The sequence below is a fragment of the Xylanibacter ruminicola genome, from assembly GCF_900142525.1.
Lineage (GTDB): Bacteria > Bacteroidota > Bacteroidia > Bacteroidales > Bacteroidaceae > Prevotella > Prevotella ruminicola_A.
The window spans coordinates 1-57,671 of sequence record NZ_FRBD01000017.1 but is presented as its reverse complement, the minus strand read 5'-3'; the positions used below and the strand labels follow the sequence as shown (position 1 = coordinate 57,671).

The 57,671-nt window shown below is 45.5% G+C and carries 46 protein-coding genes (1 of these 46 running past the window's edge); 34 read left to right on the top strand and 12 right to left on the bottom strand.

Features of this window, described 5'->3' with window-relative positions; genetic code table 11:
- From thrS to BUB86_RS11480, 6 genes are all read left to right on the top strand, one after another.
- Positions 1 to 1,774 carry the 3' portion of a threonine--tRNA ligase gene (gene thrS / locus BUB86_RS11505; protein ID WP_073209644.1) on the top strand. It extends 170 nt beyond the left edge of the window, so only the last 1,774 of its 1,944 coding nucleotides appear in the window; its start codon lies beyond the left edge, outside the window; it ends in the stop codon at positions 1,772 to 1,774.
- 101 nt (positions 1,775 to 1,875) lie between these two features.
- Positions 1,876 to 2,574 carry a translation initiation factor IF-3 gene (gene infC / locus BUB86_RS11500; RefSeq protein ID WP_073209642.1) on the top strand — a complete coding sequence of 233 codons (699 nt, stop codon included), beginning with the start codon at positions 1,876 to 1,878 and terminating at the stop codon, positions 2,572 to 2,574.
- A gap of 77 nt (positions 2,575 to 2,651) precedes the next feature.
- Positions 2,652 to 2,849, top strand: coding sequence for a 50S ribosomal protein L35 (gene rpmI, locus BUB86_RS11495; RefSeq protein WP_073209639.1), 198 nt, complete (start codon positions 2,652 to 2,654; stop codon positions 2,847 to 2,849).
- 34 nt (positions 2,850 to 2,883) lie between these two features.
- Positions 2,884 to 3,228 (top strand): 50S ribosomal protein L20, encoded by a 345-nt coding sequence (gene rplT / locus BUB86_RS11490; protein WP_073209637.1) that lies wholly within the window; start codon positions 2,884 to 2,886, stop codon positions 3,226 to 3,228.
- A 233-nt stretch (positions 3,229 to 3,461) separates the two neighbouring features.
- Complete coding sequence (locus BUB86_RS11485) at positions 3,462 to 4,952, top strand: cache domain-containing protein (protein ID WP_175549491.1); 1,491 nt, start codon at positions 3,462 to 3,464, stop codon at positions 4,950 to 4,952.
- On the top strand, positions 4,949 to 6,751 hold the full coding sequence (locus BUB86_RS11480; protein WP_073209633.1) for an ATP-binding protein: 1,803 nt from the start codon (positions 4,949 to 4,951) through the stop codon (positions 6,749 to 6,751). The genes BUB86_RS11485 and BUB86_RS11480 overlap by 4 nt, the downstream gene beginning before the upstream one ends.
- Here BUB86_RS11480 and BUB86_RS11475 read toward each other — a convergent pair.
- On the bottom strand, positions 6,738 to 8,924 hold the full coding sequence (locus BUB86_RS11475) for a Tex family protein (protein WP_073209631.1): 2,187 nt from the start codon (positions 8,922 to 8,924) through the stop codon (positions 6,738 to 6,740). The two genes, BUB86_RS11480 and BUB86_RS11475, sit on opposite strands and share 14 nt — an antisense overlap.
- A 91-nt stretch (positions 8,925 to 9,015) precedes the next feature.
- Between BUB86_RS11475 and BUB86_RS11470 the strand changes: the two genes are divergently transcribed.
- From BUB86_RS11470 to BUB86_RS11420, 11 genes are all read left to right on the top strand, one after another.
- Positions 9,016 to 9,633 (top strand): LolA-like putative outer membrane lipoprotein chaperone, encoded by a 618-nt coding sequence (locus tag BUB86_RS11470; RefSeq protein ID WP_175549490.1) that lies wholly within the window; start codon positions 9,016 to 9,018, stop codon positions 9,631 to 9,633.
- Positions 9,630 to 11,642, top strand: a complete 2,013-nt coding sequence (abc-f, locus tag BUB86_RS11465) for a ribosomal protection-like ABC-F family protein (RefSeq protein ID WP_073209626.1) — start codon at positions 9,630 to 9,632, stop codon at positions 11,640 to 11,642. Before BUB86_RS11470 ends, abc-f begins: the two co-directional genes overlap by 4 nt.
- A gap of 11 nt (positions 11,643 to 11,653) precedes the next feature.
- Complete coding sequence (locus tag BUB86_RS11460) at positions 11,654 to 13,687, top strand: M13 family metallopeptidase (protein ID WP_073209624.1); 2,034 nt, start codon at positions 11,654 to 11,656, stop codon at positions 13,685 to 13,687.
- A 119-nt stretch (positions 13,688 to 13,806) separates the two neighbouring features.
- Entirely contained in the window at positions 13,807 to 14,745 is a 939-nt protein-coding gene (locus BUB86_RS11455) for a zinc ribbon domain-containing protein (protein ID WP_073209622.1), read from the top strand.
- On the top strand, positions 14,745 to 18,134 hold the full coding sequence (locus tag BUB86_RS11450; RefSeq protein WP_073209620.1) for a serine/threonine protein kinase: 3,390 nt from the start codon (positions 14,745 to 14,747) through the stop codon (positions 18,132 to 18,134). The genes BUB86_RS11455 and BUB86_RS11450 overlap by 1 nt, the downstream gene beginning before the upstream one ends.
- 6 nt (positions 18,135 to 18,140) lie before the next feature.
- A complete protein-coding gene (locus BUB86_RS11445) occupies positions 18,141 to 21,446 on the top strand; it encodes an AAA family ATPase (RefSeq protein WP_073209618.1) in 3,306 nt (1,101 codons plus the stop codon).
- A gap of 6 nt (positions 21,447 to 21,452) precedes the next feature.
- Positions 21,453 to 22,025 carry an FHA domain-containing protein gene (locus tag BUB86_RS11440; RefSeq protein WP_081373225.1) on the top strand — a complete coding sequence of 191 codons (573 nt, stop codon included), beginning with the start codon at positions 21,453 to 21,455 and terminating at the stop codon, positions 22,023 to 22,025.
- Positions 22,026 to 22,045: 20 nt separating this feature from the next.
- Entirely contained in the window at positions 22,046 to 22,789 is a 744-nt protein-coding gene (locus tag BUB86_RS11435) for a PP2C family protein-serine/threonine phosphatase (RefSeq protein ID WP_073209613.1), read from the top strand.
- Positions 22,790 to 22,808: 19 nt separating this feature from the next.
- Positions 22,809 to 23,726 carry a homoserine O-succinyltransferase gene (gene metA, locus BUB86_RS11430; RefSeq protein WP_073209611.1) on the top strand — a complete coding sequence of 306 codons (918 nt, stop codon included), beginning with the start codon at positions 22,809 to 22,811 and terminating at the stop codon, positions 23,724 to 23,726.
- A 5-nt stretch (positions 23,727 to 23,731) separates the two neighbouring features.
- A complete protein-coding gene (locus tag BUB86_RS11425; RefSeq protein WP_073209609.1) occupies positions 23,732 to 25,516 on the top strand; it encodes a peptidase U32 family protein in 1,785 nt (594 codons plus the stop codon).
- Complete coding sequence (locus BUB86_RS11420; protein WP_073209607.1) at positions 25,500 to 26,432, top strand: beta-carotene 15,15'-monooxygenase; 933 nt, start codon at positions 25,500 to 25,502, stop codon at positions 26,430 to 26,432. Before BUB86_RS11425 ends, BUB86_RS11420 begins: the two co-directional genes overlap by 17 nt.
- Here BUB86_RS11420 and hemW read toward each other — a convergent pair.
- On the bottom strand, positions 26,429 to 27,535 hold the full coding sequence (gene hemW, locus BUB86_RS11415; protein ID WP_073209605.1) for a radical SAM family heme chaperone HemW: 1,107 nt from the start codon (positions 27,533 to 27,535) through the stop codon (positions 26,429 to 26,431). The genes BUB86_RS11420 and hemW overlap by 4 nt on opposite strands.
- Positions 27,536 to 27,649: 114 nt before the next feature.
- Between hemW and BUB86_RS11410 the strand changes: the two genes are divergently transcribed.
- The 10 genes from BUB86_RS11410 (at position 27,650) to BUB86_RS11365 (ending at position 36,214) form a co-directional block, all read left to right on the top strand.
- Positions 27,650 to 29,809, top strand: a complete 2,160-nt coding sequence (locus BUB86_RS11410; RefSeq protein ID WP_073209603.1) for an elongation factor G — start codon at positions 27,650 to 27,652, stop codon at positions 29,807 to 29,809.
- A 179-nt stretch (positions 29,810 to 29,988) separates the two neighbouring features.
- On the top strand, positions 29,989 to 31,551 hold the full coding sequence (locus tag BUB86_RS11405) for a sensor histidine kinase (protein WP_073209601.1): 1,563 nt from the start codon (positions 29,989 to 29,991) through the stop codon (positions 31,549 to 31,551).
- A gap of 43 nt (positions 31,552 to 31,594) precedes the next feature.
- A complete protein-coding gene (locus BUB86_RS11400; protein ID WP_073209779.1) occupies positions 31,595 to 32,302 on the top strand; it encodes a response regulator transcription factor in 708 nt (235 codons plus the stop codon).
- Positions 32,303 to 32,311: 9 nt separating this feature from the next.
- Positions 32,312 to 32,494 (top strand): hypothetical protein, encoded by a 183-nt coding sequence (locus BUB86_RS17265; protein ID WP_073209599.1) that lies wholly within the window; start codon positions 32,312 to 32,314, stop codon positions 32,492 to 32,494.
- A 118-nt stretch (positions 32,495 to 32,612) separates the two neighbouring features.
- A complete protein-coding gene (gene rpsF / locus BUB86_RS11390) occupies positions 32,613 to 32,957 on the top strand; it encodes a 30S ribosomal protein S6 (protein ID WP_028912420.1) in 345 nt (114 codons plus the stop codon).
- Positions 32,958 to 32,960: 3 nt separating this feature from the next.
- Positions 32,961 to 33,227: a 30S ribosomal protein S18 gene (rpsR, locus tag BUB86_RS11385; RefSeq protein WP_013064765.1), complete on the top strand. Its 267-nt coding sequence runs from the start codon at positions 32,961 to 32,963 to the stop codon at positions 33,225 to 33,227.
- A gap of 22 nt (positions 33,228 to 33,249) precedes the next feature.
- Complete coding sequence (gene rplI, locus BUB86_RS11380) at positions 33,250 to 33,840, top strand: 50S ribosomal protein L9 (protein WP_073209597.1); 591 nt, start codon at positions 33,250 to 33,252, stop codon at positions 33,838 to 33,840.
- A gap of 169 nt (positions 33,841 to 34,009) precedes the next feature.
- On the top strand, positions 34,010 to 34,504 hold the full coding sequence (locus BUB86_RS11375; RefSeq protein ID WP_073209595.1) for an RNA polymerase sigma factor: 495 nt from the start codon (positions 34,010 to 34,012) through the stop codon (positions 34,502 to 34,504).
- Complete coding sequence (locus BUB86_RS11370; protein ID WP_073209593.1) at positions 34,501 to 35,130, top strand: hypothetical protein; 630 nt, start codon at positions 34,501 to 34,503, stop codon at positions 35,128 to 35,130. The genes BUB86_RS11375 and BUB86_RS11370 overlap by 4 nt, the downstream gene beginning before the upstream one ends.
- A complete protein-coding gene (locus BUB86_RS11365; protein WP_073209592.1) occupies positions 35,120 to 36,214 on the top strand; it encodes a hypothetical protein in 1,095 nt (364 codons plus the stop codon). Before BUB86_RS11370 ends, BUB86_RS11365 begins: the two co-directional genes overlap by 11 nt.
- Here the strand turns inward: BUB86_RS11365 and BUB86_RS11360 are convergent, their stop codons facing one another.
- From BUB86_RS11360 to BUB86_RS11350, 3 genes are read right to left on the bottom strand one after another with little or no spacing between them, the layout of a single operon-like run.
- A complete protein-coding gene (locus tag BUB86_RS11360; protein ID WP_073209591.1) occupies positions 36,215 to 38,755 on the bottom strand; it encodes a TonB-dependent receptor domain-containing protein in 2,541 nt (846 codons plus the stop codon).
- Positions 38,755 to 39,420: a DUF4974 domain-containing protein gene (locus tag BUB86_RS11355; protein WP_073209590.1), complete on the bottom strand. Its 666-nt coding sequence runs from the start codon at positions 39,418 to 39,420 to the stop codon at positions 38,755 to 38,757. The genes BUB86_RS11360 and BUB86_RS11355 overlap by 1 nt, the downstream gene beginning before the upstream one ends.
- A 6-nt stretch (positions 39,421 to 39,426) precedes the next feature.
- Entirely contained in the window at positions 39,427 to 39,945 is a 519-nt protein-coding gene (locus BUB86_RS11350) for an RNA polymerase sigma factor (protein ID WP_175549489.1), read from the bottom strand.
- Between the two features lie 164 nt (positions 39,946 to 40,109).
- Here BUB86_RS11350 and BUB86_RS11345 point away from each other — a divergent pair, with 164 nt between their 5' ends.
- Entirely contained in the window at positions 40,110 to 41,171 is a 1,062-nt protein-coding gene (locus BUB86_RS11345) for a serine hydrolase domain-containing protein (protein ID WP_073209589.1), read from the top strand.
- Between the two features lie 596 nt (positions 41,172 to 41,767).
- Positions 41,768 to 43,315: a hypothetical protein gene (locus BUB86_RS11340; protein ID WP_073209587.1), complete on the top strand. Its 1,548-nt coding sequence runs from the start codon at positions 41,768 to 41,770 to the stop codon at positions 43,313 to 43,315.
- Here BUB86_RS11340 and BUB86_RS11335 read toward each other — a convergent pair.
- A complete protein-coding gene (locus BUB86_RS11335; protein WP_073209585.1) occupies positions 43,312 to 43,860 on the bottom strand; it encodes a hypothetical protein in 549 nt (182 codons plus the stop codon). The two genes, BUB86_RS11340 and BUB86_RS11335, sit on opposite strands and share 4 nt — an antisense overlap.
- 173 nt (positions 43,861 to 44,033) lie before the next feature.
- Positions 44,034 to 44,201: a hypothetical protein gene (locus BUB86_RS17675; RefSeq protein WP_175549488.1), complete on the bottom strand. Its 168-nt coding sequence runs from the start codon at positions 44,199 to 44,201 to the stop codon at positions 44,034 to 44,036.
- 267 nt (positions 44,202 to 44,468) lie between these two features.
- Between BUB86_RS17675 and mtaB the strand changes: the two genes are divergently transcribed.
- The gene (gene mtaB / locus BUB86_RS11330; protein ID WP_073209775.1) at positions 44,469 to 45,830 is read left to right on the top strand and encodes a tRNA (N(6)-L-threonylcarbamoyladenosine(37)-C(2))-methylthiotransferase MtaB; all 1,362 of its coding nucleotides are present in this window, start codon (positions 44,469 to 44,471) and stop codon (positions 45,828 to 45,830) included.
- A 16-nt stretch (positions 45,831 to 45,846) separates the two neighbouring features.
- Entirely contained in the window at positions 45,847 to 46,869 is a 1,023-nt protein-coding gene (locus tag BUB86_RS11325; protein WP_073209583.1) for a glycosyltransferase family 2 protein, read from the top strand.
- On the opposite strand, the gene BUB86_RS11320 is transcribed toward BUB86_RS11325, so the two are convergent.
- Positions 46,850 to 48,088: a DUF4861 domain-containing protein gene (locus tag BUB86_RS11320; protein ID WP_073209581.1), complete on the bottom strand. Its 1,239-nt coding sequence runs from the start codon at positions 48,086 to 48,088 to the stop codon at positions 46,850 to 46,852. The two genes, BUB86_RS11325 and BUB86_RS11320, sit on opposite strands and share 20 nt — an antisense overlap.
- A gap of 267 nt (positions 48,089 to 48,355) precedes the next feature.
- Here BUB86_RS11320 and BUB86_RS11315 point away from each other — a divergent pair, with 267 nt between their 5' ends.
- Complete coding sequence (locus BUB86_RS11315; RefSeq protein ID WP_317041763.1) at positions 48,356 to 49,093, top strand: gliding motility protein GldB; 738 nt, start codon at positions 48,356 to 48,358, stop codon at positions 49,091 to 49,093.
- Here the strand turns inward: BUB86_RS11315 and BUB86_RS11310 are convergent.
- Positions 49,069 to 50,007 carry a TIGR01212 family radical SAM protein gene (locus tag BUB86_RS11310; protein WP_073209575.1) on the bottom strand — a complete coding sequence of 313 codons (939 nt, stop codon included), beginning with the start codon at positions 50,005 to 50,007 and terminating at the stop codon, positions 49,069 to 49,071. The two genes, BUB86_RS11315 and BUB86_RS11310, sit on opposite strands and share 25 nt — an antisense overlap.
- 65 nt (positions 50,008 to 50,072) lie before the next feature.
- Here BUB86_RS11310 and BUB86_RS11305 point away from each other — a divergent pair, with 65 nt between their 5' ends.
- Positions 50,073 to 52,283, top strand: coding sequence for a S9 family peptidase (locus BUB86_RS11305; protein ID WP_073209573.1), 2,211 nt, complete (start codon positions 50,073 to 50,075; stop codon positions 52,281 to 52,283).
- A gap of 37 nt (positions 52,284 to 52,320) precedes the next feature.
- Here the strand turns inward: BUB86_RS11305 and glyA are convergent, their stop codons facing one another.
- The 3 genes from glyA to pyrB all read right to left on the bottom strand — a co-directional run bounded on the left by glyA (position 52,321) and on the right by pyrB (position 55,066).
- Positions 52,321 to 53,601, bottom strand: a complete 1,281-nt coding sequence (gene glyA / locus BUB86_RS11300; RefSeq protein WP_073209571.1) for a serine hydroxymethyltransferase — start codon at positions 53,599 to 53,601, stop codon at positions 52,321 to 52,323.
- 74 nt (positions 53,602 to 53,675) lie between these two features.
- Positions 53,676 to 54,122, bottom strand: coding sequence for an aspartate carbamoyltransferase regulatory subunit (locus BUB86_RS11295; RefSeq protein WP_073209569.1), 447 nt, complete (start codon positions 54,120 to 54,122; stop codon positions 53,676 to 53,678).
- A complete protein-coding gene (gene pyrB, locus BUB86_RS11290; protein ID WP_073209566.1) occupies positions 54,119 to 55,066 on the bottom strand; it encodes an aspartate carbamoyltransferase in 948 nt (315 codons plus the stop codon). The genes BUB86_RS11295 and pyrB overlap by 4 nt, the downstream gene beginning before the upstream one ends.
- Positions 55,067 to 55,184: 118 nt before the next feature.
- On the opposite strand from pyrB, the gene BUB86_RS11285 reads away from it, so the two are divergent.
- Positions 55,185 to 57,509 (top strand): transglycosylase domain-containing protein, encoded by a 2,325-nt coding sequence (locus tag BUB86_RS11285; RefSeq protein WP_073209564.1) that lies wholly within the window; start codon positions 55,185 to 55,187, stop codon positions 57,507 to 57,509.
- Positions 57,510 to 57,671: the final 162 nt, after the last annotated feature.

Genomic DNA, 57,671 nt, shown 5'->3' with positions numbered 1-57,671 from the left:
CGAGCTCTACAAGTTCGACGACGAGCAGGGTAAGCATACCTTCTGGCACACTTCAGCCCACCTTTTGGCTGAGGCATTGCAGGAGTTGTATCCTGGCATACAGTTCGGTTTCGGACCTGCCGTTGAGAATGGTTTCTTCTATGATGTTCTGCTGAAGGATGGCGAGAGCATCAAGGAGAGCGATTTCCCAAAGATTGAGGCTAAGATGAAGGAACTGGCTGGTAAGAAAGAGCCTGTAGTTCGTCGTGAGGTACCAAAGGCTGAGGCACTCAAGCAGTTTGCTGAGTGGGGCCAGACCTATAAGTGCGAGCACATTGAGCAGGATCTTGAAGACGGTTCGATCACCACTTATACCCAGGGTAACTTTACCGATCTTTGTCGTGGTCCACACCTCGTAGACACAGGTGAGATCAAGGCTGTTAAGTTGACCTCTGTAGCAGGTGCTTTCTGGCGTGGCGATGCTAACCGCGAGCAGATGCAGCGTCTGTATGGTATCTCATTCCCAAAGAAGAAGATGCTCGACGAGTATCTTGAGATGCTTGAGGAGGCTAAGAAGCGTGACCACCGTAAGATTGGTAAGGAGATGGAACTCTTCATGTTCTCTGATAAGGTAGGTAAGGGTCTTCCCATCTGGTTGCCAAAGGGTACCGAGCTCCGTCTGCGCCTGCAGGATCACCTGCGTAAGGTTCAGAAGCGTTTCGGCTATCAGGAGGTCATCACTCCACATATCGGTTCTAAGAACCTCTACGTAACCTCTGGTCACTATGCTCACTATGGTAAGGATTCGTTCCAGCCAATACATACTCCTGAGGAGGACGAGGAGTACATGCTGAAGCCAATGAACTGCCCTCACCACTGCGAAATCTTCGCCTGGAAGCCACGTTCATACCGCGATCTGCCTCTGCGTATTGCTGAGTTCGGTACTGTATACCGTTACGAGCAGAGTGGTGAGCTGCATGGATTGACTCGTGTACGTTCGTTCACACAGGACGATGCTCACCTGTTCTGTCGTCCAGACCAGGTTAAGCAGGAGTTCCTGAACGTTATGGATATCATTGGTATCGTATTGACAGCCTTCGGATTCAACTTCGAGGCACAGATTTCTCTGCGCGATCCTAACGACCATGAGAAGTACGTTGGTACTGATGAGGACTGGGCTCTGGCTGAGAAGGCTATTGTTGAGGCTTGTCAGGAGAAGGGGCTGCCCGCAAAGGTAGAGTACGGCGAGGCTGCATTCTACGGTCCTAAGCTCGACTTCATGATTAAGGACGCTATTGGTCGTCGTTGGCAGCTGGGTACTATCCAGGTTGACTACAACCTGCCTAAGCGTTTCAACCTCGAGTATACCGACGAGGATAACACCAAGAAGACTCCTGTTATGATTCACCGTGCACCATTCGGATCAATGGAGCGTTTCTGCGCTGTACTGATTGAGCACACTAGTGGTCACTTCCCATTGTGGCTGACACCTGATCAGGTGGCTATTCTGCCTCTGTCGGAGAAGTACAACGACTATGCTCAGGAGGTTGCCAAGAAGTTCGATATGGGTGGTGTTCGTGCTACTGTCGATATGCGTAACGAGAAGCTTGGTCGTAAGATTCGCGACAACGAGTTGAAGCGTATTCCTTACATGGTTATCGTTGGTGAGAAGGAAGCTGCCGATGGTACTGTTGCCGTACGTCCTCAGGGTGGTGGCGAGCAGAGCGTTAAGACCATTCAGGAATTCATCGACGAGGTTAATGCCCGCGTTGCTGAAATGACAAAAGACTTCTAAAAAGTTAAATATTTATAAAAGTTTTCGTAATATTAATAGTACAAAGCTCAAAGTTCAAAGAAAATTAGTAATTTTGCAGCCGATTTCTTAAAAAGTAGTTAATGAAGAATGACAAATTGAAGAATCAGTACCGTATCAACGAACAGATTCGAGTACGTGAAGTCCGCATTGTAGGCGACGAGGGATCGTCGGTAATGTCTACGCGTGATGCACTCAACCAGGCCCGCGACATGGGGGTAGATCTTGTAGAAATTTCACCCAATGCCAATCCGCCTGTATGCCGTCTCATCGACTACTCCAAATTCCTCTACCAGCAGAAGAAGCGCCAGAAAGAGATGAAGGCCAAGCAGGTAAAGGTTGAGGTGAAGGAAATCCGATTCGGACCTCAGACTGATGAGCACGACTATCAGTTCAAACTGAAGCACGCTCGCGAGTTCCTCGAGGAGGGCAACAAGGTACGTGCCTACGTATTCTTCCGTGGTCGCTCCATCCTGTTCAAAGAGCAGGGCGAGGTATTACTGCTCCGTTTCGCTAACGACCTCGAAGAGGTAGGAAAGGTTGAGGGCATGCCATCACTCGAAGGCAAGAAGATGTTCCTCTATCTGGCTCCAAAGAAGGCTGGTGCTGCCAAGAAATCACAGCAGGCTCGTGACCGTGAGGCCGCCGAAGCCGAAGCTAAGGAACAGGCCCGCCAGCAGAAGGAGACCGAAGAGCAGAGTGCTCCCGCCAACGGAGGTTTGCTTGCAAATGCTAAAATCAGTGCCGATGCGCTGAAGAAGTTGGAGGGTTCTGACGAATAAAGAGTAAGAAAAGAAGGTGGCGCGCCCGGTATATGCGTTGCCGCTGGATATTAATAACAATTTAAATTTTTAAAACAATGCCAAAAGTAAAGACAAACTCTGGTGCTAAGAAGAGATTCACTTTCACCGGAACAGGTAAGGTAAAGAGACGTCATGCCTTCCACAGTCACATTCTGACTAAGAAGACCAAGAAGCAGAAGCGCAACTTGGTAGGTACAACTATCGTTGATTCTACAAACATGAAGCAGGTTCGCGATCTGTTGTGTCTCCGTTAAACCTATTGTCTAACATTTTAAAGAAGTAAGAATTATGCCAAGATCAGTAAATCACGTTGCATCAAGAGCAAAGCGTAAGAGAATTTTGAAGCTTACCCGCGGCTATTTTGGAGCTCGCAAGAATGTTTGGACAGTAGCTAAGAACACATGGGAGAAGGGTCTGACCTATGCCTATCGTGATCGTCGTAACAAGAAGCGCAACTTCCGTGCGTTGTGGATTCAGCGTATCAACGCTGCCGCTCGTCAGGAGGGTCTCAGCTACTCTGTATTCATGGGTAACCTCGCTAAGGCAGGTATCGAGATTAACCGTAAGGTTCTCGCTGACCTCGCTATGAACAATCCCGAGGCTTTCAAGGCCATCGTAGAGAAGGTTAAGTAAATTACAGACTTTACCAGTCTTAAAGATAAAACCCCTGCCGTATCGGCGGGGGTTTTACTTTTATGACCACAAATATAAAAATAATTGTAAATCATCAACATTTTTTGCAAAAATTTGTGATATTCACGGAAATTTCATATTTTTGCAGCGTACGTATATAATATTGGTATAAAGATGAAGAAAATCTTTATTAAAAAATGATGTGACAATTATAAATGGTTGACATATTCAAAATGATAACTAAAAACCTATCGCTTAGGATTAGTCTGATAGTTGTAGGGGGACTTGCGCTGCTTACGGTAACGTTGGTGGGCATGTTTCATTTTGCCCATCATGCGTTAAAGGTGGAGGCTATGAGCAACGCTCAGCAAACATTGGACGGAACGGTACAACAGATTGACAATATATTGCTGAGTGTAGAGCAGACATCGGGTAACGTATATTACGATATGATGAAGCATTTGAATGAGCCCGAGCGAATGATGACTTATAGTAAGCAACTTGTAGCAAGTAATAAGTACATAGTAGGATGTGCTATCGTGTTCAAGCCTGACTACTATCCTGGTCACAACTTATATATGGCCTACATACATCGAAAAGGGCACAGTGTGACTACCGATGAAACATCGGTACTGGTAGAACAGGATACGTATACTGACAAACCCTATACCGAACAGCGTTGGTATACCGAACCTATGAAGTCAGGAAGGGCTTGTTGGATTGATCCACTGAAGAATGACGAGGCAGAAGATGAGGCGCTGATTACATTCTGTCTACCGATTTATGACCGTAGTAGAGAAGTGGTTGGAGTAATGGCTGCTGATGTGTCGATAGAACTGCTATCGGAAATTATACTGGCAGTAAAGCCATCGCCTAATGGCTACGCTACTATGTTGGCGCGTAATGGATCATTTATGGTACATCCCGATGAGGATAAGTTGCTGCGGCAGACGGTATTTGAACAGATGCATACAGGCGCGGATCCGTCGGTGTTGGAGGCTGCAGAGGCGATGGTAAGCGGACAGACTGGTCAGAAACCATTTACGTTGGACGGAAAACAATGGCGCGTATTCTATAAGCCGTTTAAGCGTACTGAGGTACCTGGACGAACAAACGAACAATTAGAGTGGAGTGTAGGAGTTATATATCCCGTCGATGATATTTATGGTGATTATAACCGTCTGTTCAAATATCTACTTATAGCGGCTATTATCGCTGTACTGATATTGTTTGTGGCATGTTGGATGGTGGTAAAACAACAGCTAAAACCGCTGGAGATGTTGACTCAAACAGCCCAGCGTATAGCCGATGGCAACTACGATGAACCGTTGCCCGCTACCAAACGTGAAGATGAGATAGGACAACTGCAGGAGAGTTTCAGGAAGGTGCTTCGATCGTTGAAGATATTTGTTCGTAGACAGAACACGCTGAACAACACATTGAAAGAGCGTGGCGAGGTGCTGGCCGATGCCTACAGCAATGTGCAGAAGAGCAACAGGATAAAGGCTGCATTCCTTCACTATATGACTAATCAGATGGTTGAGCCTGCTGAGAAATTAGATAAAAATGTTACTACGTTGTGTAATGACTATCGAAGCATGACCCTCGATGAAGCAAACAATGCTGTTGAGGAGATTGGCAGGCAATCGAATGCTATTGTGGAATTGACCGATCAAATGCTGCAAACGGCACAGAATGAAGATGGGAAAGGAGGCGAAGGATGAGAAAATTTTCGCGTAGTCTTACAGCCAAACTGATTTTAGGTGTGACGTTGGTGGCAACAACAATCTATGTGGTAACGGCCGGAACTCTTTTCCTGCAGTCGCGACGCATGATTAGACAGGAGGCAAATGAGCATGCCTCTAGTGTGTTAAATACTGCCCTTCAGCAGGTGGGAAACTGTATGCGTGTGGTTGAAACTGCTACTAATGCCAATGCATGGATTGCCGAAGAGAATTATGTCCCCGACTCGTTGATGGAATTGGCCAAACGAATTGTGTATCTGAACCGTAACAGTCACGGATGTACTATTGCTGCCAAGCCTGATGCTTTTGCTGATAAGGGCCGCTTTTACTCGGTGTATTCCATATACCAAGGTGATTCGCTGATTACGATACGTGAGCCTGAATACGATTATACAATAGAAGACTGGTATAAGGCTCCTGTAGTTTCTGGTAAAGGATGCTGGAGTCGTTTGTATAGCAAAGATACCAAGGGCGTGATTGACGATTATGACCATACGTTGGCCATTTACAGCAAACCTATATATAAGAACGGCAAAGTGGCGGGGGTGGTGTCTACTGGACTATCGTTCCGAAAGTTAGCTCAGGCTATCTATAAAATCCAATATCCATATCCCAATGCTTACTTTGTAATACGTGGTGGTGATGGTCAGTACTTACTGCCACCAGATTCAACGCACATGGATATTGCAGGTAAATACTATCAGATGTCGTCTATGTTAATTCCTGATACAGATTGGAGTCTTGCGTTGATATGTCCAAGTGATGATGTATTGAAGAACTATCACCAGATGGTCTTGTATGTGCTACTTTTCGATGTGCTGGCAGTCATTCTTATTGTGCTGTTGTGTAGATGGGGAGTGCATAGAGCGTTGTCGCCTATTTGGGATCTGGTGGGTATGTCGAAGCAGATAGCCAAAGGCCGGTATGACGAGATAATACCTCAAACCAAACGTGATGATGCTTTGGGGAAAATGCAGAATAGTTTTGTTGCTATGCAGCAGTCGATAAGAAGAAACATATACAATATACATGCCACAACCGATGAGATTACCCGACACAACAAGGAGGTGGCTTATGCTACGCAAATGGCTCAGGAAGCTCAAGAACGGAAAACGATGTTCATACAGAACGTGATGCACCAGATACGCACGCCACTAAACATTATTCAGGGGTTTGCACAGGTGTTGCGCGATGAACTTCAGAGTACTGGACTTGATAATGAAGAGTTTTCTAATATCGCTACGATGATGAAGCACAATTCGCAGCATTTGAGTCGTATGGTACTGATGCTGTACGACAGTTCGGAGGCAGGATTAACTGAAGAGTTCTATATTGACCGAAAAGATCAGGTGTCGTGTAACGATTTGGTGCGCGAGTGTATCAGATACTCAAAAGAACATTTCCCTGATATACCTATTGAGTTCAGGACAGAGCTATTCGATAATGCCATGATTCTGACCAATCGTCTATATCTGATGCGAACACTGCGCGAACTACTGTATAATGCAGCCAAGTATAGCGACGGAAAGCACATCAAGGTGATAGTTACACAGACTGCTGCATCGGTGCTGTTTACAGTTGAGGATGTAGGTCAGGGCCTGCCGCAGGGGCAGCAGGATATGGTATACGAGTTTTTTGCCAAGCAAGACGACTTGTCGGAAGGCTTGGGACTTGGGTTGCCGCTAGCCAAACGTCATGCTATAAGCTTAGGCGGAAACCTGCAATATGACAGAAACTACAAAGAGGGGTGTCGCTTTGTGATTACTATGCCGAAGTAACTCCCTTCATCGATAGCGATATGCGATGGCGGCGATGGTCAACCTCGATCACTTTTACTGTAACGTGTTGGTGTAGTTTAACTACATCTAACGGATGAGCGATGCGCCGATTAGCCATTTGCGATATATGAACAAGGCCATCTTGATGCACACCAATATCGACAAAAGCGCCAAAGTTGGTGATATTTGTAACAATGCCAGGAAGTATCATGCCCTCCACAAGATCGTCGATGGATGATATATTTTTATCGAACTCAAATGTCTCAAGCTGTTGGCGTGGGTCGCGACCTGGTTTTTCTAATTCAATAAGAATATCGGTAAGTGTTGGCATGCCAACTTGGGCGCTAACATATTGTGGCAGTTGTATGGCGTCGCGTTTCTTTTTATCAGTAATAAGGTCGGCTACGGTGCAGCCCTGATCCTTGGCCATGCGTTCTACTATGGAGTAACTTTCTGGGTGAACGGCTGAATTATCTAGTGGGTTCTTTCCGTTGCGAATACGTAAGAATCCTGCACATTGCTGATAGGCAGAGGGACCAAGTCGGGGAACTTTGAGTAGTTGGTCTCGTGAGGTGAAAGCACCATGCTCATGACGGTATTCGACAATATTTTTAGCTAGTGTGGCACCAAGTCCACTAACGTACATCAGCAGGTGCTGCGAGGCGGTATTCAAGTCGACTCCAACCGAGTTTACGCAACTTTCCACGGTTTGGTCAAGCGAATGCTTGAGTTGTGTCTGATCTACATCGTGTTGATATTGGCCTACGCCTATACTCTTTGGATCAATTTTTACCAACTCGGCCAGTGGGTCCATCAGTCGGCGGCCTATGCTTACAGCACCACGAACAGTTACGTCTTCATCAGGAAACTCTTCGCGGGCTATTTTTGAGGCTGAGTAGACCGAGGCGCCTGCCTCTGAAACTACGAATACCTCGGGCGTATTTCCTTCGATATGAGAAGGAGAAGCATCAGGTAGATTGTAGCGACCGGCTAGTACATCCTTGATAAAACTGTCGGTCTCACGACTGGCAGTACCATTTCCTATAGAAATGGCCTCTATTTGGTATTTTTGTATCATTTTCTGCAAGGCAATTGCAGCCTCTGTGCGTTTGTTTACAGGAGGGTGGGGGAATATGGCATCGTGGTGTAGCAGATTACCTTGGGCATCAAGACAAACAACTTTGCAACCAGTACGAAAACCAGGATCAACGCCCATAACACGCTTTTGACCAAGTGGAGCACCAAGAAGCAATTGGCGCAGATTCTCGGCAAATACACGTATGGCTTCCTCGTCGGCCTTTTGTTTGCTGAGCGCAGCAAACTCTGTTTCTATGGATGGTTTTAAGAGACGCTTGTATCCATCTTCAATCGCTTCGGATACAAATTGGCCGCAACGGGTGTTCCCGTATACATAATGTCGCTTCAGTCGCTCAACAACTTCTTCATTATCAGGCGAAATACTGATGCGTAGAATTCCCTCGTTTTCACCTCTACGCATGGCTAGTAAACGGTGGCTGGAACAACGTTTCAGAGGCTCACTCCAATCAAAGTAGTCGCTGTATTTTGCTGCTTCATCGGTGCTGGCCTTAGCTTTAACAACTTTTGATGAAATAACTGCTTGGCGTTGGAATGCATTACGGATTTGTTGACGTGTGCGTTCGTCTTCGCTAATTATCTCGGCAATAATGTCACAAGCTCCCGCCATGGCGTCTTCTACTGTTTTTATATCACCTTTAATAAAGCGTTCTGCAGCTCGCTCTGGATTGGGTTCTCGTTGTTTCATGAGCAGTAAAGCTAATGGCTCGAGTCCTTGTTCACGGGCTACTTGGGCTCGAGTGCGGCGCTTGGGTTTGTAAGGTAGATAGATATCTTCCAGTTCAGTGGTATCCCAGCATTTGTCTATTCGTTCTTGTAGTTGAGGAGTCATTTTACCAAGTTCTATGATGGTCTTAATAACTGTTTCCTTGCGTTTTTGTATTTCGAGTAGTTTCTGATAACGATCACTGATGGTGGCTATCTGGACCTCGTCGAGTCCACCAGTACGTTCTTTGCGGTAGCGTGCTATGAATGGAATAGTACAACCCTCTTCAAGTAGTGATAGGGTGGCAGCTACAGATTTCTCGCTGATGTTTAGCGAGGTGGCAATAAGACAGGAAAAAGTGTTCTTTTGCATAAATATAAGTAGTAATTACGTTAATTTGTGTGCAAAAATAGTAATAAATCGTGAGAAATGTGTATTTTTGCACTCCGAAAATGAAAAGATAATGAGAAATAGGATAATTTTGGTGTTAATGGTGCTGATAAATGCTCTGTGCACTATGCAAGCTCAGGAAACAGCCAACAGCCGACAGGCACGCCGCATATTTAATTCTGCCTATCAGCAGGTATTTGGAGAACAGGGTGCTACGTTGCACTATGATGTAAACATTACAGGTCTATATAAAACCCACGGCACTATTTGGTATAAAGGCAAAAAAAGTAAGTTTGAGGATGCCAAAATGAACTCGTGGAATGATGGACAGATTGTGTACACTGTGAAGAAAAAGAAACACGAGGTAGAGATACACAATGCCAAGAATAATAAGTCGGACAAGTATTCACAGAAGTTTAAGTTTGAGCCCGACAACTATACATATAGCATTGCTCAGACTGATGGTGGGCTTATGGTGACAATGAGACTAATAAAGGGACGTAAAGGAATGAAGGAGATACACGCGCTTATTGAACGTAATACCTATCATCCCATAAGTGTAAGGATAAAAGTTGCATTTATATGGACTACCATTAGAATCAGCAATTTTAGTTCGGGTGGTATTACAGACGAGATGCTGAGATTTCCTAAAGAGCAGTTCAAAAATTATAAATACGTAGATAAACGATGATATCGGTAGAAGGACTGAAAGTAGAATTTGGTATAAAACCCCTGTTTGATGATGCTAGTTTCGTTATCAACGACAAGGATCGTATTGCCTTGGTTGGTAAAAATGGTGCTGGTAAGAGTACCATGTTGAAGATCCTGTGTGGACAACAGAAGCCTACAGCAGGAAATATTAGTGTGCCCAACGATACAAAAATTGGGTATCTGCCACAGGTGATGATATTGCAAGATGACACAACTGTTAGAGAGGAAGCACAAAAAGCCTTTGCTGATAATAAGCGGATGAAGGAAAGACTGGACAGAATGAATCAGGAGCTTGCCGAACGAACAGACTACGAGAGTGAGAGCTATTTGGCACTTATTGAGAAGTATACCACCGAGCATGAGCAATATATGATGATGGGGGCTGAGAACTATGAGGCCGAGATAGAACGTACGCTGACTGGTCTTGGATTTGAACGCACCGACTTTGAGCGCCCCACGAGCGAGTTTTCGGGTGGATGGCGCATGCGTATAGAATTGGCAAAGATCCTGTTGCAAAAGCCTGACGTATTGTTGCTTGATGAGCCAACAAACCATCTGGACATAGAATCTATACAGTGGTTAGAACAATTCCTAGCGCAAAGTTCGAGTGCAGTAGTGTTGGTAAGTCACGATCGTGCATTTATAAATAATGTTTCTAATCGTACGCTTGAGATATCGTGCGGCAAGGTTATCGATTATAAGGTTAAGTACAATGAATATGTAGTACTGCGTAAGGAACGACGTGAACAACAGTTGAGGGCTTACGAGAATCAACAAAAGGAAGTTGCTGATATGAAGGCATTTATAGAACGTTTTCGTTATCAGGCGACCAAAGCTGTACAGGTTCAGCAAAAGATAAAACAGTTGGAGAAGATTGTACCAATAGAGGTAGACGATGTGGACAACTCGGCTATGCACTTGAAGTTTCCTCCTTGTTTGCGAAGTGGTGATTACCCAATAATCTGCGATGAAGTACGTAAGGATTATGGTGACCATACTGTTTTTGACCATGTTACTCTGACCATAAAACGTGGTGAGAAAGTAGCCTTTGTGGGAAAAAATGGTGAGGGTAAATCGACTCTCGTGAAGTGTATTATGGGGGAGATTCCATTTACAGGCGAATTGAAGGTTGGCCATAATATTCAGATAGGCTATTTTGCCCAGAATCAGGCACAATTGCTTGATGAAAATCTGACCGTATATCAGACGATAGACTATGTAGCTAAAGGTGAGATACGACTGAAGATTAACGATATTCTGGGCGCCTTTATGTTCGGAGGCGAGGAGAGTGATAAGAAGGTAAAGGTGTTGAGCGGTGGAGAACGTAGTCGTCTGGCTATGATACGGTTGCTGTTGGAACCTGTGAATCTGCTGATACTTGACGAGCCTACCAACCACTTGGATATGCCATCAAAGGATGTATTGAAAGAGGCTATTAAGGCGTTTGACGGAACTGCCATTATTGTAAGTCACGATCGTGAGTTCCTAGATGGACTCGTATCTAAGGTATATGAGTTTGGTGGCGGAAAGGTTCGTGAGCACTTAGGTGGTATATATGACTTCTTGCGTGCCAAAAAGATTAACGACCTTGATCAGCTAGGCGTCAAGTCCGCAGCTGCAGCATCACCTGCCAATCCCGTTGTTTCGGCTTCTGCATCGGGCTCACCCGTTGCTACCGGCAACATGGACTCTGTAGATATTCCGCAAGAACCGCTGAAAAAGGCGTTGAGTTACGAGGAGCGCAAGGCGGTGCAAAGAAAGATAAGCAAATACGAGCATTATGTAAAAGAAAGGGAAGCTGCTGTAGAGAAATTGGAGGCTAGGCTGAAGGAGTTGGACGAGGAGCTGATGAAGCCCGAAAATGCCGCCAACATGGAGCTAGTGACCCTATATACCGACGTTAAGTTTGAGTTGGACTGCGAGGTGGATCGCTGGGAACAAGCTTGCGAAGCATTAGAATCATATCAAGCAAAATTAAAGAATAACTAGGTTTTTAAAAAATGAAGAAATTATTAACAATTGTGGCTATGGCATCAATATCTATGATGGCTACAGCGCAAACAGAACTAGGCTCGGGCTTACATCAGTCCGACATGAACAAGAGTGTACGTCCCGGCGACGACTTCTACGAGTACGCTTGTGGTGGTTGGATGAAGAACAATCCGCTACCTGCTGCTTATTCGCGTTATGGTAGTTTTGATCGTTTGCAGGAAACTAATGACAAGCGAATTAATGGTATCTTGAGCGAGTTGCAAAGCAATACCTATGCAAAAGGAACCATCGAGCAGAAACTTAGTGATCTGTACAAACTGGCAATGGACTCAACTCGTAGAAATAAAGAAGGGGTTGCGCCAGTGATGCCTTTGATTAAACGTTTGGAGGCTGCCAAAACTAACAAGCAGTTGCTTGCTATTCAATTAGAACAGGCTCCTTATGGAGAGCAGGAGTTCTTTTATGCAGGTTTTGGTGCAGATGAAAAGAATGCAACACAGAATATTCTGAGCGTATATCAAGGTGGTCTTTCTTTGGGTCAGAAGGAATACTATCTTGATAACGATAAGGCTACTGCTGATATTAGAGAAGCTTTTAAGAAGCATGTTGTAAAGATGTTCCAGCTCTTTGGGTTCAGTAAGAGCGCTGCTACAAAGAAGATGCAGAATATCATGAGGGTGGAAACAGAGTTGGCTAAGGTAAGCAAGAGTCGTACAGAATTGCGTGATCCAGAGGCTAACTATAATAAGATGACTTTGAAGGAATTTGAGGCGAAGTATCCTAATCTGCCGCTTGTAAAGGTGATGAATGCTAAGGGCATTGACACTAAATATATTCAAGAAATGGTTGTAGGTCAGCCAGACTTCTTGGTTGGTGCCAATAAACTGGTTGGCAGCATTAAGTCCGCTGAGTATCGTGACGTGATGGAGTGGGGCGTAATATCTGGTGCTGCAAACTACCTTAGTGACGCAACAGCAGCTGAGAGTTTTGATTTTAACGGTCGAATTCGTTCTGGTCGTAAGGAGAATCATCCTTTGTGGAAGCGTAGCACTAGTCAGGTTGAACGCGTTATGGGAGAAGCTTTAGGTAAGATATATGCTGAGAAGTACTTCCCTGAAGCAGCTAAGCAACGCATGCTTACGCTTGTTAAGAATCTCCAGATTGCATTAGGCGAGCGTATTGCCGCACAGAGTTGGATGGACGATTCTACTAAGGTTAACGCTTTGCTGAAATTGAATACTTTCTATGTAAAGGTGGGATATCCTGACAAGTGGACTGATATGTCAAAATTGAATATCGATCCTGCCAAATCTTATTACGAAAATATGGAGGAATGCTCTAAGTTCTGGAACGCTTGGCGTATTGAGCATACTGTAGGCAAGCCTGTGGATCGTGATGATTGGCACATGAATCCACAGACGGTTAATGCTTATTATAATCCCACTACTAATGAAATATGTTTCCCAGCAGGTATTCTGCAGTATCCATTCTTTGATATGAGTGCAGACGACGCGTTTAACTATGGCGCCATCGGAGTGGTTATCGGTCACGAGATGACGCATGGATTTGATGATCAGGGACGCCGTTTTGATAAGGATGGTAATATGCACGATTGGTGGACTTTGTCTGACGGAAATAACTTTACAGAAAGGACTGATAGATATGCAGAGTTTTTCTCGAATATTAATGTATTGCCCGATCTTAAGGCTAATGGTCGATTGACTCTGGGTGAGAACCTTGCCGATCATGGTGGTTTGCAGGTTGCATGGACAGCATATAAGAATGCTACTAAATACAATAAACTTGGCAATAAGGATGGGTTGACTGCCGATCAGCGTTTCTTCCATGCGTATGCAGGTGTTTGGGCTGGTAATATCACCGAAGCTGAAATACGTAATCGCACAAAGAGCGATCCTCACTCATTGGGACGTTGGCGCGTTAATGGAGCTCTGCCTCACATTGATGCTTGGTATGAAGCGTTTGGCGTGAAAGAGGGTGACAAGATGTTCATTCCTAAGAAGGAACGTCTCGATTTGTGGTAATCTAAATCAAAAAAATACATATTTTCCCGTCGTAAATGTAAATTTACGGCGGTTTTTTTTGTTGAATTGATTTTTTTCTTTATCTTTGCACCTAACTTAAGTTAAAATTCCAACAAGAGATGAACGATATTACACTAAACCCCGATCGAACCTCACGCGGTTCAGAACCTTTACAGCGCGATCCACTTTATCGTGAGCGCCCTGTGCAACAACCTCAGTATCAGCAGGCAATGCAGATGAATGCAGCAAACGGAGTGGCTTGTCCCCACTGTGGTGCGTTAAATGAACCTGATGCGTTGTTCTGTGCAACATGTGGTAATGCTATAGGAATGACTACATGTCCTAATTGTGGAGCTGAAGTTGATGCAGATGCAGATTTTTGCGAGAGCTGTCGGCATTATATCCGAAAAGATGTTTGCTCATTCTGTGGTGCCTACCTTACTGGAACTGAGGCATTCTGTCCAGAATGTGGTAGTCCTAGAGGAGGTATCGTTTGTCCTGTCTGCAGAACCTTGAATGATTTCTCTTTTTGTAAGCAGTGCGGCACGCCTCTTACAGAAGAAGCTCGCCAACTGAGAGAGAAGATTCTGGAGATGCCAGAATTCAAGCAGATGCAGAAAATTGCAGACGAGTTGCAACAACTGGAGCAGAAGATTCCTTATGTAAACGAGAAAGACAAGGAAAGAGACCGTAAGAGTCAGGAGTTGCGACAGAGGGTGTTGATGTTGCTAGCTCAAGATCGTGGATTGGATCGTGTTGATGCCAATCTTACGGAGCATAAGGTTATGAGCAAAGAAGAGTATGATAGGAAGAAACAGGAGCGCATGGATATGTTGTCGCGTCTGCTTGACCAAATGGCGCAGCAACCACAACCCAAACCAGCCCAGGTTCGTAATTATGCTATGGCCTGCAAGCCTCAGGGCGTTAGATTGGCTTGGGAATGCAACTTTAAACATGCGTTACACTCAAGTCCTTGCGGATGCGCTAAACCGCAAATGGGTGGAAAATGGATTATTCTTGGTAAGGGTACTAGAAAAGAAATTAAAGACGATATCTAATGAGTACGGTTCGAACTCCACATAATACGGTAAACGAGAACGAAGAGGTTAGTATAGACAAAACTGTACGTGCAACAAACTTCGATCCTGTCCCTATGGCTTCTCCCCAAAACGAAGAGCCAGATAAACCATTGGATGGAACCATTCGTGCAGCAATGCCAATGGTAGATATGTCGATGAACGAAAAACCGTCGGCAAATAAATCGTTGGATGGCACAATCCGCGTTCCACAGATGCCTCAGATGCCAATAGAAGAGCCTGTAGCACCAAAACATGAGGCTCCAAAAATGTCTGCACCCAAACCCGTTATAGAGATTGTGGGTGCTGGGGGAGGCAATCCTAGTGGAACGGTTCGTGCTGCAGGATTTAATCAGCCTATAACTCCAGCAACTTCTGCGTCATCTGTAGCTCCTCCACCACAATCAGAAGGAGGAACCAAACGTGCAGCACAACTTCAAGGACAGGCAAAGGTTCGTCCAAACATTAACATCTCGATTATCTCTTCAGCTAGCAATACTCAAAGAGCTAATAAACTTAAGCAGCAGCGTAACGAGGTCGATGAGAATATATTTGTATTGAAGGGGCAGAACTATAAGCGAGTTCAGATTCTAAGTGAGAATACGGGTGAGGCGCAGGTGTTCCTGGTTGAAAAAGACAAGCAGGAGTATGTGCTTAAAATCTATTACCCCAACTTCGATGTAAACAGAGATATTCTGCAAACTGTGCTGAATTTCGACTTCGAGATGGTTGTTAAGGTCTTCGACTATGGTAAGACATATGTTGACGGAAAGCATCGCTATTATGAGTTGATGGAATATCTGCACGGAGGATCGATGGCAGAATATAAACTTGAGGGGGATATGGACAAGTTCCGTCGTATTGCTCTGCAAGGAGCTGCTGCTTTGGCATATTGTCATCAGATGCGCATTCTGCACAAAGATATCAAGCCTGGAAACTTTTTCTTCCGTGATAGGGAACATACAGAACTTGTACTGGGCGACTTTGGTATCTCGAGTATGATAGAGGACGATGGTAAGGCCCACAAGACTACTCAGGCTCGTACACCAATTTATGCTGCTCCTGAGATGTATTCTGACGTAATCGACGGTGTGGTAGAGATTTCGCCAAAGGCTGATTTTTATTCGTTGGGTATTAGTCTGATGACACTCTGGTTAGGTGAATCACCTATGAGTACCAATGAACGAGTGATGATGCGTCAGAAGAACGAAGGACGTATTCCACACATGAATGAGCTGCCAGAGCGTATAAAACTGCTGGTGATGGGTTTGACGGTTGTAAACCCAATAAACCGCTGGGGATACGAGCAGGTAGAGCAGTGGTTCCTTGGCGAGAGTCCTAAGGTAGACCTGTCATCACCATTCCTTAAATATAAGAGCTTTATTGTTGACCCGGAACGAAATCTTGTAGCTGATAATATACACGAGTTGATTCCGCTTTTGTTGGCCAACGAGAAGGTTGCAATAGGTTATCTGTATAATGGACGTATAACCCAATGGCTCGAGGCTTGTGGAAATAGCAAGCTTAGTACCATTGTTAAGGATATTATTACTAAGCGTTATCCGATTGATCAGAGGGCAGGACTGATGGCGTCGGTATATGCTATGGAACCTACATATCCATATAAGGATCTTAGAGGATCTCTATGTGATGATATTCATAGTATCTGTATATCGTTGTTGAGTAATCAGGATGAATATGCACTTACACTTAATAACGAAAACGATCCATTCTATCTCTATGTCGAGACCCACACAAGTTGTGATGTAGAGCGTCTACGTTCTTATTTTAAAGGGATAGATCGTACCAATAAGGATGAGGTCAGGGTGGCCATCATGAAGATTGTGCTCGAGGTAGACCCAGAGATACCATTTATGACCAAGCATCCATCTTCGACCATCAACGAAATAGTAAGTGCTTTCAGTAACGAAGATATTACTGAAGATGAGTGGCACAGTCTTACTGATGGTCGACTGTTGGCATGGATGTATAGTCATGAGGATCTGATGGCTTGTGAGAGTCTTAGGATTATGATTAACGGGCAGCCTTACTCAACTAATTTAGCCTATAAGGTGTTGTATAACCTGAATCGTGATTCAGCCTACGATCTAGCCAATGCCTTTACTCCAATGCAGGTGGGTGAATTGCTTAACGCTCGACTGCATAAAGCTCAGAATCTAAGCGACAAGGAGTTTGAGGAGGAGATGAGGGATATGCTCGAACTTGATGGTCGATTTGCATATTATGCTCAGTTGCATGGGTGGACTGAGATGTATAACGAGCATCAACGTTGTTTCGACTTCAAGAGTGATGAGAATAAAGAGCGCCTTGGTGCCTACGATGCAAAGACTGCAGTTTACAGATTCTGTAGAATTTTGGGCGTTACACCAACCTACACTATGCCTGATGGTATTGAATATGCTGATGGACGAAATCTGCAGAGCAAGAAGATGCAGCAATTCCGCAACGAGATGCGTAGTGGGTCATTAGCTCAATGGATGGCTGCATTTTATCATGAAGATCCCAATGCCGACTTTGCTCAGGAGTATTCGTACGAGCATGCTGTTGAAGACTGGTTGATGGCAATGGGAAAGATTGATCCATCGCAGCGATACTATAAGCGCTTTATTGATGCCAGAGATGAAACCCAGAAGCGTGTTAAGCATGTTAAGGACAGTTGGCAGAGGGCTAAAGCTAAGGAAAATCTGTGGCGTATGGCATTCTATGCCTTAAGTGGTATATGGCTGGTATTTGTTATTATATTTGGAGTAACCAATCCTGCCTACATACTTAGTCATACGTTTATCAGTATCGGAATACCTTTGGGAGGTATGACTGGATTAATTGTGGCCACACGTTCGTTCTTTAAGGGTTATGACTTCATGTTCTCCTTCTTCTGGGGGCTGGTTGGTGCATTTACATGCTTTATACCTATTATAATATTAAAATATATAGGAGCATCGCATCCCACACTGTTTAATGTGGCAGTTGTAGTAATAACGTTAATATACATGCTGGTTTGTCACCTTACCGACTTCAGAGGCGACGAAAAAGCCGATAGCAGATTGATATCGGAGGTTCTGGAAAACGATGTCAAGTCGAATCTTATAGAGCCGCTGTTCTATACCTTCAAGGCTAGGTCTTATAAGTTCAAGGGGTCTAAGTTCGGATTGTTGAACGATGTTACTGATCAGGTGCGCTCAATTAGTGGTGAGAGTGTTCTACACTACGTACTGTGGAGTTTGCTTATGCTTGTATTCGTGATATCATTCGTGTTGTTCAGCCCCAAAATGTTGAATATCAGTAATCCAAACAGTCACATGAAGGAAGCACCAGCTAACATAATTAAGAATTTAGATAGAGACGCATAACATAAAATGGTTTGTCAGAATTGTCATAAAGAAAACAGAAGCATAGCAAAGTTCTGCAAGTGGTGCGGTCAACCACTTGCAAGCACTGATCTGCTTGATAAACTGGTTGGACTAGATGAAGTGAAGAACCAGCTCAAAACCATTGTCGATACCTATACGTTTCTGCGTTCTCGCAAGGATATCTCTAATGCCCGTATATCAGTAAACGCCATTGTGATTGGTGAAACGGGTACGGGTAAAACTGCATTGGCCGAGATTCTGCGCGATTACTTCTACCAGCACAAGATTATTGAAAAGCCAAAGCTGACGATGGTAGATGCAGTAGATTACCAGCGATTTGTCGACAAGTGGGATGATAATATCAAGAAGGCAAAGAATGGTATATTGTTCTTCGACAATGTGCAGAAGCTATTACCAGATAAGTATTCTAATCAGGTTAACCCACTCGATAAACTGTTTGTCGAGATGGATAAGTGGGAAGACAACCCTATCGTAATCATATCAGGATTGACGAAGGGATTGGAAGACTTCTTAGAGAGTAACCCGGCTGTAGCCAACCGATTCAAGTATACGTTCCGCATGACAACTCCTGGTTATCAGGAACTTACTGAGATATGTAAGATGGATTTGCGTTTCAAGTATGGTATTACTGAATTCTCTCCTGAGGCAGAAAGTCAACTGTCACGTTTCTTCAAGTATCAGGTAAAGATAAAGGACGAGACCTTTGGAAACGCACATCTAGCCAACAAAACTGCAGAGGATATATTTACCCAGTATATCAGTCGTGGTGCAAATGCCACAAGGGTAGAGATTGGCGACATCAAGGGATATGTTCCTGAGGAACGCTCTGTTGAGGATATTCTTAAAGATCTGGATACATATATTGGTATGGATGAGGTTAAGGCTGCCGTTAAAGAGATGGCCTACTCGGTACAGAATGCTATGCAGCGTGCAGAACGCGGGCTTGGCGAGCAGGAGAAGATGTCTATGCACATCATCCTTACAGGTAATCCAGGTACTGGTAAAACTACCATCGCTCGTAAATTAGGTGAGATATTAGCCGCAATCGGATATTTGGATAGCGGTCATGTAGTAGAAGTGGATCGTGCCAAGATGGTGAGTCAGTATCAAGGCGAAACGCCTAAGGTGGTTGATGCACTCTGCGATAAGGCAAAGGGTGGAATCTTGTTTGTCGACGAGGCATATACGCTAGCTCCTGTAAGTGCTTCTGGCGATAGAGATGCCCAAGGTGCACAGGCTTTGGAAAAACTGATGAAGCGTATGGAGGATGATCGCGGACAGTTTATTGTGATTGCTGCAGGTTATCGCACTGAAATGGAGAACCTGTTCCGTGTTAACCCAGGCTTCCGCAGTCGTTTCAACTATTTCCTCGATATCAAGGACTACTCGCCTGAGCAGTTGTACCAGATTATGCAGGTATTTGCCAAGCAGAAGAAATATATCTTCTCGCCAGAAGCAGAGATTATCACTCAGAAGATGATTAAGGAGATGTACGACTCGCGTGACAAGGATTTCGCAAATGGTCGTACCATGCGTACACTCTTCGATCAGATTTGTAAGAAACAGGCTCAACGTCTGCAGGGTGTAAACATCTCTATGATGAGCAACGAGGAGTTGATGACCATTGTTCAGGAGGATATCCCATACGATGCACCACAGACTGTAAGTGCTACAGACTGTCTGAAGAAACTCGACGGACTTGTTGGACTTTCTGGTGTCAAGAAGGAAATCTCGAACCTCACTGCATTCCTCAATCTGCAGATTGCTCGTGGCGAAACCGATACCTTCCAAGGCAAGCATTATGTATTTACAGGTAATCCTGGTACTGGTAAAACAACTGTCGCCAGAATCATGGCTGACATTTTCAAGACACTTGGTGTTGTAGCAAGAGGACAGCTTGTTGAAGCCGACCGTTCTAAGTTGGTGGCTGGATTCTCTGGTCAGACTGCGATTAAGACCAACCAATTAGTTGATCAAGCTCTTGGTGGTGTGCTGTTTATCGATGAGGCATACACACTTAAGTCGAGTGATGGCGATACGTTCGGGGCAGAAGCAATCGACACCTTGTTGAAACGTTTGGAAGACGATCGTGGTAAGTTCATTTGTATTGTTGCTGGATATACTGACAACATGCACGACTTTATCGATTCAAACCCAGGTTTGAAGAGTCGATTCACACAAACTATTCACTTCGACGACTATACACCAGACGAGTTGACAGAGATTTTCTTGAATCTTGCTGCTGGTAAGAACTTTACTGTCGACGAGGATACTAAGGCTGCTATCCATAGGTTGTTCGAACAGCTCTATCTGCGTCGCGACAAGAACTTTGGTAATGCTCGTGAGGCACGTCGCATTTTCAACGAGGCTGTTGAGCGTCAGAGTCAGCGCCTTGTAAAGGAGATGACAAATCCAGGATTCCAAGAGGCCGATATGTATGCACTTACCAAGGACGATCTGCCATTGTCGCAGGGCGAGGCTGCGCGTCCACTCGATGTGGTACTCAACGAACTCGAAGAGTTCATTGGCATGCGCAGTGTCAAGGATTCCATCCGCCGTTTGGCTGTACAGAGCATGTTCATGAAGCAGCGTGCTGCAATGGGGGCTGGTAATGTTCAGCAAATGGCTATGAACTTTATCCTTACTGGTAACCCTGGAACAGGTAAGACATCGATAGCACGCAAGATGGGTGAGATACTCCAGGCAATGGACATCCTGCCAACATCGCGTGTCATCGAGGCAAGCCGTGCTACACTTGTAGGAAAGTATATGGGTGAGACGCCAAAGATCGTTAACAGCATGTGCGATAAGGCGATGGGTGGTATCTTGTTTATCGATGAAGCCTATACGCTGAGCGATGGTGGCGATATGTACGGTAAGGAAGCCATCGACACTCTGATGAAGCGAATGGAAGACGATCGTGGTAAGTTTGTAGTGATAGCCGCAGGTTATAAGGATAAGATGGAAGAGTTCCTGATGATGAATGCAGGACTTGCCAGCAGATTCACTCATAAATTACACATTGACGACTACGATCCTGACGAGCTGCTTGCCATCTACAAGCACATGGCTAAAAAGGAGCAGTACAAGCTGTCGCCTGAGTCTGAGCTCAAGGCACTCGATAAGATTTACAAGATGGTGCTTGCCAAGAGCGACTCTTGGGGCAATGCTCGCGAGATGCGCAACCTGCTCGATTCTACCATCCAGAAGTTGTCACAGCGTGTATCTATGCTGCCGCCTGATCAGGTTACGAAGGAAACATATCAGATTATACTACCAGAAGATATTTAAAGAAAGATGATTATTTGTCCAGCATGTAAAGAAGGAATAGAAGACGATTCCCATTTCTGTGACCAATGTGGGCAGGAGTTGCTTTTCTGTAAGCAGTGCGGTCATGTGGGACTAGGAAGGCGTTGCACACGTTGTGGCGGCTTGATGGTTTCGCGACATGAGAAAGCTGTTGAAAAGCAACCAGATGCGAACGTCAGCGTTAGTGTATCTAACGTTTCGTCGAGCGTGTCTATGGGACCAAGCATCTCTATTTCTCAGGCAGGTCCTTCTCGTGGAGGACTACCAGTACTGACATTAGCTAATGAAAGCCTCAATATACGAATCGTTGCTATGAACGGAGCTATTATCGGTCGCCGTAAGGGACCGTATATCCAGTTCTTCGAACAGCATTCTTATGTATCGGGTGTTCATGCCCAGTTAAAGTACAAACCCGATTCAGGTTGGTGTGTTATTGATAAACATTCGTCGAATGGTACACGAGTCAACCAGCGCCCAATTCAGCCTGATGTCGAAATGTCGTTGAACAATGGTGATGTGCTCACTATTGCCAACATAAACCTCCAAGTTATAATAAGATAGTTTAGTATTACTTAGATAAAATGATAACAATACACATAACTTCTGCCAGTAAGGTGGGCTGCGTACGTAGTCAGAACGAAGACATGGTACTTGTTGGAAACCATTTTGTGAGAAATGATGGCTTTAAAACACGAGTAGATTTGACTAATAGCGATCGCTATCTTGTAGCCGTTGCAGATGGCATGGGTGGCCATAATCGTGGTGATGTGGCTAGTAGTGATGCGTTGCACAATCTTCAGTTCTTCTTCCATGATTTGCCAACGGGACTGAATCCTGGTGGTATCAACGAGATGATGGTAGGGTGGTTGGATTCTATTAACAATATCGTAGCGTCAAAGGGACGTAGTGATGAACAGTACAAGGGAATGGGTACCACTTTAGTTGGATTGGCCTTCTATGAGGGCGAATTCTATTCGCTTAACTGTGGTGATAGTCGTCTGTATCGTTTCCGCGATGGTGAGCTTACCCAACTCACTTCCGATCATTCGCTTAGCAATATGCTGGGTTCATCTCAACACTCGAACATCATTACCAACTGTATTGGAGGCGGATGTTCTACATCTTTCATTGATATAGTTAAGATTACTGCTGATGTTAAGGCAGGCGACGTTTACATGTTATGCAGCGATGGTCTTACTGACATGCTGCCTGACCATATCCTTACCACATTACTTACAAATGGTTCTGATGCAAACAATCTCTGCGATGCCGCTGTGGCAGCAGGAGGTTTAGACAACGTATCGTGTTGTGTGTTGCAGTTTTAAAAGATAGGAAATATAAGAAATGCCTTTAAGATTACCAGACAGACTGCCCGCCATCGATATTCTCAAGAACGAGAATATCTTTGTTATGGATAACTCGCGGGCCACTACTCAGGATATCCGTCCGCTTAAGATAGTTATTCTTAACCTGATGCCTCTTAAGATTACTACAGAGACAGATTTGGTTAGATTGCTGTCGAATACTCCATTGCAGATGGAAATCAATTTTATGAAACTTAAGAGTCATACTCCCAAAAATACTCCAATCGAGCATATGATGATGTTTTATCGTGACTTCGAGTCTATGCGAAACGAGAAGTTCGATGGCATGATTATTACAGGTGCTCCTGTTGAAACGATGGAGTTTGAGGATGTAACTTATTGGGATGAGATTACTGACATTTTTGATTGGGCAAAAAACCATGTAACAAGTACACTGTTCATCTGTTGGGCTGCACAGGCTGGACTCTATTATCACTATGGTGTGCCTAAGTATCCGCTCAAAAAGAAGATGTTTGGCATCTTCCCACAAACTCAGGTGGTAACGCATCTGCCCATATTCCGTGGGTTCGACGATGTGTTTATGATGCCTCATAGTCGTCATACCGAGATTCATCGTGAGGATGTCTTAGCCAATCCAGAACTTACTCTTCTAGCTGAATCTAAGGAGAGTGGTGTAAGTATGGTGATGGCTCGTGGTGGACGTGAGTTCTTTATTACTGGCCATTTGGAGTATGCGCCAAATACACTTGATAATGAGTATAAACGTGATAAGGGAGTACGTGATGATGTAGACATGCCCAAGAACTATTATCGCGATGATAATCCAGATAATGAGCCACTTGTAACTTGGCGTGCACATGCCAATCTGTTGTATTCCAACTGGATAAACTATTACGTTTATCAGGAAACTCCGTATAATATTGACGAAATCAAATAGGTCTAGTGACTCCTTTAGAACTATTAGCTCCCGCCAAGAATCTGGCTTGTGGTATTGCTGCCATTGATCATGGTGCTGATGCCGTATATATTGGAGCACCAAAATTCGGAGCCCGTGCTGCAGTGGGCAATAGTGTTGATGATATCCGTCAGTTGTGCGAATATGCTCATCCTTTTGGCGTTAAGATATATGTAACGCTGAACACTATTGTTTATGATGCTGAACTTGATGATGTTCGTAAGTTGATTGATCAATTGGCAGAGATTGGTGTCGATGCCATATTGGTGCAGGATATGGGCTTGCTGCAATTTATGGATGGCAAACCATTCGAGATTCATGCTTCCACGCAGACTGACAATCGTACAGCTGATAAGGTGCGTTGGTTGAAGCAATTAGGTTTCTCGAGAGCGGTTTTGGCACGAGAGTTGTCTGCTGAAGAAATAACTGAGATTCATCGTGAGGTGCCTGGTATCGAGCTTGAGGTGTTCGTTCATGGAGCCTTGTGTGTAAGCTATTCAGGCATTTGTTATGCATCCCAGAACTGTTTTCAGCGTAGTGCCAATCGTGGTGAATGTGCTCAGTTCTGTCGTATGCGCTTCTCACTTGTCGATGCTGATGGCGCTGAGATAGAGCATGAACGTTATCTGCTCTCGCTCAAAGATATGAATCAGAGTGATAATCTGGAGAAACTTATTGACGCTGGAGCTGTATCGTTTAAGATTGAGGGCCGACTCAAGGATGTGGCATACGTTAAAAATGTTACAGCTGCTTATAGCGAGCGTCTTAATGCCTTTATCCGCAAACATTCTGATGAATATTGTCGTGCTTCTAGGGGGCGATGCGAATATGCTTTCACTCCGAATCTCAGCCGCACTTTTAATCGTGGATACACTACCTATTTTGTTAATGGCCGCCAGCCAGATATTGCTTCTTTTGATACTCCTAAGGCTGTAGGCGAATTTGTGGGTAAGGTTAAGGAGATTCGTCACGATTCGTTTAATGTCGCAGGTACTGCTAGCTTTACTAATGGTGATGGGTTGTGTTTCTTGAATGCTGATCGCCAGTTCGAAGGATTTCGTGCAAATCGTGTAGTTGGTAATCGCATTTATCCTTTCAAGATGCCAGAAGGATTGCGTCCAGGAATGGCATTGTATCGTAATAATGATCAGGAGTTCGAGCGTATCTTGTCGAAATCTAGTGCTACTCGAAAGATTCCTATCAGCATAGATTTGCGAGCTGTAGATGATGGCTTTGAATTGAGCGCTAATAATACCACTTTGCATATCGCAGCAGAACATCAGTTAGCGCAGAAATCTCCTCGTGAGAATCTTGTTCGTCAGCTTTCTAAGCTTGGTGATACCATTTACGAGTGTACTGAGGTTAATGTGCCTGAAGACTTTAATTACTTCATTCCTAATAGCCAGCTATCCGATATGCGTAGGCGGTTGGTCGAGAAGCTTGCTGATTCTAGTCGCGAGGTTAAAAAGGCTAAGGTAGGTGTTAATTCAGGCGTAAAAGAACTCAGCTACCAAAATAATATCTCTAACCACCAAAGTGCAGTCTTCTATGGCACTGATCAATTATCTGCCTATGAGCTTAAAGGTGGTGATGGTCCTATTATGCAGTGTCGTCATTGCTTACGATATAGCCTTGGCTACTGTGTAAAGCGTGGTGGAAAACGCCCCACATGGCGCGAACCACTTTCTCTGGTATTGGGCGATGGTCGCCGTTTCCAACTTGAGTTTGATTGTAAACACTGTCAGATGAATGTCTATGCGTCGACTCGTTAGTATTCTGTTTGTTTCGGTTTTGCTATGTGGCTGCTACAATCGCGGTCCCATCACTCCTGATGCATGGGATCTTACTGAGCAGCAGCTCGATTCAATATCGTTCTATACTACTCATCACTACACCCAGAACTATAATTTCGTAGTTACAGGCGATTCGCTTGTTGTTGTGGCCCAACAGCCTGAGGATATGTCTGTGCCTGAGGTCGTGAGCATAGAACTTGAATCTATTGGCGAGGAGAAAAAGAAGGATTCCATCACAATCCGTCGTCATGAGCATGTAGTAGTGGCTGATATTAAGACCGTTCCCTCAGATACTATCGATTCAATATGGGTAAAGGTGGCGCGCGACCAACTAACCTTTGGTTGGGTTCACGAGAATGAACTTTTGTCTAAGGTGTCACCAGATGATCCCATCAGTCAGTTTATCGATACATTCTCTAATACCCATCTTCTGGTATTCTTAGCATTCTGCGTGCTTACAGGAGCTGCTTATGGTCTTCGTTTATTGATGCGCAAGGGCTGTAAGATTGTGCATTTCAATGATATCAAGTCATTTTATCCTACTGCTTTGTGCTTGCTCATTGCCTCATCTGCAGTGCTTTATAGTAGTATTCAGTTGTTTGGTCCAGAGACATGGCGACATTTCTATTATCATCCTTCACTCAATCCTTTTGCGTTGCCTTTCTGGCTTGGTGTTTTCGTGTCGTCTGTTTGGGCTCTTATCATTGTTGCTATTGCTACAACTGACGATGTATCACGTATGTTGCCACTTGGCGAGGCAATTCTTTATCTTATAGGTTTGGCTGCCGTATGTGCTGTGTTATATACGGTATTCAGTATAACCACCTTATATTATATAGGTTATCCGTTATTAATAGCCTATTATTACTTTGCAATAAAGAGGTTCAGACATTAAACAATCATCAGATCACTCATAACCATATCGCTAACAAACAAACCTTCTTTTGTTAGCGCCAGATGATTGTTTTCCAATTTTAGCAGGTTGGCCTCAATGTGGCGTTTGGCGTTGGCTATACAGTATTGGTGCTGATTATCGGGTAGGATAGTAAGGTCTAGTCCCTCTTTTGTTCTCAAGGCCACAGTAACGGTGTCGTTATAACGTGTGTTGTCATCAATGATCTCTTCTTCATAAGGTCGTTCTCCACGTTCCATGGCTTCTATATACTTGCGTATGTTTGCTACATTCCAACTGCGGGTTCTTATGTCGTATGAGTGGGCTGCTGCACCTATTCCGATATATGGAATGCCTTTCCAATAGTTGCTATTATGCCTGCTGCGATAGCCTTTTTGGGCAAAGTTGGATATCTCATAATGCTCGTATCCTGCTGATTCTAAGCGCTCTATCAGCGTGTAGTACATCTTTCGTTCCAACTCTTCGTCTATTTCCTTCACCTTGCCTTGTTCCAGCAATCTATAGAGTGGGGTACCCTCTTCATACATCAAGCAGTAAGTTGAAATATGCTCAACATCCAGTTCTAATGCCTTGTCGATATCTGCTTTCCACTCGTCTAGCGTCTGCTCTGGGAATCCATACATCAGGTCGATGCTGATGTTCCTGAAGCCGGCTTTGAACAGTGTCTCCACAGCATGAGGTACCTGCGAAGTATTATGCCTACGATGTAGAAATCTCAATCGTTCGTTGCTGAAAGTCTGTACCCCCATGCTGACGCGGTTTATGCCCATTGCGTAAAGTGACTTTGCAAATTCTAGGTTGATATCGTCAGGGTTTACTTCTATGGTTACTTCTGACGTGCCTTCCACCTTATTATATATATATATGGTCGTAAGGATACTTTCAAGTTGTTTGATGCTTAACTGCGATGGAGTTCCACCTCCTAGATAAATGGTGCTGATATTTTCGCTTGTAGCCCTCATCTTGAGTTCACTAATTATAGCATCAGTGTACCTCTCGCGGAGCTCCAGCCCCGTTGTCGAATAGAAGCCGCAATACACACATCGGCTGCTACAAAACGGAATATGAATGTATAATCCTGCCATTTTGGGTACAAAATTACAAATTTAGTTTAAAAAATAAAAGAAACTTTTGGTGTTTTCTCAAAAAATGCCTAATTTAGTGCCCGATATCGAATATTCACCTAAAAACCAAAAAATATGAAGGTATATCAGACTAACGAGATTAAAAACATTGCACTCATTGGCAGTGCGGGTAGCGGCAAGACTACTCTTGCCGAAAGTATGCTTTTTGAAGCAGGTATTATCAAGCGTCGTGGCTCTGTAGAGCAAAAGAACACCGTTAGCGATTATTTCCCTGTTGAGCAGGAGTATGGCTATTCGGTGTTTTCTACTGTATTCCACGTTGAGTGGAACAACAAAAAGCTCAATATCATCGACTGCCCAGGATCTGACGACTTCGTAGGTGGTTCAATCACCGCTATGAACGTTACTGATCAGGCTGTTATCCTTATCAATGGCCAGTATGGTCCAGAGGTAGGAACCATGAATGCTTTCCGAAATACAGAGAAACTCAATAAGCCAGTTATTTTCCTGGTTAACCAGCTCGATCGTGAGAATTGCGATTTCGATGCTATCCTAAACCAGCTTAAGGAGGTTTATGGTCCTAACTGTGTTCCAGTTCAGTATCCTATTGCTACAGGCCCTGGATTCAATGCTGTTATCGATGTGCTCCTGATGAAGAAGTACTCATGGAAGCCTGAAGGTGGTGCTCCAATCATCGAGGATATCCCTGCTGACCAGTTGGAGAAGGCCAAGGAATGGAAGGCTAAGCTCGTTGAAGCTGCTGCCGCTGGCGATGATACACTGATGGAGAAGTTCTTCGAGAGCGAGGATTTGAGCGAAGACGAAATGCGCGAGGGTATCCGTAAGGGGCTTGTAACTCGTAGCATCTATCCTGTATTCTGCGTATGTGCAGGTAAGGATATGGGTGTGCGCCGTCTTATGGAGTTCTTGGGTAATGTTGTACCATTTGTAAGCGAGATGCCTGTTATCCAGAATGCTGCTGGTCAGGATGTTCCTGCTGATGCCAATGGTCCTGAGTCTCTCTATTTCTTCAAGACAGGTGTCGAGCCACATATTGGCGAGGTATCTTACTTCAAAGTAATGAGCGGAGTTGTTAAGAGTGGCGACGACCTTACCAATGCCGATCGCGGTTCTAAGGAGCGTATTGGTACTATCTATGCTTGTGCTGGTGCCAACCGTATTCAGGTTGATCAGCTTGTTGCTGGTGATATCGGTTGTACCGTTAAACTTAAGGATGTTAAGACTGGCAACACCCTTAATGGTAAGGATGTAGAGAATAAGTTCAACTTCATCAAATATCCTAACTCTAAGTTCTCTCGTGCCATCAAGGCTGTTAACGAGGCTGAGACTGAGAAGATGATGGCTGCTCTGGCCAAGATGCGCCAGGAAGATCCTACATGGGTAGTTGAGCAGTCTAAGGAGTTGCGCCAGATTATTGTTCATGGTCAGGGAGAGTTCCACCTGCGCACCTTGAAGTGGCGTATGGAGAACAACGAGAAGATCCAGATTGAGTATATCGAACCAAAGATTCCATATCGTGAGACTATCACTAAGATGGCACGCGCCGACTATCGTCACAAGAAGCAGTCAGGTGGTGCAGGTCAGTTTGGTGAGGTGCATCTGATTGTCGAGCCTTATACTGAGGGTATGCCTGATCCTACAAGCTTCAAGATTAATGGTCAGGAGTTCAAGATGAACATCAAGGGTAAGGAAGAAATCAACCTCGAGTGGGGCGGTAAGTTGGTATTTATCAACTCTGTTGTAGGTGGTGCTATCGATATGCGTTTCATGCCTGCTATCCTGAAGGGTGTAATGGAGCGTATGGAGCAAGGCCCATTGACAGGTTCTTATGCCCGCGACGTTCGCGTCATCGTTTATGATGGTAAGATGCACCCAGTTGACTCTAACGAACTTTCATTCATGTTGGCTGCACGTAATGCCTTCTCAGCAGCCTTTAAGGAGGCTGGTCCAAAGGTTCTCGAGCCAATTTACGATCTTGAGGTTCTTGTACCAAGCGATTACATGGGTGATGTGATGAGCGATCTGCAGGGTCGTCGTGCCATCATCATGGGTATGGATTCCGAGGCTGGTTATCAGAAGTTGAGTGCTAAGATTCCTCTCAAGGAGCTCTCAAGCTATTCTATCGCTCTGAGTTCTATTACTGGTGGTCGTGCTTCGTTCACAACCAGTTTCTCAAGCTACGAGCTCGTGCCTAACGATATTCAGCAGGCTCTGATCAAGCAGCATGAGGAAGAGATGAAGGATGAGGATTAATCATTCCTTTGCTCAGATCCCCTTTATCTCCCCCTCTTAATTAGGGGGAGTTTTTTTTGTTCTATAATTAAATATATGAAACTAATATTCTTCAAATATGTTAATTCTATAAAATATGCCATAAATTATTAACATATTTGATTCTCCGTTTTAAGAAATCTCTTATCTTTGCACACGATATGAAGAAAAGTACGATTTGGACAATAGCAATAGTAATGGGCCTCTCATTCGTAGGTCTGCTCTATCTTCAGATTTCATACATCGATGCGATGGTGAAGATGAAGAAGGAGCAGTTCGATGAGAGTGTTAAACGCAGTCTTTATCAGGCATCACGTAATCTTGAGATGAACGAGACTCAGCGTTATCTGATGAAGGATGTGAAAGAAACCGAGCGTAAAGCGTTCAAACAGGACTCTGTGATGGTCGATGGTATTGATGGAACCATTAAGCACTCCCACCAGTTTGCTGTTGCAGCCGATGATGGCACTGTATATTCTAGCTTCGAGCTCAAAACATTTGCCATCCGTCCTGCCAATGTGCCCAAGGCCATGATTTTGCGTACTGATAAGAATTCTATTGCAGAGGCATCTAAGTCGCTTCAGGAGATTGTTCGAAACCGCTATATTTATGAGAAGGCACTTCTTGATGAGGTGGTTTATAAAATCCTTTATACAGCTAGCGACAAACCCCTGAAGGAGCGCGTTAACTTCAAGCTCCTTGATCAGGATATACGTACAGAGTTGCTTAACAATGGCATCAATATTCCTTATCACCTGCGTGTTGAAACATCAGATGGTCGTGAAGTGTACCGTTGTCCAGAGTACTCGGCCGAAGGCGAGGAATATTTCTTTCCTCAGGCTTTGTTCCAGAATGACCCATCGTCAAAGAATGGTGTTGTCAAGATCCACTTCCCTGACATGAGCTCTTATATTTTCTCAAGTATCCGCTTCATGATTCCTGCTGTGGTGTTCACTGTGGTGCTTCTGCTCACATTCCTGTTCACTATTGTGGTCATCTTCCGTCAGAAGCGTTATACTGAGATTAAGAACGACTTTATTAATAATATGACTCATGAGCTCAAAACTCCTATCGCATCAATCTCGCTTGCAGCGCAGATGATGAATGATGATAGTGTCACTAAGTCTGAGCAGATGACCAAGCACCTGAGTGGTGTTATCACCGATGAGTCTAAGCGCCTTCGCTTCCTGGTTGAGAAGGTGTTGCAGATGTCGATGTTTGATAAGAAAAGTATTGTGTTCAAGAAGAAAGAGCTCGACCTCAACGAGATGATCGAGAATATCGCCCAGTCGTTCACGCTGCGTGTAGAGCATACTGGTGGTAAGATTTATACTGAGATTGAGGCTGTCGACTCAGCTATCTTTGTCGATGAGGTTCACTTCCAGAATGCCATTACCAATCTGATGGACAACGCTGTTAAGTATCGCAAGCCCGAGGAACCACTCGATATTTATATAAAGACGTGGAACGAGCGCGATCTACTCTGTTTCTCTATCCGCGACACAGGTCAGGGTATCAAGAAGGAGAACGTTAAGAAGATATTCGAAAAGTTCTATCGTGTACATACAGGTAATGTTCACGATGTAAAAGGCTTCGGACTGGGTTTGGCTTACGTCAAGAAGATTATCAACCTGCACGATGGTGAAATCAAGTGCGATAGCGAGCTGGGTAAGGGTACCACTTTCACTGTATCGCTGCCCGTGCTGAAAGAAGACGAAAATTAATAAAAATAAAAATAGTATTAACTCAAAAACATTTTGAATTATGATGAACGACGACAAACTGAAAATCTTGCTTTGCGAGGACGACGAGAACCTCGGAATGCTGCTTCGTGAGTATTTGCAGGCCAAAGGCTTTGTTGCAGAACTCTGTGCTGATGGTGAGGCTGGCTTCAAGGCTTTCCTCAAGACAAAATTCGACATCTGTGTGCTCGATGTGATGATGCCTAAGAAGGATGGATTCACACTCGCTCAGGAAATTCGTTCAGCCAATACCGACGTGCCCATCATCTTCCTTACTGCCAAGACTCTGAAGGAGGATATCCTCGAAGGTTTCAAACTTGGTGCTGATGACTATATCACCAAGCCCTTCTCAATGGAGGAGCTGGTATTCCGTATTGAGGCTATCCTGCGCCGTACTAAGGGCAAGAAGAGCCGTGAGTCTACAGTATATCGTCTGGGTCAGTTCACATTCGACACCCAGAAGCAGCTGCTCCAGATTGGTGAGAAGCAGACCAAGCTTACTACCAAGGAGAACGAGCTGTTGGCTCTGCTCTGCAGCCACTCTAACGAGATTCTGCAGCGCGACTTTGCTCTGAAGACCATCTGGATCGACGATAACTACTTCAACGCTCGCTCAATGGATGTTTATATCACTAAGCTGCGTAAGCATCTCAAGGACGATCCACAGATTGAGATTATTAACATCCATGGTAAGGGTTATAAGCTTATCACCCCTGAGGTTGACGACGAGTAATATCTGATTGTGAAGAATCTTATAAATACATATCTTGGAGTAGCACTGGTTTTGGCTGGTGCTCTCCTTTTGATTGTCAGTTATCTTTCAGGTTTTACCCGCTATAATCTGGTGCTGCTTACTGGGCTGATAATCATCGTTTTAGGTGCAGTTTTGCATGTTCGACATCAGAAAAAGGGTGAAAAATATTAAAAATCATTAAATAATGGGTAACTGTCAATTGCCAATTGTCAATTCTCAATTATTCTTTGTACCTTTGCACCCGCTTTAAGCAAAACATTAATTAATTAATTTATTTTTTTAACGTAGTATGAATCAATACGAAACCGTTTTCATTTTAACTCCCGTTTTGTCTGATGAGCAGATGAAGGAAACGGCCGCAAAATTCAAGAAGGTTCTCACCGATAAGGGTGCAGAAATCATCAACGAAGAGGCCTGGGGATTGAAGAAGATGGCTTATGCTATTCAGAAGAAGTCTACAGGTTTCTACTGCCTGGTAGAGTTCAAGGCTGAGCCAGAAGTGATTAAGACATTGGAGACTGCTTTCCGTCGTGACGAGAAGGTGATTCGTTTCCAGACTGTTAAACTTGACAAGCATGCCGTTGAGTACGCCGAGAAGCGTCGTGCAAAGCTTGGTAAAAAAGAGGAGGCTTAAACTATGGCAGAACAGAGTGAAATCCGTTATTTGACAGCTCCTTCTATCGATACAAAGAAGAAGAAGTATTGCCGTTTCAAGAAGAGCGGTATCAAGTACATCGACTACAAGGATCCCGAGTTCCTGAAGAAGTTCCTGAACGAGCAGGGTAAGATTCTTCCCCGCCGTATCACAGGTACCTCTCTGAAGTATCAGCGCCGTGTGGCTCAGGCCGTTAAGCGTGCCCGCCAGATCGCACTGCTGCCTTACGTAACCGATTTGATGAAGTAATTAAAGAGGAGGACGCAAGATTATGGAAATTATACTGAAAGAAGATATTATCGGTCTGGGATTCAAGAACGATATCGTGAACGTTAAGTCAGGCTATGGCCGTAACTACCTCATCCCTCAGGGTAAGGGTGTTATTGCCAGTCCTTCAGCTAAGAAGATTCTCGCAGAGAACCTGAAGCAGCAGGCTCACAAGCTGGCTGCCCAGAAGGCTGCTGCTGAGGAGAAGGCTGCTCAGCTTAATGGTGTTGCCCTCGAGATTGCTGCTAAGGTTAGCGTTACTGGCCAGCTCTATGGTTCAGTAGGTGCTGCTCAGGTAGCTGAGGAGCTTGCTAAGCTGGGTAAGGAGGTTGATCGCAAGATCATCACCATGAAGGATGCTAAGCGCATTGGTGATTATGTAGCTCTGGTACACTTCCACAAGGAGGTAATCGTTGAGTTGCCAGTTAAGGTAGTTGCTGAGAACGCTGCTGAGCTGCAGGCTGCTGCCGAGGCTGAGGCTGCTATCAAGGCTGCTGCTGATGCCAAGAAGGCTGCTGCTGACGCAGTAGAGGAAGTTGCTGAGGAGGTTGAGGCTGAGGCCGAGGCTACTGAGGAGGCTCCCGCAGAGGCATAAGATTTTAAATCATAACAATTAATAATTGCTGTAAGGCATCATTATTTATTATGACAACAGCGTCCCGAGGGCAACAAACCCTCGGGATTTCTTTTTCTTGTTAAACTAAGTTAATCAAAGTTTGGTTTTTCTGCTTTTGTGTGTCTAATTGGTATAAAGCAAAAGTTAGATGGAAAAAAGTGCATTCGAACAAATGGCCCGCACGTGGCGCGAAAAGGCGCTAAGCGTTAGTATCCACTACGGGGCGGGTAAGGCCGAGGCCGAAGACATCGCGCAGGATGTGATGCTCCGCCTATGGCAGATGCACGACGAACTCGATCGATATAACTCTGTTGAGGCCATTGTCGCCCTGATGTCACGTCGTTTGTTGCACAATCATCAGCGTCGAAAACCTGCAGAGGCACTCTCAGAGGCCATCACCGTGAGTCTTACTGCTAGTCCCCACGAAGAGCTTGTGACGAAGGAGAACGAAGAATGGCTCACCGCCCGCCTCCAGCAGCTGCCCACCACCCAGCGCACTCTGCTTTATCTCAGGCAAGTTGAAAGGCGCAGTCACGAAGAGATTGCTACACTACTTGGCATTGAGCCCACATCAGTAAGTACACTGTTGGCCAGGGCGCGCCACACATTATTAGAAGAAATCAAACAGCGAAACAAACAATGATACAGTACACTAAAGAGGTTATCGAGAAGTTGCTCCTGAAGTATATGGATGGCACTTCTACACTCGACGAGGAGACCATTCTTGCCCAGTACTTCAAGGGCGAGAACATCCCTGAGGAGTGGCTCTGCTATCAGCAGATGTTCCTGGAGATCGAGGCTATGGCGCCACAGCCCAAATCCCATCGCCGTTGGGCCGTATGGAGCATTGCAGCTGCAGCTGTTGTGGCAGGCGTGTTGTATCTCGCTGTTCCCCAGCGCCAGACCCAATTGGCTCCTACTTCACCACTCGTAGCTCAGGCCGACACCACCGCTCAGCAGTCAGCACAGCCTGATGCTCAGTCAGCTGAGCGCAGCGATACTGTTGCTGCTCAACCAGTAATACCTATAGCATCGCCACAGCAACCAGTAAAGTCGAAGGCCAAGAAGCGTAGCATGCGAAAGTCTGAGCCTACTATTCATGATTACGATAAGGCTTACGCGCTGATGGCTCAGGCCGAGCAAGTCAAGGCTCAGATGGAGATCCTCAATGCTCAGTTGGCTGCTTATGGCTACATTCCCGTCATGCAAGAAGATGGTACCATAATCTATATTAACGAACAAGAAAAATTAATTGCATATGAAGAGTAAATACTTTTTCCTCTCAGCCATGTTGTTGGCCATGCCTTCAACCATGATGGCTCAGCAGAACATCAAGAAAGCATTCGATGCCCTGCTTAATGACAAAGTTACCGAGAACAAGACGCGCCATGTGCTTGATCGTGACCCTGAGACTGGACGTATGACGGCTCTGGCCGATGTCTACGATTTGACAATCAGTTCCAGTTCAGCTCTCAATCGCTTAAATGATGTCCGTAAGGCTTTTGATAAAGATAGAAAGGATGCTTATTCAGTTAATTCTGGCCTGCGCGAAAAAGATGGCGAGGGTGTTGAAACAGAGAGCTTTTCAAGTCTTTTCGAATCATTAGGTTTTGCTCCAGTCACACTTTTTGTGGGCGATGGCCGACATCAGTCAGTGTCTATTGGTTCTATGAAAGGGTCTGAGTACATCTATGCCTGTTTTGCTGATAAGGACGATCCTGATCATCGTTATCGCTATGCCTACGCATTGGAGTGGGCCGAGAAGGCTAAAAAGACTAAGGTGCGCCTGGCTGTTACTTATGCCCTGCGCCCAGAAGCACGCGATGGAAAAGCCAAGAAAACTAATGTGAGTCGCGTTATCGTGAATGGCAAGGATGTAATAAACGAGAGCGCTACAACAGGCTCTGGCGAAGGCAAAGTCATGAATCGCATTTTTATCAATGGTAAGAAGTATAAAGGTGGTAGTGCAGATAATGACAAAATATTGTTAGAAGGCATTAAGATTAATGGCAAAGATGTTGATATTGACGGCATTCGTGACATAATTGAGGAGAACATGAATAATGGTGGTAACATGATTAACATCGATTCTTTGTTGGCCAATCGCGCTAGGACCCCCGAGTCATGGCTCAGCGAGTTCAATGCCTACAAGCGCCTGTTCCTGAAGAATCCTGATGGCTCTACTGCCACTCACTATGCCACATCTATCTATAGTCTCTGCAAGAAATCGGCCATACTCGAGCCTGATGAGAAAACGCTGGTTATCAACGAACTCACCAAGCTCAAGGAGAAAACTACCGATGAACTCATTCAGAATGTGTTCGAAATGAGTATTAAGAAACTAAAAGAATAATCACATTCTCCTCTTTTCGTCATTACCTGCGCCAGTACCCTTGTACTTGGTGCGGGTATTGTTGAAGTTATAGGTCACTCGTAGCGCTATGCTACGGCTGTAGTTGTAACAGTCCTTGCTGGCTTCAGCGCCCATTCCGTACATAGTCCATCGCTCGCGTATGGTCTTAAATATGTCGTCAGCAGTCAGCGTCACCACCCAGCGTTCGTTTTCAAACGATTTCCTAATGGCGGCATCCACGCTGAAGCGTTCGCGCATCTTGCGGAATCCCTCGTAGCTGCAGGTGTAAGCCCTTAGTGAGAATCCTGCCATCAGCGACTTGCTGAACACGAATCTGTTGTTCCATTTTATTCTGAACGAAGGCTTGTTCAGGTTTATGTCGCTTCCATAATCCTTGGTGTTAAATATCTGCTGTTCGTACGAGAGTTCAAGTGTGGGGCGATATTTCTTGAATATGGGAGCCAGAAAAATGTTGCCATACAGTGATTGGTGATGGTCAAAGTTCATGTTGGTGGTATATGTTATTTCCTGATTGTCCAGCAGTTTCTTTACCCACACCATGGCATCCTTAATATAGGTGTATCCCAGTGTGGCGCTTATCCATCTGTAGGTAGCTCCTGTCTCAATGTTGTATACCTTCTCTGGGCGCAATGCGGGGTTACCGCCCTCGTACATATAGCGGTTGTCGTATTGCATGTAGTTTCTTAGGTTGTGATAGCTTGGGCGATGCATCTTCTCGTTCATGCTCAGTTGCCAGCTCCAGTCGTCCTTTCTCCATGTCACGCTGAGGTTGGGGAACAGGTTGTGGTAGGTGCGGCTCACGTCGTCCTGCTTCACACCATACAGATAGTAGTTCCTCACCACATCCTCGTATCTCACTCCAGCGCCCATGTACCAGTGACCTGCTGATAGCTCGTACTGAGCAAATCCTGCAATGTTGTGCTCCTTGATGTCTGTCTCCGACGATGACACGTATCCCTCTTCGTTGATAAACACACCGTGCGATTTTGTCTTTGTGAGCTCTGTGCCCACTTTCAGTTTTCCGCCCATCACGGGGTAGTCCAATATCAGCTTGGCGGCATACATGTGGTTGCTCTCCTTGCTGTTCGAGTGTACGTTGCGGTTGTCAAGTTCTTCGCTCGTCTCTATGGTCAGGTCGTTACGCTTGTCAGTGCCGTAGTAATACGTACCGTTCAGGTCTATCCCCATCTGTCCTATCTTTCCCTGGTAGTACGCGTTCAGTGTGTGTCGGTGTGGTATGGGGCTCATTTCCTCTGTTGCGTTCACTATGCCCTCCATCACGCCGTTTCTCGATATCTCTTGTCGGCTCCATCCTGTGCTCTTCGAGTGTATCATGGTGTAGTAATGATACGATGCACCAATCGAGTTGCTGTCGTTCACCCAGTAGTCGCTTGCCACGTACTCCGATACGCCAGTCTGTCGCGTTGATATGGGGATGTACTGTTTCACCTTGATGTCGTCCTTATCTGTGTGTATGTTAAAGTCAAGGTTGTTGTCCTCTCCGAATGCACTGCTGTATATGTATGCATCATTGATAATCTCAAACTTTTTTGTCTGATATTTCAGCATCAGCTCCTCATATCCGTTCCACCAGTTGTTGTAGCTCACGTTGGCATCGTTGCGTACGCTCAGCCCCTCTGCAGTGCGCTTGCGCGTTTTTATTCTGATCACTGATTCCACCTCGGCATCGTACTGTGCACCAGGACTGGTAATGACTTCAATCGACTTGATGTCCTCCGACTTCAGCTGCTGCAGCTCCTGTGTGTTCATCATCTTCTTGTTGTTGATGTAGATAAGTGGTGCGCCCTTGCCAAACACGGTCACATTGCTGCCATTGACTGATACGCGTGGCAGCTGCCCCAGCACGTCGAGTGCTGTTCCCATTTTGGCCAGCAGGGTGCCTTCTACCGCAATCTCCATGCCGCCCATGGTCATCTGGTACTGCTGTGTGCCTTTCACCACCACGTTTTTCAGCATGTGGTTTTCGGGCGTCAGGTGTATGGTGCCCGTCTGCGTGCTGCTGCACTGTTTGTAGATGGTTTTGTAGCCCACATACGATATGCGTGCCAATACGGGCTTCTGATCGCAGGGGATGACAAACAGGCCGCTCTCGTTCGACACGCCTCCTGCTATCAGTGTCGAGTCTTCTGTCGATAGCAGTGCTATGTTGGCGTAGGCCACGGGTTGGTTCTGCTGGTCCACTATCGTGCCCTTGTAGCGGGGTATGCTTTTCTGTGGGCACTCCACGGTTATCTCGTTTCCCTCTATCGTCATGTGGATAGGGTAGAAGCCTATCATCTGCTGTATGGCGTCTGGTAGTGATTTATTGCGTATTTTTGTGGTGATGCGGAAGTCCTCCAGCTCATTATACATAAAGCTGATGGTGTAGTCCTTATGCTGCTCGTTCAGTTGTCGCAGCGCATCGCTTATCGACACGTTGTTGTAGTCGCGGGTTATATTCTGCGCCCAGCCCGTAAAGGCCAGGCAGCAGAATAAGAGAGAGAATATGTTGCGTTTCATTATTTTATGGTCAGCTTATGGTCGTTCAGTTCTATGTTAATGCTCTCAAAGCGGTTCAGTCGCTCCACCACGTGCTTCAGCGTCTCCTGGCTGTTCCATTCAAAGTAGAGCCTGTATTGGCGTGCGTCTTCGTTTTCAAACTCCACCTCAGCGCCATAGTGCGCAGCTATCTGTGGCAGAATCTTAGTCAGTTCTACGTTGTCGAACACCACTGGTTTTGCTGCAGCAATGGTGTCTGTGGGCGTTTCGTCATCATACTGTGTGGATGCTGGCGCAGCTGCTGGTGCCTCGATCTTTGTGGGCTTAGGGGCAGGCTGGCTTACGCTCTTTACTATCTGTATGGCGGCAAAGGCCACGCCTGCTGTCAGCACAGCGCCTATCAGCATGGCTGCTATCTTCCTTAGCGGCATCATGACGTGCTTGGTTTGGGGGGCATCAAATTCCAGGTGGTGCTTGGCGGCAAACTCTACCCACTCCTTATCTATGTCAATCTCTTCTTCGTTGGCCTCCTGTTTGGTCAGTGCGCGCTTGGCGGTAGCCAGCTGCTCCATCATCTCTGCCAGCTCTGTGTCTTCGGCCAGCAGGCTGTTCAGCTGCTCGTTGCTGTATTTCTCCGGGTGCTCCTGCATGTCAAGTAGCAGGTCTATTTTGTCTTGATTCCTCATAATTCTTTATCGTTTTGTTGTTGCGTTAAAATACTCCCTAATACTCTCAATCGATTTCGTTAGATGCCTGTAAACTGTGGTTCTTTCCACCCCAGTGGCCTTAGCCACTTCGTCGTAGCTCATCTCGCCCAGAAACCTCAGCTTCAGTATCTGCTTGCTCAGTGGTGGCAGTTCGCGGTCTATCCACGCGTTCAGGCGTTCCAGCCGGTCGTCGTCGTTCGTCGTCACCATGCGGTTCTGCATCATCTCCGTTTGAAACAGATGTTCCACCCGCTCTCGCACGTTCTTATGGCTTAGTACGTCGCGGCATTTGTTCCTTACGCTCGTCATCAGGTAGGCCTCTATCTTGTCCTCCTGTGGCTCGATGTCTGCCCTTAGCAATTTCACGAATACCTCGCTCACCACGTCTTTGCTTTCGTCGGTGTCGTAGAGCATCGTCCTTGCCAGTCGATACATCTCCGGGTAGTGTTTACGGTAAATCACCTCGAATTTCTCTTTGGTCATAATCTGTTTTTTAATAATCATCTGCATCAATGACGACTCACTTTTGCTTATAGTTGCACAAAACGATATTTTTTTCGCTGCAAAGTTACATTTTTCTGCTTAAAAACCATGTGATAATCAATAATTATTGTATCTTTGCACAGAATTAATAAACTATAAGTATTAGGACTTGACACATTTTCAAGATGGAAAAGCATCTGTTTTTGGCCGCAATGGTGCTGGTGGCACTAACGGCATGTAAGAGCGTAAAAGAATCGGCAGAAGTAATTGATCTGCCTCGTGCTGAAACTCCCGAAAGCGTGGCTGCTGCTATGGACACCTTCTTTAGTCAGGCAGCCAGCGACTCTATGGACATCCACAGCGTGATGATTGTAAAGGATGGTAGTGTTATCTACAGCCACTGGCAGAGTCAGGGGGTGGATACCGTGCCTCATGTGCTCCATTCGGTAAGTAAAACGTTTACTGCCACTGCTGTGGGGCTGGCCATTGCCGATGGTAAGTTGGCACTTACAGATAAGATTGTAGACCATTTCCCCGATAAGTTGCCAGTCGAGGTTAGCGATAATCTCAAGGCCATGACTGTGCGCGATCTGCTCACCATGTCGTGCGGCCACGATACCGATCCTACAGGCGTTGGTCGTAGCGATAGTGCCGATTGGGTCCAGACCTTCATGGCTTATCCCGTGCTGCACAAGCCAGGCACCTTCTATTGTTACAACAGCCTGGGCACTTACGTTCTCTCGGCCATTGTTCAGAAGGTAACGGGCCAGAAGGTGGTCGACTATCTCGATGCCCGTTTGTTCCAGCCCCTGCATATTGCCAAGCCCAGATGGGACGAGAGTCCTCAGGGTATCAACACTGGTGGATGGGGTTTGTATCTTAAGACTGAGGATCTGGCCAAGATGGGACAGCTGCTGTTGCAGAAGGGGCAGTGGAATGGCCAGCAGATTATTCCTGAAGACTGGGTTGCCGAGATGTCGAAGAAGCAAGTTGAGAGCATCAATCCCGGCACTCGTATCGAGCAGGCTGAGGAGAGAGGCCTGACCGTTGAGACCAGCGATTGGATGCAGGGTTATGGCTATCAGATGTGGCGCTGCCGTCCAGGTTGTTTCCGTGCTGATGGCGCCCGCGGACAGTACATCATCGTAGTGCCCGAAAAGAATGCCGTCATCGCCATCACTTCTGATGTAGAAGACCTCCAAGGTGAGCTCAATCTGGTTTGGAACAACATCCTTCCGGTATTGTAAGTTCATATTTGCAGTGCATTTTCCCAAATGCACTGCAAAGGTACAAAATCAATTTTTGGCCACCAAATTTTTCGTCAATTATTCGAGAATTATTCTTAAATTGTTAAAATGTAAAATAATATTTCATGCCAAAAGTCTTGCCGAAATATAATCTATGAGATACTTCCTATCTATTTATTAGAAAGTTCTGTAGTATTTGTTAGGTTCTCGTTAATAATCTGATAGATTCTGCCGTACCACTCCAAACACCTGTTTTTGCAGGGTGGGGGCGAACGCAGGTACGCAGGTACATTTTGTAAAATCAAGTGGCAGTGACGAGCAGGTGAAATCTACCTTATATATTATAATATTATATATAATATGATAATATATAGATATATAATATATTAAATATACTACTTCTCTCCGTTCTTCTCTTCAGCATCTCGAACGCTTTTTGCTACAATTTTCGAAATTGAAAATGTACCTGCGTACCTGCGTTCGGTCGTTCAGAGTGGGAGGGTGCCACTGCATTTTTTTATTATTTGTTCCTTATTTCCTTGACTATTTCGATATTTCTTGTTATCTTTGCAACCGTATAATAACTATAAAAGCTTATGAAAATTTCTTTGGTTTGGAAAAATCTGATTCCTGCACTCATCGTGTTGGTATTATTGGTGTTCTCTGTGGTTCGTACACGACGTGAGCTTCCCCAAACACCACCACAAACAGTATTGATAAAAGATGCAGACATGACATTCTATTGGAATCGGGGATGCACTGACAAGCTCACTACGAGCATTAAACTGAAACGCGGTGATAGTCTGAAGGTCTTAGGAATTGGAAAACCAACTAATGATTATGATTATTATTGGGTTGAGACGATGGACGGTCAGCGTGGTATGATTTCTCCTCTTGCCATTGATCAGCGTGCCGTTGTAGTGAAAGGCCATAGTGATGAGGTAAAAGCCAACATTGGCGATACTGCAACTATACTTGGTATGAAAGGCGACTCTAAATATACGTATAATCTGAAGTGCTCAGATGGTGAGCAAATACAGGCTACACGATCAGAATTACGATACCTAACAGAGTTGGAGTTAGGCAACTATCAACTCACCACACCTATGGGGCCCTATTATGTGACTAAAGAAAAATTCGAGATACTTTGTAAATCGAAGACTGCTGCTGAACTGGAAGACTATTTTGATCATGCCATGACGGTATGCCGTGTAGATTCAGGTTTGAGAATGTACTTAAATGTGGCTGTACTAGATACCAAAACTGGCATTTATGCTTTTCCTGATATTACATTCGATAAGACAGATGCTGCTGGTGTAGGTGATATCCAATGGCGTGACAGTCTGGATCGCAATTCGTTCTTCTTAAAGACGCTTCCTCTCGCAGGCTCCATTATTGATGCGGGGCATTCGTTGATTAACGAGAGTTTTTATTGGTATAGCGTTAAGTTGAGAGAGCTGGAAGGATGGAAACACTATCTGTCTATTGTGCTGTTGTTTGTTCTTGGTTTCTTCTGGTTGTATGGCACCTGTTTCCTGCTAGGGCATATCTTTCTGTCGTTGGTTCCATTGCGTTATCCACTTATATGGCTGAACAACAGTGCCATCAAATGGTGTACTACGTGCTTAGTACTTGTACTACTATATGTATGGTGTGTGCTGATGTTTGCGTGGGGGGTATGGTGGTGGGCCTTCTTACCTGTTGTAGCTTATATGGCTATTAGCTTTGAAGGCCGTTTTATGGACAAAATTCTGATGCTTCGCTGCAACCAATGCAAGTCAATGGATTCGTATGAACGCATCCATTCGGAACTGATAAACGAGTCGTTACAATGGTGTACAGAGAGTGAGTACGACAAGTTGGTTTCGCGTGAAACAGAAAGATGGAAGACTTGGGATGAAATTACATATCGCTGGAGTAGCGGGCGGACAGAAACGCATAAATCTAATGAGAGGAACCATTCTCGTACAACCTCAGTACGCCAATATAAGGATTACAAAGTTCTCTATTTGGTAAAAGAATATGAAGATACCTACGAGTGTCAGTGTTGCGGTGCTCAGTACAAACAGACTAGAAATGTACCCATAGAGCAGAGTCGCGAACTTGCTGGCACTCATCAGACAACCTCTGTGTCAGAAAGTTAATATTCCTTCCACACTTGCCAGTTGTCGATCTCGTGGAACAAGCGCTGGAGGACGGGCTCGCAATCCTCAGGGTAGGTGAGCGATTGTACAAACCAGAGTTTGCGATGCTTGACGAACTTGGCGTAGAAACGGCGGCCTGTTATCTGGCCAGTATCGCTGTGAAGGGAGCCTGAGAGGATGAAGAAATCGTTGCCTAAGCGCTGGTGTGTGGCATGTAATTCTTGTGTATATTTCTTTACAGCTTGTTGCGTAGTAAGTGAATCGAGATTGTGCTCGATAAAGGCTGACTGGACCACCTCGGTGCCATCTTTCCAGAAAGTGAAGCGGCAGGCACCCTTGTCCATTAATGAGTCGTCGGTCTGCTCGAAGAATTGTGGATAGTGAATCACGTAGTCGTAATCATCATCCTGATACTCCACCATGCGAGCCTGCTTGATGGCATGTTCTAACTTCAAAGGTAACGGGTCGTCGGCTGGTTCGTACTCTGACATGAATATCATAAGTGCGATGAACCCAACGAACACCAAAAAAAGAAATCTCTTCATACGCTTACATTTTTACTGCAAAAGTACAAAGAGATGGCGAAACGGCCTAAAAATCTGCCTGACATTTGTCTGACATTGGCATATTGGTGGGATTTATGGTACATTTTGGCAAAAAAATAAGCCCGAAGGACTGAGTCCTACGGGCTTTTTCTCTCAATCGTTCGTTCGGTTGATTACTGAACTGAATCAGCAGCTACAGTGTCAACAGCCAGGCTGTCAGCAACGCTATCAGCAACCTCAGCGATAGAATCAGTGTCCTGTACAGGAGCCTGAGCCTTGTTACCACATGATGCGAAAGAGATAGCAGCAACTGCTACGAACATAAATACTAATTTCTTCATTTTTCTAAGCTTTTTTAAATCTGTAAAACAATCATTTGTTTATTAAAACGCTGCAAAGTTAAGCATTATTTTAATACAACGTATCATTTTTTTCGATTTTTTTTAGGGTGTTTTTGTAACTTTTTTGTAAATGACTGAAAATCAGCAACTTACGAAATGTTAAATTTAGTGTAAAAATCACGTCTTACCTAAAAATGGCTGAAAATTGATGTTTTTTGCAAAAAATGTAGTACCTTTGTGCCCGTAAACAATACACCTATTTTATATATGATAGATACGTCGGCATTTCAGGGCAAAAAGGCTGCCTATTTTACACTTGGATGTAAGTTGAACTTCTCAGAGACATCTACCTTTGGTAAGATGCTTCAGGACCTTGGTGTGACTACAGCGCAGAAAGGGGAGAAGGCTGACATCTGCCTGATAAACACCTGCTCGGTGACTGAGGTGGCTGACAAGAAATGCCGCCAGGCGATACACAGACTGGTGAGAGAGAATCCTGGCGCCTTTGTGGTGGTGACTGGCTGCTATGCGCAGCTGGAGGCCGACGAGGTGGCGCAGATTGAGGGCGTGAGCCTGGTGTTGGGATCGAACGAGAAGGCGAATCTGGTGCAGTTTCTTTCAGATGCATGGACTGGTAACCCCACCCCTAGCCTCTCCCCTGAAAGGGGCGGGGAGTACAAGGCGCGTTTTTATCGCCAGAAAACTAAGGATATAAAATCTTTTGCGCCAAGCTGCTCTAGGGGCAACAGAACGCGCTACTTCCTGAAAGTACAGGACGGTTGCGACTACTTCTGCACCTACTGCACCATACCATACGCTCGTGGTTTCTCGCGTAATCCAACCATCGCATCGCTGGTGGCTCAGGCTGAAGAGGCTGCATGCGAGGGTGGCAAGGAGATAGTGCTGACGGGCGTGAACATAGGCGACTTTGGCAAGACCACTGGCGAGAAGTTTATCGATCTGGTGAAGGCGCTAGACGGGGTGGAGGCCATCAGCCGTTATCGCATCAGCTCGCTGGAGCCCGACTTGGCCACTGACGAGCTGATAGAATACTGTGCGAAGAGTAGGGCCTTTATGCCTCACTTTCACATACCACTGCAGAGTGGAAGCAACACCGTGCTGAAGCTGATGCACCGCCACTACGACCGCGAGTTGTTTGCTGACAAGATACACAAGATTAAGAAGCTGATGCCTGATGCGTTTATCGGTGTAGACGTGATGGTGGGCTGTAGAGGCGAGACGCCAGAGTGCTTCGAGGAGACTTACGACTTCCTTGACGGGCTGGATGTAACCCAACTGCACGTGTTCCCATACTCAGAGCGCCCTGGCACATCGGCATTGAGCATACCCTACGTGGTGAGCGAGAAAGACAAGAAGCTGAGAGTGAAGCGACTATTGGAACTGAGCGACAAGAAGACGCAGGCCTTCTACGAGCGCCACATAGGCCAAGAGGCCGAGGTGCTGTTTGAAAAAGCCACACGAGGCAGAGCTATGCACGGGTTTACCAAGAACTACATACGTGTAGAGCTACAGGCCAAAGATGCCGACCCCGCACTCGACAACCAGCTGGTAAAAGTAAAGCTTGGCGAGCTGACCCGCGACAAAGAATCGCTTAAAGCTATTATATAATGTACGCGCGCGAAATATGGAAAAGGTAGCTATAGTGATACTGAACTGGAACGGACAGCAGATGCTAGAGAAGTATCTGCCATCAGTTCTGCAATACTCGAGAGACGAGGCAACGGTATATGTGGCCGATAACGCATCGACTGACGATTCGATAGAGCTTCTGAGAACGCACTATCCGCAGGTGGAGCTGGTACTTCTGGATAAGAACTGGGGATTTGCTGAGGGCTACAACAAGGCGTTGTCGCAGATTGATGCTGAGTACTATCTGCTGTTGAACTCGGACATAGAGGTGACTCACCACTGGCTGACTCCCTTGATAGAATATATGGATGCCCATCAGGACACGGCTGCCTGTCAGCCCAAACTGCTGTCGATATTCGACAAAGACCGTTTTGAATATGCAGGGGCGAGTGGGGGATTCTTGGACAAATACGGCTATCCTTTCTGTCGTGGACGCATTTTCGAGACTGTAGAAGCTGACAACGGACAGTATGACGATGTGGCTGACATACTGTGGGCCACTGGCGCTGCACTGATGATACGCAGTAAGGACTTTTGGGAGGTGAAAGGATTTGATGGCAGATTCTTTGCACATAACGAGGAGATAGATATGTGCTGGCGACTGCGAATCAAAGGGCGCAGAATAGTTTGTATACCAGATAGTTACGTGTATCACGTGGGGGGCGGTACGCTGCCTAAAGGCAATCCGATGAAGACGTATCTGAACTTCCGCAACAACCTGACGATGCTGTATAAATGCCTGCCTGACGAGCAGTTGAATCACGTGATGCGTTGGCGCTGGTTCCTGGATTATCTGGCAGCCTGGCAGACGCTATTGATGAATCGCAATTTTGGCGATTTCAAGGCTATCTATCGTGCACGTAAGGCTTTCAAGGCGTGGAAGAAGGATTTTAAGGCCGACAGACGGGAGATACAGAAATGGCGTAGGGTAGAAAAAATACCAGAGCAAAAGGATTTCTCCCTGCTCTGGCAGTATTATGCTAAAGGGCGAAAGCTGTTCAGCGCTTTGCCACAGTAACCTTAACGGGCTGTTCTACCTCCTTGCGCCACTGCTCAAGATAGTTAAACCATTCGGCTGCCGAATGATAACCAAACGACTCATTATCAGAGGTATATGTGATTTTGTATGTTAGCACATTGCTCTTGGTGCTAACCACAAAAGCATAGTTATCCTTGTTGGCAGGTTGCTCGCTAACTAAGTACTGTTTGGGGATGAGAATGCCCAAGCCAACCGTTTCGCGCTTAAAGTTGACGGTGTCGCCCGTGGGGAAATCGCTGCCCCAGCAACCACGAAGTCCTTTCTTATCAGAGAACTCCTTAGAACCCTTGACATTGATGATGCCTGTTGAGAAGCGGTAGTCCTTCACATCTACGTGTTTCTTAGTGAAATACACCTCGACATCGGTATCGCGATGGCCTGCGTACTGGATATAACGCAGAGTGGTGTTAATGGCTGGTTTGTCAGCCATTACATACCAGCCTTTATCTTCGACCTCGACGATGGTGCGAAGGGGGCCGTAAGAGATGATGCGCTGAGTGCGGCTCTTAACAGGCTCGATCATAGTGGGCTGTGAACCGTCCCATCCTCTGAAGGCACCAAGTCCAAACGTGTTGCCCACCCATAGCACATCGTCGCCATAGCCTTCTGCCTTCTGCTCTTGGCTAGTATAGAACTGGGTGGCCTCGAGCTCAAGGCGCTTCTGGAACTTTCCATACAGGTCGAGCGTCTGGCGCTTGTCGAAGTAGATGCGGATGCCATTGAGCTCACTCTCGAAGTCGACACCGTGATGGTGCTGTATGTTGTAGGAATTGGCGCAATCGCCACGAGCGGTGATGGCCTCGATAAAGTTGTTGTGCTTGTTCTTCTGCTTAACCTTATCGTTTCTTACTAGCATCTCAGCAAACACGCGGGCTGGATAGTTGGCTGGTTCAAGCTTGGGGTCGGCATAAAGCTCAACCTGATATTGCTTGCGCTCCTTGCCCTGAAGATTGACCAGGAAACAGAGCTCATCGAAGGTGTCGTTCTGATCCAGATCGTCGAGTTGGCATGGAATCTCTTGGCCATTGCAAGTGACAATGGCACGACTTACGAATCCATAATCGTTTAATGAAACGAGTACGGGCTGATCAGTGCGATTGGCACTGGATGGGTTAGCTACATTGACGGTGATGACACGCTGAGCTAGGGCTGTGGATGAAAATAGGGCAACAAGTGCCGAAAGTAATAATCTGTTCATGTTGAAAATTTGTCTTAGCAGGACACAAAAGTACTGAAAATCATTCAAAATGCCCCTGATTTTTACACAAATAAACAAAAATGTGCATGTTTTTACACAATTATTTAAACTTTTTAGGTTAAAATTTGGTTTTTAAAATACTTTTTAGTATATTTGCATCGAAATTTTTAACATACATACATTATTCGTATCAAATAGCCCGTGCGCAAGGTATATTTTTTCTTATTAATAGTGATGTTAGGATGCATCAGTTGCGAATGGCAATTTATGGTGGAAGATGACACCGAAATTGTCGTTGATCGCTATGATCGTATCCAAAGCCTATACCTTACCACAGGCGATTTTTCAGCTTTGCAGCAGATGAACACCGTTTATCCCATGCAGACGCGTACGCTGATTGAGGATGTGCTGCGTTTGGGAAAGGTGGATGATCAGCTGATTAACAAAAAGTTTCTGCGTTTCTATCAAGATTCTACGCTGCAGGTGCTGATAGCCGAGGCTGAACAGCAGTATGCCAATATGGATGATATCAATGCCGATCTGACTACAGGATTCAAGTATCTGCGAGAAAAACTGCCAGGCATCGAGATTCCTGAAATTTATGCACAAATAGGTTCGCTAGACCAGAGCGTGATAGTAGGTAATAATACCATCGGTATCTGTCTCGACAAGTATCTGGGCACTGATTATCCTTTGTATCAGAAACCTCAGTACGGCTATTCTAAAAGTCAGCTGGAGCTGATGAATCGCCAGTACATCGTGCCCGACTGCATAGGTTTCTATCTGCTGAGTTTGTATCCCATGCCTCAGGACAAGGCACTGAGTCAGCAGGAGCGTGATACCCACATTGGAAAAATACTATGGGTGGTTAATCAGGCATTGGGCAAGAATGTGTTTAACTCGCTCTATACCAGAATGGTAGAGAGATATATGAAGCGCAACAAGAATCTGAGTTTGGACCAGATGCTGAAAAACAACAACTATTCGGACTTCAGAAAGAACTGACCTTGAAAGATTTTATGCTGTTTGAGATAGTTTACCAAGAGATTGGTAAACTCGTAGTTTTTTAGTCCCCAATGTGGTGCGACGAGCAGCTCCTTGGGCGACTGGGAGACAAAGCGCTCAAGAATCAGATTGGGGCGGAGGTGCTGGATATACTCAGCAATTAGCTGGATGTACTCGTCGACCGTATAGATGTGGAACGGCTGCTGCTCGTACTCTGTGGCTAGTCGTGTTCCACGGATAATCTGCATCTGGTGGATCTTGAGAATATCAATGGGCAGACTGGAGATGATGGATGCCTGGCGCAGGCTTTCACGGGCATCCTCGCCTGGCAGGCCTAGAATGATGTGGGCACCGGTGAGTAATCCGCGCTGATGGGTGCGCTGGATAGCATCTTGCGACTGCTGGAAGGTATGACCTCGATTGATGCGAAGAAGCGTATCGTTATTAGTGCTTTCGATGCCATATTCCACAAGAACAAAGGTACGCTGGTTAAGCTCTGCGAGGTAGTCGAGCAACTCATCAGAAACGCAATCAGGGCGTGTGCCTATGACGATGCCCACGATGTCATCTACCTGTAGTGCCTCCTCGTAGAGTGCCTTGAGTTGGGCGAGTGGGGCATAGGTATTGGTGAAGGCCTGAAAATAGGCCAGGTATTTCATGTCGGGATACTTGTGGGCAAAGAAGCGCTTGCCCTCTTCGAGCTGCTGGGTTACAGAGTGGCGGCGCTGGCAATAAGAGGGGTTGAAAGTGCGGTTGTCGCAATAGATACAACCACCTGTAGAAATGCGCCCGTCGCGATTAGGACAGGTGAAGCCTGCATCGATAGAAATCTTCTGCACACGATAGGGAAACTGACGGCGAATCCATGTGCCGTAGTCGTTATAATAGGGTGTATTCACTTTATTTAAATCCATCAGTGTGCAAAGTTAGCGAAAAAAATGCTATCTTTGCAATCTCAAAACAATAAAAACGTAAAAATATGAAGAAAATGAGATTATTCTCGCTTGGATTATCGCTGGCGTTGGCCATTTCTGCTTCTGCTGGAGAGAAACTGACGCTGAAAGGGATTACGGGCGGAGTATTTAAAAGCAAGTCGATGAGTGCTGTACGCCCAATGGCTGATGGTGAGACATACGCACAGATTAGCGAGGATGGCAAGCAGATTATAACTTATTCATTTAAAACAGGTAAGCAGGTTGGCGTGCTCTTTGATGCTGCCAGCGCTCGTGGTGCTGAGGTAAAGAGCGTGGATGGATACATTCTGAGTCCTGATGGCACAAGAATGTTGATACAAACAGACACCAAGGCGATTTATCGTCGTTCGTTCACCGCCACCTATTATATATATAGTATCAGAAACAACAAGCTGGAGCCACTGAGCGATGGCGGACCACAGCAGACACCAGTATTCTCGCCTGATGGCAATCAGATAGCCTTTGTGCGCGACAATAACATCTATCTGGTAAAGCTGCTGTACGATAATGCAGAGAGTCAGGTGACTAAGGATGGCAAGCGCAATGAGGTGATTAACGGCATACCCGACTGGGTGTACGAAGAGGAGTTCTCGACTAACTCGTCGATGGTGTTCTCGGCCGACTCGAAGCAGATCCTCTGGATTCGCTACGACGAGAGCGCTGTGAAGCAGTACTCTATGCAGTTGTTTAAGGGCTTGAAGCCTGAGCGCAAAGAGTTTGCTGAATATCCTGGCGACTATACCTATAAGTATCCTGTACCGGGAGAGGTGAACTCAAAGGTGAGCGTGTGGAGCTACGACATCAAGAGTCATCAGACACGTAAAATCGAACTGCCACTTGGTGCAGAGGACTATATACCCCGTATCAAGGCTACCAGCGATCCTGCAAAGATTGCTATCTTTACGATGAATCGCCATCAGGACGTGTTGCGCATCTATATGGCCAATCCGCTTTCTACCGTGTGCAAACTGGTTATCGAGGATAAGGTTGACAAGTATGTGAAGGAAGAGGTGCTCGACGATGTAAAGATTACCAGCAATAACATCCTGCTGCCAAGCGAGCGTGATGGCTATAACCACCTGTATCTCTACAACCTGAACGGACAGCTGCTTCGCCAGATTGTGAACGAGAAATACGTGGTGAAGGCTGTTTATGGTTTCGATGAGAAAACTGGCGATACTTATTTTGCAGCTAACCCCAAGGGCGCTACAGAGCAGCAGGTGATGGTGGCTCGCCAGAATGGCAAGATTGAGGTGCTGACACCAAAGGCTGGTGTGAACAGCGCCATCTTCAGTAAGAACTTCAAGTACTTTATTAATATCTGGAGCGATATCAACAATCCTGCCCAGTACACCATCTGCCAGAACAACGGCAAGGTGCTGACTACGCTGATTGATAACCACGAGCTGAAAGAGAAACTGGCTGAATACGACCTTGGTAAGAAAGAGATGTTCCAGTTTGCCACCTCTGAGGGTGTAGTGCTTAATGGATGGATGGTGAAGCCTGCTAACTTCGACGCTTCAAAACGCTATCCTGTGATTATGTATCAATATGGCGGCCCAGGCAGTCAGCAGGTGCTGAACCAGTGGGGAATAGGTATGAGTGGCAATGGTGCTATACTCGAGCAGTATCTCTGCCAGCAGGGTTACATCTGCGTGTGTGTAGATAATCGCGGTACTGGCGGTCGTGGAGCTGAGTTTGAGAAGTGTACCTATCTGCGACTAGGTGAGCTGGAGGCGCGCGACCAGGTGGAGACTGCCATCTGGCTGGGCAAACAAGGCTATGTAGACAAGGATCGCATTGGTATCTGGGGCTGGAGTTATGGCGGATGGAACACGCTGATGTCCATGTCAGAAGGTCGCCCCGTATTCAAGGCTGGAGTTGCTATTGCCCCACCAACATGCTGGCGCTACTACGACTCTATCTACACAGAGCGATATATGCGCACACCTAAGGAGAATGCCAGCGGATACGACGATGTGAACCCAATAGCGCGTGCATCACAGCTGCATGGCGCGCTACTGATTTGTCACGGACTGGCTGATGATAATGTACACTATCAGAATACAGCAGAATATGTGGAAGCGTTGGTTCAGGCTGATAAGGACTTCCGTCAGTTAGTTTATACCAATAGAAATCATAGTATTTTCGGAGGTAACACCAGGAACCATCTGTTCCGTCAGGCAATAAATCATTTTAATGATAACCTCAAGTAAAAAATTAACCCCTGCCGATTGGCAGGGGCTTTATTTTTTAGTAAGCGAAGAGAGGATAATCCTTCATCTTCTCATTTACACGAGCGCGAACGCTTGCAATAACCTGCTCGTTCTCAGGATCATTCAGAACCTCCTCAATCCAAGCAGCAATCTGAACCATCAGATCCTCCTTAGCACCACGTGTGGTGATGGCAGGAGTTCCAAGACGGATACCAGAAGTCTGGAAAGCACTGCGGCTGTCGAATGGAACCATGTTCTTGTTAACTGTGATGTCGGCAGCAACAAGAGCGTTCTCAGCAACCTTACCTGTAAGATCGGGGTACTTAGAGCGCAGGTCAACCAGCATAGAGTGGTTGTCGGTACCACCACTAACGATGCCGAAGCCACGCTTAACCAGCTCATCAGCCAGAACCTTAGCGTTCTTCTGAACCTGCTTAGCCCACTCCTTGAACTCTGGCTGCAAAGCCTCGCCAAAGGCTACGGCCTTAGCTGCAATCACGTGCTCAAGAGGACCGCCCTGCTGACCAGGGAATACGGCTGAATTCAGCAACTGGCTCATCATCTTAACTACGCCCTTAGGAGTCTTCAGGCCCCAAGGATTCTCGAAGTCCTTACCCATCAGGATGATACCACCACGAGGACCACGCAGGGTTTTGTGGGTAGTAGAAGTAACGATGTGAGCGTACTTTACAGGGTTGTCAAGCAGACCAGCTGCAATCAGACCGGCAGGGTGAGCCATGTCGATCATCAGCAGAGCGCCTACCTTATCAGCAATCTCGCGCATACGCTTGTAATCCCACTCACGGCTGTAAGCACTACCACCACCGATAATCAGCTTTGGCTTGTGCTCAAGGGCCAACTGCTCCATCTCATCATAGTCTACACGACCAGTCTCCTTATTCAGGTTGTAGCCGATAGGATTGTAGATAAGACCAGAGGTGTTGACGTGTGAACCGTGTGAGAGGTGACCACCGTGGTCAAGGTTCAAGCCCATGAAGGTGTCGCCTGGTTTCAGTACTGCCAACAGTACTGCTGCGTTAGCCTGTGCACCAGAGTGTGGCTGAACGTTAGCATACTCAGCACCGAAAAGCTTGCAAACGCGGTCGATAGCCAACTGCTCAACCTCGTCTACTACCTGGCAACCACCATAGTAACGGTGACCAGGATAACCCTCGGCATACTTGTTAGTCAGGTAAGATCCCATGGCTTCCATCACCTGGTCGCTTACGAAGTTCTCACTTGCAATCAGCTCAATGCCTTTCAGCTGGCGCTGATGCTCTTTCTCAATCAACTCAAAGATTGTGTTGTCTCTGTTCATTGTTTTGTTTATTGGGTTTAAAAAATGTTCAATGTTCAATGTTCAATGTTCAATGTTCAATGTTCAATGTTCAATCAACAAAGCTCCACTTTGTTGATGTCCTGTTCCTTTTCGCAGTAGTGGCAGGTAAGTATGCCGTTCTCCACGTGGAAGTGGGTCTTCATGGGCTCGTTGTTAGTGATACACTTAGGATTGTTGCACTTCACGATGCCTTTAATCTCCGACGGTGTTACCACATTGCGCTTCTCCACCACCTCGTAGTCGCGGATAATGCTCAGAATCACATTTGGGGCTACTACCGAGAGGCGTGAGATTTCATCATCAGTGAAGAACTTGTCGCTCACCTTGATAATACCTTTCGATCCAACTTTCTTCGAGGGGTAGTTAAAGCCGATGGTAACAGGTGTTTTCAGTGTGAAAAGTCCCAATAGGCTGGCCACCTGGTAGGTCTTGTTTGTAGGAATATGATCAATCACTGTGCCGTTCTCGATGGCGGCAACCAAGCGTTCTTTCTTGTTCATAGGATAATGGTTTTATCGTTTCTAACTTCGTCGAGACTAATTCCCAAAACATCGCAGAAGATGGCTTCGCGGGCAAAGAGTCCGTTGCCGGCCTGCTGGATGTAATATGCGTGTGGGTTGTCGTCAACCTCGTAAGCAATCTCGTTTACACGTGGCAGCGGGTGCAGAATCTTCATGTTTGGCTTAGCGCTCTTCAGCAGCTCGTTGTTAAGCACATATACATTCTTAACACGCTCGTATTCCATCAGGTCAGAGAATCGCTCTTTCTGTACACGCGTCATATAGAGGATGTCTGCATCGGCAATCACCTTCTCGTTAAAGGCTGTATGCTCCTGATACTTGATGCCATGCTCCTCGCAATACAGCTTGTACTCCTTTGGCATCGCCAACTCCTTAGGTGCTACAAAGTGGAAGGTTGGATTGAAGTGGCGCATAGCCATCAGCAGCGAGTGAACAGTGCGTCCGTATTTCAAATCTCCCACCATATATATATTAAGGTTGTCGAGCGTACCCTGTGTCTTGTAGATAGAGTAGAGGTCGAGCATACACTGCGAAGGATGCTGGTGAGCACCATCGCCTGCATTCACGATGGGGACGGGGGCTACTTCTGATGCATATTGGGCTGCACCTTCTATATAATGGCGCATCACAATGACATCAGCATAGTTAGATACCATCAGAATCGTGTCCTTAAGCGTTTCGCCTTTGGTACCACTGGTAATCTTTGGATCGGCAAAGCCAATAACTCGGGCACCTAAACGGTTTGCTGCGGTTTCAAAACTTAGTCTGGTACGGGTTGATGGCTCGAAGAAAAGAGTTGCCACTACTTTTCCTTTCAGAAGCTCTCTGTTGGGGTGCTTCTCGAACTCCTCTGCCATCTCAATCATATAGAGAATTTTCTCTCTAGTGAGATTGGCTATTGTCACAAAATTATGCTTTTTCATTCACTATTTTTATTTTGTTGGCGCAAAATTACACAATATTTCTGATTTCCGTGCCGTATTTTGAAAGAAAATAGTAATTTTGCACCAAGATATTGCAAAAAGTAACCAAAATTAGAAAATGAGAAAGCTATTTGTCTATTTTCTATGGACATTATTGACCATAAGTGTGCTGGCTGTTGCTGGTGCTTTTTATTCCATAGATAGGGGGTGGATTGGATATATGCCTCCCATCGAAGACCTTCAGAATCCGATTAGCCGATTTGCTACCCAAATATATTCTTCGGATGGCAAATTGTTGGGAACCTGGAATTTTAATCGCGAGAATCGTGTGATGGTGGATTACTCTAAAATCGCGCCTTCGTTGATTCATGCTTTGGTAGCAACTGAGGATGTACGTTTCTACGAGCACTCTGGTATCGACTTTATCGCACTTGGGCGCGCTATCATAAAGCGTGGCGTTCTGGGACAGAAAAGTGCTGGTGGTGGTTCTACTATCACCCAGCAGTTGGCTAAGCAGTTGTATTCAGAACAAGCGCATTCTACTATTGAGCGACTTCTACAAAAGCCAATAGAGTGGGTGATAGCAGTCAAGTTGGAGCGCACCTATACTAAGGATGAGATTCTGACAATGTATCTGAATTATTTTGACTTTTTGCATAATGCGGTAGGAATCAAGACTGCAGCAAATGTATATTTTAGCAAGGAGCCAAAAGATCTGAGTATTACCGAATCGGCTACACTTGTTGGACTATGTAAGAACCCCTCTTACTTCAATCCTGTTCGTAATCCAGAGCGCAGCCGCGATCGTCGTAATGTGGTGCTGGCTCAGATGGTGAAGGCTGGATATATTACTGATGCTGAGTACGACAAATATAGTGCTGAACCGCTTACGTTGAAGTTCCATGTAGCTGATCATAAAGAGGGATTGGCCGTTTACTTCCGTGAGTATCTGCGCCAGTATATGACGGCTAAGAAACCTATTCGTGCCAATTATCCCTCGTGGAATATGGCGAAGTTTGTCAACGACTCAATTAACTGGGAGACAGATCCTTTATACGGTTGGTGCAATAAAAACAAGAAGCGCGATGGTAACAATTATAATATCTATACCGATGGTCTGAAAGTCTATACTACCATCGATTCTCGTATGCAGGAATATGCTGAGCAGGCTGCTTATGCACATGTGGTAAAATTCCTTCAGCCTGCATTCGATAAAGAGAATGCCACGAAAACAAATGCACCATATTCTACAAATCTGTCAAAGAGTCAGGTTGAGCAGATATTGAATCGATCTATTCGCCAGTGTGAGCGATATCGTGTACTCAGGGAGAGTGGTGCTTCAGAGGATGAAATCCAGAAATCGTTCCGTACCAAGACCAAGATGTCTGTCTTTACCTATCATGGCGAGGTGGACACAACGATGACGCCACTTGATTCGATAAAATATTACAAATCGTTCCTTCGTACGGGTTTTGTAAGTATGTGCCCACAGAATGGCCATGTGAAAGCTTATGTTGGCGGATTGAATTACGAGCATTTTGCTTATGATATGGTGATGGAGGGCCGTCGTCAGGTTGGTTCTACTATTAAACCATATTTATATTCGCTTGCTATGGAGAATGGTTTCTCGCCTTGCGACGAGGCGCCAAATGTTCAGCAGACTTATGTTGTTGCTGGTCAGTCGTGGACACCGCGTAATGGTAGTCGTGCCAGATATGGCGAAATGGTTACGCTCAAGTGGGGCTTGCAGCAGTCTAATAACTGGATTTCTGCTTATCTCATGAGTAAGCTCAATCCTCAGGCGTTTGTTGATTTGCTCCATGAGTATGGTATCCGCAATCCAGATATTCATCCCTCTATGGCACTCTGTCTCGGCCCCTGTGATATCAGTGTAGGCGAGATGGCAAGCGCTTATACCGCTTTTGTTAATCACGGAATCCGTGCTGCTTGTATGTTTGTTACCAGAATTGAAGATAGCGAAGGAAATGTTATTGCACAGTTCCAGCCACGTATGAACGAGGTTATCAGTGAGGAAAGTGCTCACAAGATGATTTATATGCTCCGCAATGTTGTTGATGGAGGTACTGCAAGTCGTCTGCGCTTCAAATATAACCTCAAGGGACAGCTTGCTGGAAAGACGGGTACCACTAATAATAATAGCGATGCTTGGTTTGTAGGTCTTACGCCAAATCTTGTAAATGCATGCTGGGTTGGTGGTGATGATCGCGATATCCACTTCAATTCTATGGCGATGGGTCAGGGTGCTTCGGGAGCATTGCCTATTTTTGCTCTATATATGCAAAAGGTATATAAAGATGCCAAACTTGGGTATAGCGAAGACGCTGTTTTTGATATTCCACCAGGTTTTAATCCGTGTCCTTTAGGTGGTGAGTCGTTAGGCGAATCAGAAACCGAAAATGACATCGAAGAGATATTTGAGTAATATATATAAATAAGGTGTAGTGCTCAAAATGTAAATATTCCCGAAAACTTTCATGTTTTTGGGAATTTTTTTTGGAAAATGTTTGGAGGTTTGGAAAAATTGCCGTACCTTTGCACCCGCTTTCGCTCAAAAACGATAGCAAACTAAGAAAGAGTTCTTTGA

Coding starts and splice junctions, on each gene's coding strand:
- BUB86_RS11285 (WP_073209564.1), top strand. CDS start 55,185: ATGAGAAAGCTATTTGTCTATTTTCTATGGACATTATTGACCATAAGT.
- BUB86_RS11475 (WP_073209631.1), bottom strand. CDS start 8,924: ATGCAAAAGAACACTTTTTCCTGTCTTATTGCCACCTCGCTAAACATC.
- BUB86_RS11460 (WP_073209624.1), top strand. CDS start 11,654: ATGAAGAAATTATTAACAATTGTGGCTATGGCATCAATATCTATGATG.
- BUB86_RS11320 (WP_073209581.1), bottom strand. CDS start 48,088: ATGAACAGATTATTACTTTCGGCACTTGTTGCCCTATTTTCATCCACA.
- glyA (WP_073209571.1), bottom strand. CDS start 53,601: ATGAACAGAGACAACACAATCTTTGAGTTGATTGAGAAAGAGCATCAG.
- BUB86_RS11405 (WP_073209601.1), top strand. CDS start 29,989: ATGAAGAAAAGTACGATTTGGACAATAGCAATAGTAATGGGCCTCTCA.
- BUB86_RS11445 (WP_073209618.1), top strand. CDS start 18,141: ATGGTTTGTCAGAATTGTCATAAAGAAAACAGAAGCATAGCAAAGTTC.
- rpsR (WP_013064765.1), top strand. CDS start 32,961: ATGGCAGAACAGAGTGAAATCCGTTATTTGACAGCTCCTTCTATCGAT.
- BUB86_RS11455 (WP_073209622.1), top strand. CDS start 13,807: ATGAACGATATTACACTAAACCCCGATCGAACCTCACGCGGTTCAGAA.
- BUB86_RS11325 (WP_073209583.1), top strand. CDS start 45,847: ATGGAAAAGGTAGCTATAGTGATACTGAACTGGAACGGACAGCAGATG.
- hemW (WP_073209605.1), bottom strand. CDS start 27,535: ATGGCAGGATTATACATTCATATTCCGTTTTGTAGCAGCCGATGTGTG.
- BUB86_RS11470 (WP_175549490.1), top strand. CDS start 9,016: ATGAGAAATAGGATAATTTTGGTGTTAATGGTGCTGATAAATGCTCTG.
- BUB86_RS11360 (WP_073209591.1), bottom strand. CDS start 38,755: ATGAAACGCAACATATTCTCTCTCTTATTCTGCTGCCTGGCCTTTACG.
- BUB86_RS11355 (WP_073209590.1), bottom strand. CDS start 39,420: ATGAGGAATCAAGACAAAATAGACCTGCTACTTGACATGCAGGAGCAC.
- BUB86_RS11350 (WP_175549489.1), bottom strand. CDS start 39,945: ATGATTATTAAAAAACAGATTATGACCAAAGAGAAATTCGAGGTGATT.
- BUB86_RS11335 (WP_073209585.1), bottom strand. CDS start 43,860: ATGAAGAGATTTCTTTTTTTGGTGTTCGTTGGGTTCATCGCACTTATG.
- BUB86_RS11400 (WP_073209779.1), top strand. CDS start 31,595: ATGAACGACGACAAACTGAAAATCTTGCTTTGCGAGGACGACGAGAAC.
- BUB86_RS11345 (WP_073209589.1), top strand. CDS start 40,110: ATGGAAAAGCATCTGTTTTTGGCCGCAATGGTGCTGGTGGCACTAACG.
- BUB86_RS11480 (WP_073209633.1), top strand. CDS start 4,949: ATGAGAAAATTTTCGCGTAGTCTTACAGCCAAACTGATTTTAGGTGTG.
- BUB86_RS11295 (WP_073209569.1), bottom strand. CDS start 54,122: ATGAACAAGAAAGAACGCTTGGTTGCCGCCATCGAGAACGGCACAGTG.
- BUB86_RS11435 (WP_073209613.1), top strand. CDS start 22,046: ATGATAACAATACACATAACTTCTGCCAGTAAGGTGGGCTGCGTACGT.
- mtaB (WP_073209775.1), top strand. CDS start 44,469: ATGATAGATACGTCGGCATTTCAGGGCAAAAAGGCTGCCTATTTTACA.
- infC (WP_073209642.1), top strand. CDS start 1,876: ATGAAGAATGACAAATTGAAGAATCAGTACCGTATCAACGAACAGATT.
- BUB86_RS11375 (WP_073209595.1), top strand. CDS start 34,010: ATGGAAAAAAGTGCATTCGAACAAATGGCCCGCACGTGGCGCGAAAAG.
- rplT (WP_073209637.1), top strand. CDS start 2,884: ATGCCAAGATCAGTAAATCACGTTGCATCAAGAGCAAAGCGTAAGAGA.
- BUB86_RS11340 (WP_073209587.1), top strand. CDS start 41,768: ATGAAAATTTCTTTGGTTTGGAAAAATCTGATTCCTGCACTCATCGTG.
- BUB86_RS11370 (WP_073209593.1), top strand. CDS start 34,501: ATGATACAGTACACTAAAGAGGTTATCGAGAAGTTGCTCCTGAAGTAT.
- BUB86_RS11410 (WP_073209603.1), top strand. CDS start 27,650: ATGAAGGTATATCAGACTAACGAGATTAAAAACATTGCACTCATTGGC.
- BUB86_RS11440 (WP_081373225.1), top strand. CDS start 21,453: ATGATTATTTGTCCAGCATGTAAAGAAGGAATAGAAGACGATTCCCAT.
- abc-f (WP_073209626.1), top strand. CDS start 9,630: ATGATATCGGTAGAAGGACTGAAAGTAGAATTTGGTATAAAACCCCTG.
- BUB86_RS11485 (WP_175549491.1), top strand. CDS start 3,462: ATGATAACTAAAAACCTATCGCTTAGGATTAGTCTGATAGTTGTAGGG.
- BUB86_RS11310 (WP_073209575.1), bottom strand. CDS start 50,007: ATGGATTTAAATAAAGTGAATACACCCTATTATAACGACTACGGCACA.
- BUB86_RS11365 (WP_073209592.1), top strand. CDS start 35,120: ATGAAGAGTAAATACTTTTTCCTCTCAGCCATGTTGTTGGCCATGCCT.
- BUB86_RS11420 (WP_073209607.1), top strand. CDS start 25,500: ATGCGTCGACTCGTTAGTATTCTGTTTGTTTCGGTTTTGCTATGTGGC.
- rpmI (WP_073209639.1), top strand. CDS start 2,652: ATGCCAAAAGTAAAGACAAACTCTGGTGCTAAGAAGAGATTCACTTTC.
- rplI (WP_073209597.1), top strand. CDS start 33,250: ATGGAAATTATACTGAAAGAAGATATTATCGGTCTGGGATTCAAGAAC.
- BUB86_RS11450 (WP_073209620.1), top strand. CDS start 14,745: ATGAGTACGGTTCGAACTCCACATAATACGGTAAACGAGAACGAAGAG.
- BUB86_RS11315 (WP_317041763.1), top strand. CDS start 48,356: ATGGTGGAAGATGACACCGAAATTGTCGTTGATCGCTATGATCGTATC.
- BUB86_RS17675 (WP_175549488.1), bottom strand. CDS start 44,201: ATGAAGAAATTAGTATTTATGTTCGTAGCAGTTGCTGCTATCTCTTTC.
- BUB86_RS11305 (WP_073209573.1), top strand. CDS start 50,073: ATGAAGAAAATGAGATTATTCTCGCTTGGATTATCGCTGGCGTTGGCC.
- pyrB (WP_073209566.1), bottom strand. CDS start 55,066: ATGAAAAAGCATAATTTTGTGACAATAGCCAATCTCACTAGAGAGAAA.
- rpsF (WP_028912420.1), top strand. CDS start 32,613: ATGAATCAATACGAAACCGTTTTCATTTTAACTCCCGTTTTGTCTGAT.
- metA (WP_073209611.1), top strand. CDS start 22,809: ATGCCTTTAAGATTACCAGACAGACTGCCCGCCATCGATATTCTCAAG.